Genomic DNA, 55,121 nt, shown 5'->3' with positions numbered 1-55,121 from the left:
AGTAGACCCCGCGAAAGTCGGTCTCGTATTCGCATTAATCGGCCTCATTTCGCTTATCGGGGCTCTCTTCGATAAAAACTCCGATAGCTCACGAGCGCACGAGACTATACGTGACACCAATAGGTCAAAGGAGGATTAAGAAAAGACAAACCGGTGGAGCACTCTCAGAATCGATGAAGCCTCTGTCATGCACCTCGGAGTCATAGATACCCTACTCTAGGTCGCCATGCCGATGCCCTAGCTTCTCGTCGTCCAAGCCCTCAGGAGCTATTCCAATGCTGGGATACGCAACAGTGGAAAATTGCTGACATCGAATTAGAAAAGGACATCCCCGGAGAAAACAACCCAAACAAGCAATACCGACAGACACAGGCAACAGGACGACAGGGCAGAGCAAGCAGGCCATCGATAGCCTGCACCACACAAGCGAGACCCCGACGCCGCGGGGTCTCACGCTCTACCCGGCAAGGGCACCTTAAAAATTGTTTGGCTGGGGTCTTCGGCTTGCGCTGGGTTCGGCTTGGACTCTACCGCTGCGGATGCACTCGCCGCAGGCTCTATGCATGCCGTAGTGCCGTCTTCGCGCGCCGGGTCTAAGGAAAGCTAAGTTATGAGGTTTTAGCCGCTCTTTCAATAATTTGATAACCCATTTTCTGGCGATAATTTTTGATGGCGGCGAATCCTCTACGCATGCTGCAAAATATTCACAAGGTTCCCCAGAGGATCGCGAACGAAAAACCTCCGCACTCCCCAGGGTTCTTCAGCAACGCCATATTCAAGCGCAATACCTGCCGCATGAATGCGAGCGAGGATTTCATCAAGATTATCTACTTCAATCGATAAATCAGGAACCGGTGTACCTGAACCCCCTTCACTGGCTATGCTGACTTGCACAGTCATAGTTTCCGCATTGCCGTAAGTCTGTATCCATCCATGGTCCATGAGTAATTCCAGACCTAGAATATCTTGATAAAAAGTAGCGGCAGACTCGGGTTTATCAGCGGCAAGGTTAGTAACGATACGCCTAACAGTCATAAGCAGCCCTTCCATGAGTGTTTTACCCTGGCAAAATCTTCCTGAAGCCTATCAAAGATGCACGCTGATGGGGTGAAGGCAGGTTTTCTGGGACTCACAGACCCTATGGATAAGCCTTCTTATTTTTATAGCTTGAGAAGCTCTTCCTCGTTTGTGACCACCATGGCATATGTAAATTGATGCTTCGACAGGATAGCCTTCATGTCGGGGAGTTCTTTTTCTTTAATCAGCTTATTCTCGTGAAGGCTGTATATGCGCAGAGTATCCTTATTGTCCGTTGAGTTTATGTTGTAGAGATATTTATCGGACCAATAAAAGAGACCCTGATCTTTCGACCTCTTATAGTCTTTAAGGGTGAAATGGCGGGTATTTTTCCCGGTTTCTACATCTGTAGAAATAATAGTCCCATCGCCCGACTGCCACCATATTTCGCGACCGATTGCACGGTAACGCCCCTGCTTCGACTCCCACATATCACGGTTTACGCGCACTGCATGGTCGCCGCTTATAGGAACTTCATGTGCCTGACCGGTATCTGTATCAAATACCTCAAGAGCCGATCCCGTAACATCTTCTGAACTGCTCCTCTGCGGGTCGCTGCCGGGAGGGTAGGTATCCCTTATGATAACGACTTTATTCCCAACACACGTGATGCCATCGATTCCTTCATTGGGAAGAGAAAACGCATGCTCGGTTACAGGATCATCGGAAAAGTTAGGGTATAGGCGAATCAGTTTAGTCGGTTCGTTTTTATCTTTTGAATCACCTTGATTCTCTTGCTGCCCAAGAGAATTGTGTGATTCATTATTGACAGTCCATACACTGCCATTAGCGCACCGTGCAGGGTTCTTAATACTACGGTTCGAGGTGTGAACTTCGGTATTCTGCCCATCATGGGTGACTATTTTATAAATATAGGAGGTTTTATCTTCGGTATAGCCAATATTTTTGACCGCTACAAACCCACCATTATCCAGTCCCCATACCTCCTCGTTATAAACAGACTCGTAGCTCCTGTCATAACCTTGCAGTGAGTCTCCTAAAATATAATCCTTCTTTTTATCCCCGAAATATAGCTTGTTGTTATAGTAGTCAATTTCTGAGGTCTGAGATCCTTCGTTTGATAGCTTAGTCCACGAGTTGGTGTGCGGATCGTAGAAGCCCACACCCCCTCCAGGGTTCTTGCTTTCCCGGTAGTCACCAGCAACAGAGACCGCTAGGGCGCTATTCTTCAACGACTCTTCCGGACTCTTAGACTCTTGTGCCTTCGGTGTGCCACACGTCGTAAGACATAACGCGAGCAACACCCCAAGGGCGGCAAATTTTGTACCCGGATAAGGTGCCTTCATAAAAACCACCTGCGCTTATTCATAAACATACAAGAATCTAATAAAAGGTTTTACATCTATTTGACCCACAATAACATCACGAATATGCTGCGTAAACCCTACTATATATCTTTATAAACAGTCGGTAAATGAACATATTTTATGCACAACAATGAATATAAATGATGCATAAATTGCTTGTTCTCTATAAATTTGAACAGTATAATGTTTTAGTGAGCGTATTCTCTCAACATGTCATAACCCCTAGTCGGCAACCTATGAGAGGAGCGAACATGGCGCAGAATGATCACCAAGATAAACATCCAAAACGTAAAGAAATTCCGTCTTCGCTCTGGGTCTTTGCCCTAGCAACTTTCGTTTTAGCGCTACCCCGTATTGGTGACGGTCGTATATTACCGCTCGATCTCACGACTTCTTTTATACTCGGCGCGGTTCTTATCGTCTGCGGGTTCTGGATGATGTACCGCGAACACAAGAAATCTTCCGCGCAGAAAAAGTAAGCCCCACGACCACTAATTTTTCTACGAAAAGACACAAACCTATGACTACTCTCTACGCCAAGTCAAAGATGGTTAACCCCGAATACCGGTACAACATCCTCAACACTGATTTCAAACCAGTCTATGAAACCGATGGCAGGCTTCGACTCGGTGGGAAAAGCGTCGTCTTCACCAAGGCAGATACCGAAGAAAAAGTCATCACGGTCAGCCGTGTCCCAGACACCAAACACCACTACACCGCAGACTTTGCCGACGGAAGCAGCGCCTCCCTAGAAAGGCTAGAGTGGAAACCATTCCACCCGAGCATCAGCATTAAAACAGCCGATGCAGAATTCCTCCTGGAAGGAAGCATCGGTTCCGGCAAATTCACGATAACCCAGGAAGATAAGATCATCGCCAAAATTACTCGCCCGGGTTTTGTTCTGAAATACAACTACGCCCTCGAAATTCTCGATGATAATCTCCAAGAGCTTATTCTGGCCGCTTTCATGGTGCTCTCCCACTACATCGGCGGCAGGCGTGGCTTTGTAGTAGCCACAGGATAGTCCTTCCCCTTATTCGCCTCATATATGAACCTCCAGATTTTATGCACGCTCCCAGAAGTCTTATGGATACCACCAAGATCACACATTACATTCGTCAGCACGCAGAAGATAAGCCGACGCTTGCCAACATCGCTAAAGCCTGCGGTTACAGCCCGTACCATCTCTCACGCCGTTTTAGACAAGTGAGGGGCTACACCATTAAGCAATATGTTGAGGCGTTGAAGATTCAGTGCAGTATTGAGAGGCTTCTGGATCGTTCCTCGCCCGTTAGTACCGTAACAGCTAGCGCTATTACTGCCGGGTACAGTAGCTTAACGTCCTTCTCCCGCACCTTCAAACAGCATACGGGTAGCTCACCTCGCGAATATCTACGGGAGTCTCTCAATGCTCAAAACTTACTCTCAGGGCTACGTGGTTATAATGCCCAGTTTGTGCACCGTCAAAGCACCGTTACAACACCGCATCGGCTGACGGTGTGCGCAGTGTATCCGCCAGGCTACCGCAGTGATATTACGTTTATGGGGCTGTTTCCTACCGCGATTCCTAAAGGAGAGCCGGTTATTGGGGTGGCGGCGGTTGGTTCTGTGGAACATACCTTCACAAATATTCCGTCTGGAACCTACTACCTGCTGGCGTGCGAGGTGCGTTTCGGGGCGCACCCGCTGAAGGCGCTTAGTCAGAATTACCGAGCTAAAGCAGACTTTCCTATAACATTTGATGCGGCGACAACACCTGACCCAGTTCATCTGACAATGCGCATGCCTCTGCCCGAAGACCCGCCTATCACCATGAATTTTCCGGCGTTGCTGGCACGTTACCTGCCGTCACCCCGCAAGAGTCAATAAGTGCGCAATTGAAGATAAGCAAAGATAGTGTGGCTTTGCTACCGTGAAATTATTGTCCCCATCATCCGAAATCAGGAGAATTTCACATGGCACAGATGAATGTTTATCTTTCAAACCACCACGGAACCACCCGTGAAGCTTTCGACTTCTATGAGAAGCTTTTCGGGGCGCAGCGAGATGGCCTTATCCGCTACCGGGACATGGCAGACGCGCTCAAGAGCGCTGGGATGTATAAGGAAGAATGGGGTGAGAAGATCGCTTACACCGCCTTAAAGTTTAATAACATGACTCTCATGGGCTCGGATGTTATGCATGAGGAAGCACCCGAAGGCGCACCAGCAAGTTTTCTGGTCTATCCGGCTGATTCTGTGCCCGATGCGGATCGCGTTTTTGCAGCGCTGTCAGAGGGCGGAACCGTACTTTACCCGCTTGAGAAGCGGGTGTGGGGAGCATACGACGGGCGCTGCATCGACCGGTTCGGCACCGCCTGGGAAGTCATGTACTAGGAAATGGCGTAGAAGCGAGAAGTGAAAGCGATGGTTTTCAGTTGCTGAGGGACGTTATGCCGAGTGCGCGAGGATACAATAACGTTCCGAAGCTGGCGAGGTTAACGACCCAGAGGAACCCTGTTCCCGCTGGAAACCATCGCTCCCGAAGTTGTTATGCCGGTTGCCAAACATTGCAGAACGCCCGCGTGCACCGCGCATCCATCAGGGTCGTGAGCTACGAGGTGAACATTCCCAAACCGAAGCCGTGGCGAGAAACCTTCGTGGGGGGCCACTGCGCCCAAATGTACCCCGCCTGGCTGCTTTGCTCCTCCTGAGAATAAAGCTCCCGGTAACGGCCCTCAACCATCATCAGGTCATCGTGGCGTCCGCTCTGAATAATGCGCCCATCCTCCATGACCACGATATTCTCGGCGTTGCGCACCGTTGAAAGCCTATGCGCCACCACGACCTTCGTGCACTGATACTGGGCAATCAGCTCCGTCACCTGCCGCTCGGTCGCGGTATCAAGCGCGCTGGTAGCCTCATCCAACACCAAAATGCGCGGGTACCGCAGCAGAGCCGTAACAATCGCGATGCGCTGGCGCTGACCGCCCGAGAAGTTCTCGCCGCCGCTCGCCATGATCGTGTCGAAGCCCATCGGCAAATCCTTCACAAAATCCAGGATGCCCATCGCAAGAATACTCTCCTCGATTTCTTCACGGCTGCGCCCGTCATCCAGACCCGCTGTGAGGTTATCGTAGAGACTTCCCGACCTGGTTTGCAGCTGCTGCGGCACATACCCAATATGGGAACGCAGCTCGTCCAAAGAATAATCTTTAACATCGATTCCGCCCACACGAATCGTGCCAGAAACCGGGCTGTACAACGAACACAACAGCTTAGCCAAGGTACTCTTACCCGAACCTGACGAACCCACGAGAGCAACATCGTGGCCCTCCGGCACGCGCAGCGAGATATCCGTCAGCACAGGTTTATTACCGCCCGGATACGTAAAATTCACGTTCTCAAGGTCAAGGTCACCGTCAGCAATATCGGTGACTGATCCCGTGCTCTTCTCCGGTTCATAGCGCTGAATATCCACGATACGCGCAACCGCGCGGTCCACCGCGATAATGCTCATAATGCCGAACATCGTCGAAGCGACCGACGAAAACAGCAGCGCAGATATACCCTCGGTCGCAATAGCCTGACCGAGCGTGAGCGTTCCATCATTCACCAACGGTATCGACGCCAACAGCAGAATCAGAGGACCGCCCAACTGCACCACGGATGCGGCAGACCCGAGCACACCCTGCTGCAGCACCATGCGGCGGCGCATCGACGCCAGCGACTGCATATAGGCTTCGCGCCAGGTGTTATAGGTGGGCGTTGAGGAACCCGTCATCTTCATGGCTGCAATGGTGTTAATAGCGTCAAGCTCAACCACCTGCGCTTCGGAGGCGTGCGCATACTCGGCGTCGAGCGCCTGGGAGGTGGGGCGCGCCGTAACGAACCAGATCAGCATCAGCACGGCAAGAACCACGAAGGTGATTATCAAAACCTGGCTTGATTGCTGGGCGATAAAGATGAGAATCACGATCATCGTGCCGATGTTGATCACGAACTCGGTCAGGCTTGTCGACAGGAAGTTGCGCAGCGTGTTCACGCTTGAGAGACGGTAGAGAATATCGCCCGGAGAACGCAGCGCGAAATAGGTCAGCGGCAGCCTCAGCAGCCTGTCGAACATATTGCCCAAGAGCTTATATCCGATGGACGAGACGATACTCGCCAACGTTGCGGCACGCGCAATGGAAACCAGGTAGTAGCCAATAACACCGACTACCACACCGACCGTTGTTTCCACGACGGTGTTTTGTTCGTTATTAAGCTGCGCATCCACAACCCTTTGAATGACCATAGGCACAGCAAAGGTAACGCTGTAGGTGATGATGAGAAGCAGCAGGAACAGCGCGTACTGGCCGAACATTTTCTTCGTGAAGAAGGTGCCCAGCTGCCAATCTTGAAAGACACTGCGGGATTTCTTCTTGAAATCGCTCCGCGGGGACGGCACCAGAATGCTGCCGGAAAAAGACTCTTCAGCCTCCTGAAGATCCATAACCCGCATTCCCGTGGAGGGATCCATAATATGCACGCGATCCTTGCGGATGCGCACCAAAACCACGTAGTGGGAATTGTTCCAGTGCAGAATGACCGGTTTGCCAATATCCCGAAGGTGTTCGAGAGAGGGCGCCCTGAAGGCCTTGACCTCCATACCCTCCTCAACGAGAAGGTCGCGCACTTGGCGCATCGAGAGACCTTCACGACCGGGTTCGGCAATCAGGCGAAGGTCTGAAATAGTCTGATAGCGCCCGTAGTGCTGCAGGACGGACGCCCCCACGCCCAGCCCGCATTCGGTCTTCGCCGCCTGAAGAACAGCAGGAAAACCCATACTATCGAACCTCGAACGGCTCGGGGATAAGAGGGCTGTACGGGCGAGTATTGTCTGCCCGGCGAACCAGCCAGGACAGCACGCCGGAGGTGCCGACCATGAACGAGGGAGTCAGCGAGTAGCGCACGGATTTATCGTCGAGGACTGCCCGAATATCCGATGCGCTGTAACCGTTCTTGATGGCATCCCGGATAGCCTCTGCACACGGCACGTCGGGGATTCGGTCGGCTATCCAGGCGAGCACATCCAGGGTGCCGAAGTCGCCGTGGCATAGGGTGAGGTTGCTTCGGGTGCCGGTGCGGAACGCATGCTGTACCGCGCGGTCGAGGTCGGCGCGGCTGGCGAGTTCGGGCATCCACAGATGCAGTGCCGCGAACGCGAGGGCGATGCCCGCGCTGCCGGAACACCAAGTGCCGCTGGCATGCTCTTCGCCGCTGTCATGTTCGGTGAGCTGGGCTCGCCATTCGTCCCCGGTGTTGAAGTCGTTGAGGCGGCGCAGAAGAATTTCGACGGCTTCGCGGGCTCGCTCGGGTGAGGGCATATGGCGGTTCCACCGGGCGAGCGCGAAGATTGATCCGCTGATTCCGTAGGCGAATCCGCTGCGGTGCCACCAGTTTTCTTCTGCCATACCGGCGATAATGTCTTGGGCGTGCCTGTCTAATACCGCCAATAGAGCCGCGCGGTCGGTGGCGAGGTTATAACCCAAGAGCAGGGCGGCAGCCCCTACCTGGTGATCCAGGTACCCGGGCATAGGATGCTCAACCTGCGCTAGGCGCGCGGCGGTGCGGTCGCCAACCTTGACGGCTGCCTCAGCAAAACGGGTATCCTGAAGGTTTTCTGCGGCAGCGGCGAGCACGAAGGCGATGCCTGTTTCGCCGCAGGATATGCCGTCGCAGGTTTCGGGGGGAATGCTGAAAAGCCTGTCAGCGAAGACGTCTTGCGCGATGGGGTCTAGTACCCGACGGGCCGTCTGCGTGTATTCCGGTTTTTCGAGCATCCGCGCGGCCTGGGTGAGGGCGAGTGCTACCCCGGTTGAGCCGGTGTAGAGGTCTATGCCGAGGACTTCGGTGTTCCACAGGCTAAGGTGCTGCTGCCACAGGCCGGGGGTGGGTGCCAGCCAGGTCCAGGCGTCTTCCTCTCTGCCGCCCGGGTGGTTCGTCGCCGTTAGGTGGTCGGCAATAGCCTCGCAGAGTTCTCGTTCATGCTGCACGCTCTGCCTGTTTGACAGTAGCTCTGCCGATGCGTCCGCGAGTATGCGATCCGGCGGGTAGGGTGATACGAAGGCTGACCAGATCTGCTGCATCTGCTCTTCAAGGTCGTCTTCACCGAGAGCGGCAATATGCTCCAGGGTTTCATCGAGGGCGCTGCTGTCGATGGTCAGTCCTACGGCGTGCCCGTCGAAAGATATGATCTCGGAGCCATCTGTGCGATGCATGAAAAAGGGAATGTCGAACCGCCAGAGGGCTTCTACTTCGGCCCCGATCATCTCAAGGGGGCGGTTATTGCTCAGTGTTGCGGCACGCAGCGCGATCGTGGCGAAGACTTTTTCGGAGGCCAGCGCTTCGGGGCTGCTGAGCATTTTGAGGATTCGGGTGTAGTACCTGGTGGATTGCAGCAGGGCACGCAGCTTCAGCCCGGAGCAATTCGTGCGGACCACCTCGGTCATGATTTCGCGGTGCTCGCAAACCCACCGGTACATCTGCGTGAATCCGCGTTCAAAGGCGCGGGCGCGGGCTGCCTCAGAAATACGCCGCTCCTCCGGGGTGCTGGCGTTAGCTTCTTCGGCGCGATCTGTGTCTTCCGTGGTTGGGTTCTCTGAGGCGGGTTCACGGTTGATGCGTGCCACAGCATCGTCACGGAAGGGATTTGCGACGGTTACCTCGTGGAAAGGGTTCGTCCCCTGTTCGCCGTGCAGGAATCCTACGTCGCGGAACCCTAGTGAAATATCGCGGCGTGTGCGGCGGGTAGGCAAGAACGCGCTGCATGCGATTCCGCGCAGCCAGCGCAGGTAAACGCTGCCTTCGGGAGGACTCTGAATATCCTCCGTCAGAATATGCACGGGGTGGAGAATCGTTTCAAGGTCAATCGGAACGGGTTCTGTGCGCAGGGGTATCAAATTCTTGGCGTGCAGGTCTTTAGCCTGCAGGGTGTAGAGCAAAGCCGCCAGCCGCCCGCAGGCTCCAAGGAAATCTTCAGCATAAAAGTCTGCGTCTTCACGTTTAATAAACTCCATGAAACCATAGCCGTCACCCCGAATCACGCGGGCAGCACGCATCGAAGGCGCCCCCTGCGCGGCAAGGTCTTGAACGATTTTCCAGAAGACCCATTCGCCTTCAACATTGCGGGATTTGTAGACCACCACGCCCTGGGTAAATTCGAGAAGGCAACCGGCGCGTCCGCCGCCGTAACGAGTTCTGGGCAGGTCAAAGGATTCGAGTTTGAGGGGTTCGTCATCATTGACGTTAAGAAGCTCGCGAATATCATCTTCACGAGCGCTCACCCGCTCAAAAATCTCGGCAATCATCGCATGAAACTGCTCAATAGTCCTGCCGTGAACACCGGGCAGAAGCGGGTAGCTTGCATAAAAGTCGTCACTAAATTCTTCGCCCCAACGTCGGCAGTAGTCTTCATATCGTTCTTCGGGGGTGTCGCCGTGCAGAAGACCCTGCGAAGAGATCTTTTTAATGTGCGCAACCAGCGGTCTGAGGTAGAAATTAGTCAAACGCGCGGTCAGGTTCTCCACAAACTGGCCAGCTAGGAGGGGAAGCCGCGACGGTGCGGCGTAGCCCGATGCGGCAACAGCACGTTCAACATTGTCACGCTCACCCTCGGCAAGCTGGGCGATGAGCGCGTGAAACATGGAGGGCTCGGCCGTCGGCCCCAGTGCTTTGAGCACCGGAGCCGACAACCGTACGATAGACTCGGAGTCGGGAGTATTGGATGCGGTACCCAAACGTTCTAACAACGAAGTGCTAGATACATACGTTTCTAGGCGTCGGAATTGCTCATCATCCAGTTCAGGAAGAAGTTCCCTGATTAACACCTGGTATCTCCTTATCTATCGTATTTACTTATTCCCCGGACTTAGGAAGAGCTGCCGCCCCAGAAGCCAAAGCCGAAGTTGTAGTTGCCGCAGCCGTTACCGCAGTAGTTGCCGCCGCCGCCGTTGCCACCGCCGGTGGAGCCGCCACCGGAGAAGCCGCCGCCGCCGTGACCGCTGCCGTTAACCTGGTCCAGGTCGAGGTCCGAGATCTCTTCCAGGAGCGTGATATCCTTAGCCATGGTTATCCTCCTTAAATATTCCTGATCCGTTCAGGAATAGTATTATCGGTGTTTAGTTTGATGCTGAAGACATCAAACTATTCTCTGACTGGGTTCCAGGTGTTTGCTTTTCCACAGTATTCGCCTGGAACCCACCACCCTTCCTTACGGCGAGCTAACGCCTCAAGGAAAGGAAGTTTGTAAAATTTGTTACTTATTTCTATAGCACTGTAAACATAGCTATTAGACACAGACTGCCAGAGCTATGTCACCTAAATTATGTGGGGATGCCGCGTGTGCTACAGATGCCAAGCAACAAAAGCCTCACATCTCCATTGACTATGAACTTTCGTCGCAGGCTACGACATATTAGGGGTGGTGAGATATATCTTCTATTCTCATCATGCGGCAATGTCATGGAACAAAGATCCTTATCAGAGTCGGTTTTCTCTCTATTGAAATCGGTGACTCTACAGTAACAACTTGATAAACGTGTTTCAAGATGTACTCTAGGGGTCAAAAATTTATTGTGCACTCTTTAAAATGGTAAATAATATTGATGTCAAGCATTTTAAACGTAATTCAAAACAATAATCATTACGAGTTTGGGCTGTAATTTCAAGGGTTTAGGTTTATTTACTCAGAAAATAAAGCGCCTGGAAAGTATTTTATTATTTAAAGTAACTTTTGTTTTTTTATTAGAAAAATAATTTTGAAAAAGTTTTTGTAACGGTTTGGTATCATTTTTAAGATAACAAAATCATTAAAAATTCCCGAGAAATCTGAGTATTGTTGCTTAGAAATTTAAACTTTATAGGTGAAATATTATGCGGTTTGTGGAGAATTTGCCGCGTTGGTTTTTGAAGAATCACCAAAAAAATTTGGATGCTGTCGCCCAGGCAGCACACCTGCATGACAGCATCCACGTTTTTCGGTTGCTCTACGGCTCAGGTTATTTACTCGTGCGAGCCGCTGCGCATATCCATAACGACTTTCCCAAACCGCGGTTCTGCACCGAAGCTACGCCGCAGGAATTCCTCTGCTTGATCCGGGGAATACACCGAATCTATCACTGGATGGAACTTTCCCGCCGCTACAGCCTCTAAAGCCGCTTCAAGGTCGTTCATCACGGCTAGGGTTTTCATGCATACTCCTCACGGCTGCTTTTTTCTTCCTGGTAACATAACTCCCGGTATCGGCCATCAGTCGAGATCAAATCCTCGTGACGGCCAACCTGTACCACCCGTCCGTGTTCCATCACCACGATCTGCCGGGCAGGGCATATTGCTATGAAATAGGTGAAATTACCCGTTCAAAAGCTAGATACAACATTAGGGATGACCTTAATGACGCACGACTAGAGAGGGTATAGAGCCTCGAAAAATAGACATCTCCAAATTTCAAAATGCCTAACACAAATTTTAACCGTATACATATTTACTATTTGATTAATAAAATCATTAAGAACCTTACGCATCTTTCATAACCTAATTAAGATACGCTATAAATTTTAGACAAGAATAAATAATCCTAATGAGCTAATATATACATGTATAAGGTTCATTAAAGCAGTCAATCATGTATATAATGTGTGTAGGTTCAAAAGTTATCATCAACGGGAGGAAAGTACTATGACCCTGCAAGAGCTCAGCGAACAAGAACTTGAGCAAGTAAACGGTGCTGGAACCTGCGAGAACCTGAAAGCTCGTCTTGACGGGAAGAAATGGCCTCCAGCTACTCTTGCAGAATCCGTTTATTATTATTTTAACTGCTAATAGCAGCAAGGTTCTTCGTCAAAAAGTTTCTAGATAGTTATTTAAATATCTTTAGCAAAAGGTTAGTCCGAGACCATAAAATATGGTCTCGGACTAACCTTTATATTTTTCTACCCCAACACCACCCTAACCATCGAGTAGCCTGAGATCGGGTAGGTCGCGTTCTCGGTGGCGGGTGCATCCGACTCGTCACCAGGAACAATACTCTTGGTTGCCTTCAGTAGCTCCTCCATGAGCAGGCGCAGCTCCAAGCGGGCCAGCGGGGCACCCGGGCACACGTGAATACCATCGCCATACACCAGGTTGCGGGACTGGTCACGATGCGGGTTATAGGCGAGCGCATCCTCGAACGCGTCCTCGTCACGGTTGGCACTCGACCAGTTAATCGTCACCCGCGAATTAGCCGGAATAGTACGCCCACCCAGCACGGTATCCTCGGTAGTCACGCGGCGGTTCGTCACCAGCGGGTCTTCAAGACGCATAATCTCCTCAACTGCGGCGGCGATTTCCGCATACCCCTCCCCCAGTGACTCACGCAGCCGCGCTTGCTCCTGCGGATTGCGAGCCAAAAAGTTCACAATAATCCCGGCGCACGCTGAAACGGTCGAAAGCTCCCCCACCGTCCAGTTACGAATCAGGCTCACAATCTCTTCATCAGTCATGGTACGCGGCTCCTGACCGGGCAGCTGCACGGTGTCGGTCAGCAGCTCGGCGGTCACATCCTGCGGGTTACCGGCGGCGGCCTGGTCGCGGCGCGCATCCAGAAGCTCACGAATATAGGTGTCAAACTCAAGGGCGACCTTGCCGATCTGCTCACGGTCGCGGCGCAGCGTAGCCTCGCGGTTCTTCTCAATCCACTCGATCAGCGGCTTCTCAAGGCTCGCGGGCCAGCCCATGAACGCGTTCTGGATGCGCATCGCGTAAGCCTGCGCGAACCCATCCATCACATTAACCTCGGTGCCGCGCGGCAGATCAGCCACCAGGTTCTTGACGACCTCACGGATTTTCGGCTCGAACTCCTTCAGGCGCTCGGGGGTGAAGTATTTGTCGTTCACGGCGCGGAACGTTGTGTGTTCGGGCGCATCCATACCGTTTGGCACGGCAATGTGCCTAGTCGAGACGACATTCGAGTAAATTTCGGGATGGTCGAGCACATGCTGCACATCGGCGTTCTTGAACACGGAGTAGCCCATGAACTCGTCGTGCGCTACAGGGCAGCGGCGGCGCATCTCGTCATAAGCGGCCACCTGGTTCTTCTGAACCTTCTCGCTGCGCAAATCCCAATCATTTTTTACGTTGTCTGCCACGACTTTCTGCCTTCTAAAAGTCACAGGTATGCGGGTGCCGTCAAGTATGCGCGACCGTGCGCTATCCGTGGAGTCGGCAACGGGAATATCGCGCGACGGCACCACAACCGAAGGATAGTTATAACATATTTGACACTATCACTTAACCCGCGCCCCCGCAGGATAGGGGTGCCTTTGCTAGGTGGGTCTGTAAAGCCTAGAGCTATCGCCGGTTTACTCCCGTAAGACGGTCATATAACGCACGTTTGCAGAATTTAACATATGCGTACAGTAAAGTTAGAAGTGCCTTTCTGCAGGGTAATCCCACAGCCACTTTGCGAAGAATATCCTGTGGAGATTCCCGGGGCGGAAAGGCGGTGGGATACGATGTCTTTCTACGACTACGTAGAAACGGCCCAAGCGCTCTTGGTAAGTTTTGCCCTTACCGATGGAGCTGCTCAGGCCGTCTCGTACATCATGAGCTTTGCTTCAAGCCTCATTAAGCTTCTGAAGTAGTGCTCTACCTACTAGGAAAGCTCAGTAGTTGCCGCTGCTGAGTCTTCCACTGTACGCAGGTAACTTTGCGAAGATATGTTAAGACTAACACAAGCATTCTCTATCAATAACATCACCTTGAGTAGGACATATGACTGGTCTAGACCCCGTAGAAGAATACGAAGAGCTACTTGATATTGAGGCTCTGCGTAAAGCCCGTGCCGAAGATGATGGTTATCGTATCTCTCTTGAAGACTTTCTACAACAGAATCCGTAAACCGCATCCAGCAGTCTTATTCTTCCGTGAGCAGGTGGTTTTCGGTACGAGCAGGTCGGAAAATCCTACCTGTTCGGCAAAATCCTACCTGCTCGCGAGCTAAGGAATGCCGTCTACCGAGTAGCCGCAAACGGATAGGCGGCGCCCGAGATAACGCCCGCCTCCACGTCTTCCAGGGTTTTGCCGCGGGTCTCGGGCAGGTTACGCCACATGAGCACGGCGATCAGCACGTTCACCACCATGAACCCGAAGAATGAGCCGGTCAGTCCCAGCGCACCCAGAATGACCGGGAATACGAGGGAAAGCAGACCGTTCATCATCCAGCCGCAAAATGCGGAAAGGCCCATTCCGACCGCCCGCACCCGAAGCGGGAACAGCTCGCTCATCAGCACCCACGTCGAAACGTTCAGGCAGGTCTGCATCGACCCCACGAACCCGACCACAAGCACCAGAATAATATAGGGACGCGCGGGGCTGCCCTCCGGCAGGAGCATAGACGCTACCCCGATCAGCAGGTGGAAAAACGCGGTCAGCGAATACCCAGCGATCACCATCGTGCGGCGGTTCACGCGCTCCATCATACGCAGCGAAAAGATTGAGCCGACCACGGCGATAGCGCCCGGCGCGATATTCGCAACGAGCGCCGAACCCTCGTCAAACCCGGCCTCTTTGAGCACCTTAATGCCGTAGTACATGATCGAGTTTATACCTGTGAGTTGCTGCCCGGCACCCACCAAAATACCGACCAGCAGAATCCGCACAAACCATTTTTCACGCAGGATTTTACCCATGCTGCCCCTAGTCCCCGCGCCGATTTGGGTGTGCGTTTCCTCAAGTGAACGCGCAATGTCTGCAATTTCGGCGTCAGCACGTTCGGCGGGGCGGATGTGCCGCATAATGGTGCGCGCATCCTCGGTGCGCCCCTGGGCGATAAGCCAGCGTGGGGATTCGGGCATGCGCAGCATACCGATGAAAAGCGCGAGCGCAGGCAGGGCACAGACGGCGAACATCCACCGCCACACACTGTCGTGTTCGCCCCAGAGGTTGCCGATGATGGCATTCACGATGAATGCGGCGAGCTGCCCGCCGACGACCATGAGTTCGTTACGCCCGGAGAGTGAGCCGCGAATTTCGTAGGGTGCAAGTTCGGCGAGGAATACAGGAACGACCGCGGATGCGCCTCCCACGGCGAGCCCGAGCATCGTGCGGCCCATCAACAGTACAGCAATGCTGGGGGTGAAGACGCATGCGAGCGCGCCCGCGATGAAGAGGATTGAGAGTCCGATGATGGTTTTGCGTCGCCCGATGGCATCTGAGATGCGCCCGGTGACCATGGCTCCGAGGGCGGCGGCGAAGGCGAGGGAGCCTGTGACCCAGCCTTGAATGGTGTTGTCCATGCCGAGTTCGCGGCTCATGGGGTCGAGGGCACCGTTGATAACGCCGGTGTCGTACCCGAAGAGGAGCCCGCCGAAGGTTGCCACCAGCGCGATAACGCCTAGGCGGCGTGTGTGTGTGCCCTGCCCGAGCGGGGGTAGTGCACTGGCGCGATTCGGCGGCTCGGTGGTAATGCTCATGCGGGTATTTTTGTCTTTCATGAGGGTCTTGTACGGCACAGGTTGAGATACCGCACAGTCTTTAAACACTTGCTGGCTTGGGTATATTCCCGATTAGTTATATTCCCATTTGGCTATATTTGCAGTGGCGAAGGAGAAGTGTCAGAAAAGCGCGATGCTTTCGGGCGCTGGGAAAATCTCGTTGAGCCGCGCCAGTTCGTCGTCGTTGAACCGCACACTTGCGGCCTGCGCGTTTGCGCGTACCTGGTCGGGGGTGGTTGCCCCGGCGATCACGCTGGCAACGGGAGCCTGCTGTTTGAGCCAAGAGATGGATGCTTGAACCTCAGAGATCCCCAGATCGGCACAAAATTCGTGGTAGGCATCGAGTTGTTCCCAATCGGCTTGCGCGAGTACCTGCGCTTTGGAGTGCGACAGGCGTGACCCTGCCGGGATGCTGTCGCGGCGGTATTTTCCGGTCAAAAGCCCGTTAGCGAGCGGGAAATACGGGAGAACCCCGAGCCCGAAGTGGCGGGCGGCGGGCAGAATTTCGAGTTCGGCGCGGCGATCCAGCAGGTTGTAGTGGTTTTCGGCGGCGATAAACCGCTCAGTGCCGAGTTCGCGGGCGAGGTGCTCGGCGTGGGCAAGCTGCCACCCCGCAAAGTTGGAGTGCCCCAGGTAACGCACCTTTCCGCTGGTCACGAGCGTGTCGAGCGCAGACAGGGTCTCTTCCAGCGGGGTGTTCGGGTCGGGGCTGTGGTAGAAATACAGGTCAATGTACTCGGTTCCCAGACGGCGCAGTGAACCTTCGACGGCACGCATAATGTATCGGCGTGAGCCGCGCGCATCCCAGTCGTTGCCGTTGAGGGTGCCGGTGGGAAGCCCAAATTTGGTGACGATGATCAGGTCATCGCGGTTGAGATTGAGTTCGCGCATCGCGGTACCGAACATGGTTTCTGACAGCCCGGGTTCGGCGCCGTATAGGTCGGCAATATCGAAGAAGCCGATGCCCGCCTCGACTGCGGCGGCGATCACGGCGTTGGTGCCTTCCTGAGTTTGAGTGGGGGTGCCGGGGCGTCCCAGGTTGTTGCAGCCGATACCGACAGAGGGCACGACCAGCCCGGAGTTACCCAGGCGTGCATATGCGGGAGATTCGATGCGTTCCATACATTTACTCTACCGTGTTTGACAGGACGTGGTCGCAACATGACGTTCGCGGCGCTCTGCGATTCTCCCGCGAGCAGATAGTTTTGTGACGAGCAGATAACATTCCGCTATCTGTTCGTCGACATATTATCTGCTCGCGGCTAAACTTACGACCAAATCAGGTGGAGGGTTCAATTCGCCGATCCGAACCGCCGCGAACCCGTATGACGTATTGTTTCGCCGCATCCCACAATATTAAGCGGTTATGACCGCTCGACGACATGTGCCGACATATTCTTGCTGACACCGCGCATCCTGCCTAAAATGGGAACGTTATCTATCCAGAGCGACCGAGAGATCTGGCTCTTAGACGTCGCAGCAACCTCGCCAGCCTCTACCCATTGGGTGGACGGACAAGGTGCTCCCGCCAGAACCGATAGAAGTGAATTCCCTTCGCGTCTTGCTAAGATTCGGCGTACCTTCGGGCACGCTTCTATCGGGTGAACACGGAGGAATGAAAATGACGACAGTTCACCCGGCTCTTTCTTACGAGCTGTATCCGCCACGGTCGCACGCAAGCTGCGATTCCCTGCTCAAAACCATTGCCGAGCTTGAGCAAACCAACCCAGATTACGTTTCCGTTACCTATTCGGGCGATGCGCAGCGCCGCCAAAAGACGCTGGCTCTGCTCGATCACCTTGTACATGAAACCTCGCTGAATCCGCTGGCGCATCTAATCTGCGTGGGGCATTCCGTGGCCGATTTGGAACGCTCGGTTCGTCTGATTCTGGGGCTTGGAGTACGCGGGTTTCTGGCGCTGCGCGGCGATATTCCACCCGAAAACACGCGCTCGCTTGAGCTGCCTTTTGCCCGCTACCTGGTGGAGCTGATTCGCAGGGTGGAGCGTGAGGATTTCGCGCATCTTGCCGCGGGGAAAGTGTCGATTGGGGTTGCGGCGTACCCGCATAAGCACCCCGAATCGTCCTCGCTTCTTCAAGACATTGAGATTCTGCTTTCAAAGCAGCGTGCCGGGGCGGATTTCGCCATCACCCAGGTTTTCTTTGAGACCGAGCGCTATTCGGGGCTGGTGGATGCTGCGCGCCTTGCCGGGGTGGAGATGCCCATTATTCCCGGTATTATGCCCGTTACCTCGCTGGCTCGGCTGACGAAGCTGTGCGAGCTTGCCGGGCTTGAAGTACCGCGCGAGCTGGCGCATCGCCTGGAAACCGCGAGCGATTCGCGCGAGCTGCACCGCATCGGCGTGGAACATGCACTCGACCAATGTCGCAAGGTGCTTGATGCTGGCGCCCCCGGCCTGCATTTCTTCACATTTAACGAGCATGAGGCTGTGCTGGACGTCCTCGAAGAACTCGACGTTCCGCGCTACTCGAACCGTTTCAAACTCCCCCTAAGCGATCTTCAATACCTCTAAACTCCCCTTTTTATTTGACACCCTCCCACAGTAAGGAACTAGGATGACCCACACCCCATTCCCCGCAGCAACCATCGTCGGTTACCCCCGCGTGGGCCGCTTCCGCGAGCTGAAGAAGGCACAGGAAGCGTTCTGGAAAGGCAAAATCACGCAGGATGAACTGCTCCAGGCGGCCGCAGATGTGCAGCGCACCTACTATGACCGTGTGATCGAGCGCGGTCTTAGCGCCACCGATTCGTCTATCCCGGCGACTTTCTCGTACTACGATCAGGTGCTCGATGCCGTGCGCCTTTTCACCCTCGTGCCCAAGCGTCTTGCCGACGCCAAGGATGCGCGCGGCCTGCTCGATCTGCCCGGGTACTTTGCTCTAGCACGCGGCACCGAGACGCTGCCTCCGCTGGAGATGACGAAATGGTTCGATACGAACTACCACTACCTGGTGCCCGAGATCGGTCCGGATACCGAGATCAAGCTGAATCTTGAGGCTATTGACGAGCAGCTTGAAGTCGCCAAGGAGCACGGGGTGACGGTGCGCCCGCAGCTGGTCGGCCCGCTCACCCTGCTTCTCGGGGCAAAAGCCGAACAGGGTTCGCCCGAAGGGTTCACACCGCTGGATCGCCTGGACGATTTCGTGAAAGCCTACCAGCAGGTGCTCGCCGAACTGGCGGCACGCGGCGTGCAGTGGGTGCAGCTCGACGAGCCCGGCCTGACCGTGGACCGCGACATTCCCAACGCCAAAATCGCCGAATTGACGCGTAAAACTTACACCGCGTTGGCAGCCGAAACGAACCGCCCCGCAATCCTGGTGACAAGCCCCTACGGCAACCTGCGCGAGAACCTGCCCGCACTGTTAGACACCGGTATTGAGGCGCTGCATCTCGATCTGGTTTCCACGCTCTACGATGCCGAGGCGCTGACCGCCTTCAAAGACTCCGGCATAACCCTGGTGGCAGGTGCCATTAACGGGCGCAATATTTGGCGCGCCGACTTGCGAGCGCTCCTGCACGCACTCCAGAACATTAACGGCGGTGCGGTGGCGGTCGCGTCCTCAACCTCGCTGCAGCATGTGCCGCACGATCTTGACCTTGAAGACCCCGCCGATGTGCCCGTAGACGGTCTGGCTTTTGCCGACCAGAAAGTCGCCGAGATCGTGACTCTTGCCCGCGGTCTTGCCGACGGTGAGTCTGCGGTTGAGGCAGAGTTGAAGACCGCCGACGAAGCGCTAGCACGTTTCACAGCGGATCCGCGTAAGCATAATGCGGCAATCCGTGAGCGTGCCGCATCCGTGAAACCGCAGGATTTTGAGCGTCCCGAACTGAAGATCCGCCGGGATGCCCAAGCCGATCTGAATCTGCCGAAGCTGCCGACCACGACCATTGGTTCATTCCCACAGACCGGCGATATTCGCCGCCACCGTGCAGAGGCACGTGCCGGTAAAATCACGCAGCAGCAGCTTGACGAGTTCCTGCGTGAAGAGATCACCTCAGTTATTAAACTCCAGGAAGATTTGGGCCTGGATGTGCTCGTGCACGGCGAGGCCGAACGTAACGACATGGTGCAGTACTTCGCCGAAAACTTCGATGGTTTCGCCACGACGAAGCACGGCTGGGTGCAGTCCTACGGTTCACGCTGCACCCGCCCATCGGTGCTGTTCGGCGATGTGAAACGCTCAGGTGAAGGGCTGCGCGGCGAGGCCGTGACCGTGCCCTGGATTTCCTACGCCCAATCCCTCACCGATCGTCCTGTTAAGGGCATGCTGACCGGCCCGGTGACTATTCTGGCTTGGTCGTTCGTGCGTGATGACCAGCCGCGCGAGGAAACCGCGAATCAGGTTGCATTGGCGCTCGCCGACGAAATCGCCGATTTGGAAGAGGCGGGCATCCGCATTATTCAGGTGGATGAACCGGCACTGCGTGAGCTTCTGCCGCTGCGCCGTGATGAGCAGCCCGCGTACCTGAAGTGGTCGGTGAATGCGTTCCGCCTGGCGACGAGCGCGGTCGAGGATAAAACTCAAGTTCACACCCACCTGTGCTACTCGGAGTTCAACGAGATTATTGATTCGATTAATGCCCTGAATGCGGATGTGACCAGTATTGAGGCGGCGCGCTCGCATATGGAGCTGCTGGCGGATATTCCCGAAAGCTATGTTTCGGGGCTGGGTCCGGGCGTGTGGGATATTCACTCGCCGCGGGTGCCTTCGCAGGCCGAGGTTGAGGAGCTGATCCGTGCCGCGATTGGGTACGGAACCATCTCTGACCTGTGGGTTAACCCGGATTGCGGTTTGAAGACCCGCGACTACGAGGAGACAAAGAGGACGCTCAAGAACGTGGTGGCCGCAGCGAAGAAGGTTCGGGCGAGCCTGTAGTCTCTGGCGCGGAGCCTCTCCCCTACCCCTATAAAGTGCCTTAATTACAGGCTTAAACAATCACAATAATTCCGCGAGCAGGTGGTTTTTGATACGAGCAGGTAGGATTTTCCTACCTTATCGGCAAAATCCTACCTGCTCGCGGTTATATAGAGGGCATGCGCATCCAACATAGACATTTATGTTCCCTAAGACATAGTCCTATCTCACATAAATAAAAAATTTACTGTTTTGACAGCCTAAAATTGTTATTCACAGAATAATCATTCTGAACATATGTTCACTTCTAGTTTAAGTAACCTGTACATATGCTCTTAAAATTACTATTTCTATAGGTATCTATTCCTAAAATGCGAGCATGACTACTACAGATTCTCCAAAGAAGAAGGGTTCTGTACCCCGCTGGCTTGCTATCCCGACAGCAAAACCTCAACTGAACACAGCAGAGGTCGCATCGAAGTACCCACGCCTACGTTTTCAGGTTTTTATGGGTATTTTTATCGGGTACGCAACGTTTTATCTGATTCGCAATAACGTTCCGCTTGTTACACCGATTCTGACTCATGAGCTCGGTTTTAGTAATGCGGCTATTGGTGCGCTTTCTACGGCGTTGCTTTTAGCCTACGGTTTCAGCAAATTCTTTACCGCTATGATTTCTGACCGCTCTAATGCGCGGTTATTCCTCCCCATAGGATTAGTACTTTCTGGTATTGCAAACGTTCTGCTCGCTATCGCCGGGTACATGGGATCCGGTGCGGCAGCTGCAGGATACGGGGCCGCAATCGCATCCACCATGGCCGCCATTATGGTCTTCAACGGTATCTTCCAGGGTATGGGGTGGCCGCCCTCAGGCCGCGTGCTCGTGAACTGGTTCTCAACGAGCGAGCGCGGGTCTAAAGTTTCTCTCTGGAATACCGCACATAACGTTGGTGGCGCGCTTTCGGGTCTTTTGGTTGCCTGGGGTTTCACGCTCTTCGGTAAAACCTGGCAGGTTGCTTTTTGGTTCCCCGCCGTGATTAGCTTTGTGCTTGCTTTTGTGGCGTGGCTGCTGATTCGCGATAATCCAGAGGCTGAGGGTCTGCCCACTATTGACGTGTACCGCAACGATCCCCACAAGGTTGAGTCCACAGACGAAGACCGTTCTGAATCAACATGGACGACTATTCGTAAGCATGTGCTGACTAATTCGACCATGGTGTATCTGGCTCTTGCTAATGTCTTTGTGTACACGCTGCGCTACGGTGTGCTGGTGTGGGCTCCTAAATATCTGCACGATGTGCGCCACGCCTCCCTTGAGGGCGGTATCGCCGGGTTCTCAATCCTGGAACTTGCCGGTATTGGCGGCACTATTCTCTGCGGTTTCGTCTCTGACTATGTCTTTAAGGGGCGTCGCTCACCCGCGGGTATTCTCTTCTTGATTGCTACCGTAGGCGCTATTTTGCTGTATTGGCTGCCTCCAGCCGATGCTCCGCTCATTGTCGCCTATATTGCGTTGGCCCTGATTGGCGGTCTGATTTATGGGCCGGTAATGCTGATTGGTTTGCAGGCTATTGACCTGTCGCCTTCACATGTCGCGGGTACCGCCGCAGGATTTACCGGTCTTTTCGGGTATGCCCTGGGTGCTACGTTGGCTTCTACCGGTATCGGCATCATTGTGGATCACTGGGGCTGGAGCACCGCCTTCATCTTCATGATCGTGTGCTCGGGACTGGCTATTGTGTTCCTCTGGCTTGTTAATGGGGCCGAGAAACGCATGATGGCTGAGAGGGATAAGAAACTCGCTGCAAAAAACGCACAGGCGTAGTTTCAGCTTCCGCGAGCAGGTGGTTTTTGATACGAGCAGGTAGGATTTTCCTACCTTATCGGCAAAATCCTACCTGCTCGCGGTTACCTTTTAAGGACAAAGGATGCCAGCGTTCACCGAATTACGCCCCTGAGGGAATATGCCGAAGAGGTGTTATCTTCAAGGTTCTCGCGCCATAAAGCCCCTAGAATGGGGTCATGGATAATGCAAAGAACTCTGGAATTACGACCGAATGGGTCGATAATGCGGTTAAACCGGGCGATGATTTCTTCCGCCACGTGAACGGCCGCTGGCTCGATACCTATGAAATTCCCGCCGACCGTTCCAAAGACGGCGGGCTGTACACTCTGCGCGATGATGCCGAAAGGCATGTGCGTGAGATTGTTGAGCGTATCGCCAAGGAACAGCCTGAATCCCGCATCGGCGCGCTCTACAACTCTTTCATGGATACCGAAAAGATTGAGTCCGACGGGTTAGAACCGCTTATGCGCGAGGTTGCCCCTATTCTCAACGCCGCCACAAGCGAGCAGCTCGCCGTCACTCTAGCGCTCCTCTCACGGGCTGGGCTGGCGCAGCTTCTCGGGTGGTACACCAGCATCGACCAGAAAGACCCCGAGCACTACGTCTTTTACCTCACCCAGGCCGGGTTGGGCCTGCCCGACGAGGCTTACTATCGCGAAGAGAAGTACGAACAGGTATGCGCCGCTTATATCGAGCATATTGCCACCATGTTCGAGCTGACCGGTCTTACCGAGAGCTTCACCCTAACCCCTATGGAGGCGGCACAGCTCATTTTCTCGCACGAGACCGAGATCGCCGCGCATCACTGGGATGTCGTGAAAAACCGTGATGCAGAGGCGAAATACAACCCCGTCAAAGCCACCGAACTTGACGAGAAGTTCCCCGGTTTCCCGCTCCAGCAGTGGCTTCTTGCGCTGGGGGCAGACCCCAAAGAGCTGGGCACGGTCATTGTTTCTCAGCCGTCTTTCCTGGAGGGCGTGGCGAACATGTGGCAGTCCACCCCGCTGATGACCTGGAAACTCTGGGCTCTGTGGTGCGCTATTCGTTCCCGCGCACCCTACCTGCCGGATGCGTTCGTACAGGAAAACTTCAATTTCTACGGTCGCACCCTCTCGGGCACCGAAGAGCTGCGCGAACGTTGGAAACGCGGCGTTGCGGCTGTGGAGAACGCGCTCGATCAGGAGCTCGGCAAGGAATATGTGGCGGTGCATTTCCCGCCGGAACACAAGGAGAAAATGCTCAAGCTGGTCAATAACCTGCTGGAAGCATACCGCCGCTCCATCACAAACCTGGATTGGATGACCGAAGCCACCCGCGAGAAGGCGCTGGAAAAGCTCTCGAAGTTTGTCACGAAAATCGGCTACCCGGATGAGTGGCGCGACTACTCGAAGCTGACTCTGGTACCCGGTGACTTGTTCGAGAACCTGCGCCGCACCGCCGCCTTTAACAGCGATTTCATGATCGATCGCGCGGGCGATCCGGTGGATAAGAACGAGTGGCTGATGTCTCCGCAGACTGTGAACGCCTACTATATGCCGCCCGCTAACGAGATTGTGTTCCCCGCGGCTATTCTGCGCCCGCCCTTCTTCGACCCTGAGGCCGACGACGCAGCAAACTACGGCGGCATCGGCATGGTGATCGGTCACGAGATCGGCCACGGGTTTGACGATAAGGGTGCGCTTTATGACGGCGACGGCGCGCTGAATAACTGGTGGACTGAGGAGGATTTCGCCGAGTTTACCAAGCGCACGAGCGCGCTGGTGCAGCAGTATAACGCCTACACCCCGGCGAACCTTGACCCGCAGAAGTTCCGGGTGAACGGCGAACTGACTCTGGGCGAGAATATCGGCGACCTTTCGGGTCTGTCGATTGCGTTGAGGGCCTATGAGATTGCGCTTGCCGAGCAGGGCATCACCTCACTGGAGGATGCGCCGGTTATTGATGGTATGACGGCTGCGCAGCGCCTTTTCTGGTCCACTGCACAGGGATGGCGCACTAAGTCGCGCCCGCAGCATGCGGAGATGATGATTTCGGTGGATCCGCACTCCCCCGACGAGTTCCGGGTGAACGGCGTGGTGCGCAATATCGACGAGTTTTATGATGCGTTCGATGTTCCTGAGGGCAGCAAACTGTACCTAGCGCCTGAGGATCGCGTGCGTATCTGGTAACCGCCTGCCAGCTCCCAATAGCGCGAGCAGATAGCGATTTGCTATCTGCTCGTGGGAGTTAAGAAGCGCCGCATCGCCCAAAGCACCGTAGCTGTGAAGGCTAAGGATGCGGCACATACGAACGCATATGTTCCGGCATCTACCCGCGCACTTAGATGTGAGAAGAGTAAATTTCCCAGCGATGTAAAAAGCGCTGCCGCTAAACTAAAGACAGACATTACTTTTCCAATATGCCCAGCATCGCTCTTCTTCTGCAAATCTGAGAAAAGACCAATAGTATAGATAACAATAATTCCACTCACTATACTTTGTGCAGTAATAACGCTGACAATTCCGGGTATAAGTGCCAATATATACGCGCCACCGATAACCAGCAGTAATATGTGCGGATGCGCCCACCGCCTCAGCGCAGGCATGCGGTTGAGAATAAAAGATGCAGCCACGGCTCCCATAGTTCCCATAAACATACCAAGACCGTAAACTTCTTGCCCTAACCCCAAGTAAGCAATTCGCCCTAGAAGCAGGAAAAGGGTTGAGGCACCCCACATATTGAGGAGAGCGGCGAAGACAAGTTCACGTCTAAAATATGCACTAGAGGCTATATATACTAGTCCAAACCTTAAATCGTGAAGTATATGCGTTTTTTGGAATACTTCGGAGCCCTCCGAGTGTCGGGTAACGACAGACCAAGCGGGCACCATAAAAGTGAGCACCAAAGACAGAATAAATGACACCAGATTGACAATGATTGAAAGCTCTAGGGCATTCGCAAAATTCTGCATGAGAATCATGGTTCCCACGAGGGGGCTCACAGCACGGGATAGTTCTCCCACCATCGAATAGGTGCTATTGTATTTTTCAAATTCTCGATGTCCAAGAATCTCAGGAATAATAGCGCGGCTTGTGGGGCTGTACGCAGTCGCGGCTAAAGACATGAGAGCCGAAAGAATAATCAGTATATAAACGATAAATTCTCCGCGTGCTGAAGATAAAAGAATAAGAGCGCACAGGCAGCAGAGGCTATTAAAAATATCGTAGAAAATCAGCAGGGATTTTTTCTTAAACCTGTCAATAACAACAAATCCAAGAATGCTGGCGAGGAATATGCCCGCACCGCTACACGCATTCATCACCCCAACCATCTGCTGACCGGCGTGCTGGCTGATATACCAGGTCACCACAATGGTGTAGGCGACGGTGCCTATGCGTGAAAGCGCCGTCGCCGGGATGAGATAGTACGCTTTACTGCACCTCATCACGTTCCATAACCTCAGAACAGAAGACTAGATGCTCGATCCACTACTGCTGCTAGAGCCTGAACCTACCTGGCTGCGGAAGGCTGCGGCAAACCCGCCAATAACCCAGTGCCCGTTTTCATACTTCCCTGTTATATCCACGTCGATCGTGGTGCTGCGGGAGCTTGAGGGGACATCAGCATCCCTTCCTGAGGTGGCGATAAAGCTGCCCAACCCTATGGTGAATCGGGAAGGCCAGGTGTATTCCCCGCCGGATTCCTTGGGCTTCGGCGTGGTGAGGTTGACCGTCACCGTAGGGTCCTCAAACCAGATCGTTGAAAACTGGTACGAGGACGACTTGACGGAGCTTTTATCTGTATCATTCAGCGCGGTCTGCTCGATCAGGCTGTCGTCACCGCTCTCCATCATGTACTGGGTCGCCGCAGTATAGAACGCGATGCTGGAATAAAGCCCTGCCACCGAGTTTTCGTCGGCGTTCTTAGGCTTGATAGGTTTCGGCACGTTCTTCGCGCGTTCGGTGCGGGTCGCCTTACGATACTCCCCTGCCGAGGTATCGTATTCGTCGATCTTCGCTTCGCCGCTAAAATCGCTGCGGTAGCTTGCCGTAGCATCCGTCGGGAGCGGCTTCACGCTGCCGACGTTGGATGCGCATCCAACAAAAGCGAGCGCAGCACCTGCGCCCAGCACGCCGAGGGCGGTTCTGCGGGATACAAACGACTGTGTCATGAGAAAGACCTTTCATCGATGGCGACTATTGTTGTAACACTATTATCCCGGATACTCCCGGCCAGTACTATCCCTGGAATTAGGCACTCAGATTGCCCGCTGAGCCAAAGCTAGAAGACAAGTCGGTATTGGTGGGAATATCGATCAGCAACCAGCGTCCGTTGTTATATCGTGCCTTAAACTCTCCGTCGTGAACGTCTTTCTTTGCCTCGCTGGGAATGTCTATCGCAGTGCCCTCATACACTACAAAATTACCTGTTGAGAATGTGGTCGTTGCCGCCCATGTGTAGACATCACCGTTCTGGGTGGGAGTCGGATCTTTGAGCGTAAACGTCATTTTAGGGTCTTCAAACCACATATTTTCAAGCTCTTTCACGCTGCTTTCCTCAAAGGCTTCGGCTCCGTTTATTCCTCCCACAAAAGTAATTTCTTTGAAGGGGGAGAAATCGTTGGTCATAATTCCGTAGGTGAAGGCTGCCCCAAGAAATCCAAATAGGGAGTAGAGCCCGGCAGAACTTTTCTCGGTCATCATGGCGGTTTTCACCGGTTTCGGCACGTTCTTCGCGCGTTGGGTACGGGTTGCGCGCACGTATTCTCCTGCGGAGGTGTCGTAGCTGTTGAACGTGACCTCACCCGAATAGTCGGCACGGTAGCTCGCGGATGCGTCCGCCGAGAGCGGCTGCACGCGGGAGGCGCATCCGGCGAAGGCAAGCGCGGAACCGGCGCCTAGCACGCCGAGGGCGGATCTGCGGGATATGGACGAGGAAGTCATGGGCGGGTACCTTTCTCATGGAAACGGAAAATACGGCGTCGTTACCGGTATTTTCGTTCGGGGAGAGATGTTACCGTGACGGGCGCATCCTCTATTATCCCGGAGTAGAGCCGCAGTACAGGTAATTATGACACTCCCACCACAAACAAGCCCCGCAGATATAGACCAAGCCCGCAGAAACGCACGTGTTTCTGCGAGCTTGTCCCATATTTACGTCCGATGCGGTTCAGCCTGAAAGAGGTTTAGAACCCGAATCCTCCGCCGCTGCCGGAACCGGTGGATGCGCCACCGCTGGCACCAGAAGACGCGGAAGTCTTGGGCTTCAGGTCAATTTCCCAGGTACCATCTTTATAGGTACCCGTAAAGGTATATGGCATTTCCTGATGCCGCGATTTCTCAGGGATATCTATCGCCTGACCATCTCGAACCATAAAGCTGCCCAGATTTATCGATAACTTTCCTTCCCAGGTATAGTTGTCGCCCTCAATCTTGGGCTGCGGAGTATCGAGAGAAGCTTTGACAGTGAAGTCCTCAGACCAAGACTTATCTGGTGCCCCAGAAGATTTCATCTGTTCTTCAAGCGTTGAGACTTGTTCTTTGTTTTTAATATTGCTCTCCTTAAGAGCGCTGCCATCTGCAGTCATAGAGATATACTGCATACCAGCAACAAGAAAGGCAATATTCTGGTAGAAGCCCTCCACCGATTTATCATTCAGGTTATCGGGTTTAATAGGTTTCGGAACGTTTTTTGCGGGATGCTCACGGGTTGCGGGCTCATAGTTCCCGGCGGAAGTATCAAACTTCTCAAGCTTGACCTCGCCGCTGTAGTCGTCACGTTTCGACGAATCAGAACCGCCGCCATTAGAATTACTGGTTGAGCATGCGGCAAGAGCAGCCGCCGCAGAACCGGCGCCGATCACACCAAGAGCGGAACGGCGGGTCAGATAATGTGCTGGGATATTCATAGTATTCCTTTCGGCGCCTTACTTATGCCCGGATAACAATAAGATATCCGTGTATTAGGGCAGAGAGCTTAAGCGCTCCTTGTGGTTGGGTTACCTCTAACTATCCTGCCATGTGTCATGATTTATGCTTGGGATTGCCGCAGGTATTTCTGCATATTCCCAGGTTGAGGCCGTTCAGTTGAATATTTGCTGTGTACGCGCATTCGTAATTGTGAACACCCTCAGCGCCTTTATTTCTTTGCCTCCGGTGTAGGTACAGGCGTGGGGGTTAGGTCTTCTACACGCATCCTAAAATGTGAGAAAAGGTCGGTTCTTTCGGGTGCTCCCACAATCTTTTCGGGAACGCTCACCTTACACCACCAGCGGCCGTCACGATGCACCGCGGTGAAGGTGGTCTGGGCAACTTCGTACCGTTTCGCGAGAGAAAGGTTTACGGTCTCTTTCTCGCCCACCTGAAAGGTTCCGTAATCGAGGGTGGTCTTTCCTTCCCAGGTGTAGGTATCACCCTTGATAGTCGGTTCGGAGGTTTTGAGGGTTACCGTGGCTGTGGGGTTATCGAACCAGACGCGCCCTTCACGCATTAAAGAGAACGCTTTTTCGTCTTTTTCGCCGCGCATGACACTATGTCCCGGCTCTGCGGCGGCGCTTTCGTCATAAAGTCGGGTGTTGCCGGTGGTGTTCATATATTGGAGGGCGGCGGAAATATAGGCGATCGTATTGTAAAGCCCCTGCACAGATTTATCGTTCATATGCTCGGGTCTGATGGGCACAGGCACGTTCTGAGCCGGGTGATCACGAGTTGCAGGTTTAAAGGCTCCTGCAGATTCATCATATGTATCGAATTTAACCTCACCCGCAAAATCGGTGCGGGTTTCGTCAGAGTTTGTGGTAGATCCTTGGTTTCTTGATAGGCAGGAGGCAATAAATCCCGCTGAGCCTATGCCCAACAGCGCGAGTGCGGAGCGGCGGGGAAAACGACGGGAGGTGTGGGAGGGCATCGAAATGGTGTCCTTTCAGCGCCTTTTACCCGTGCATCAAGGCGCAAACTGTGGTTGGGTGTATTCCCATTGTGTACATGATGTAGAAATTCATGCGAGGTTTAAGTGTTCCCTGAGCAAAGATTCAGCTAAGAGCGCGGAAAACCCGCAAGAACACCGTGTTTCCTGCGGGTTTTCTTTAAGTAGGAACCTACACTCGGTTCTCCTAGACGATTGCGCGGTATTGCTACTGTGCCCCGCCGCTGCCGGATGCGCCTTCCTGCGGAGCCTGCTGCTGCGGGGTTTGCTCCTGGTTCTGTCCCTGCTGCTGATTCTGGGAGCCACCCTGAGCGTCTGAAGAACCTCCGCTGCTTTGCTGAGGATAGGACAACCACCAGGTACCGTCTTTATAGATTCCTTTGAAGACCGCAGGCGCTTCTTCTGTCATCTTCTCTTTAGGGACATCTATAGCCTGACCCCCTATCACAACAAAGGAGCCGTTGGTAGCCTTCATCTTTCCGTTCCAAGTATAGGTGTCACCGTCAGTCTTGGGTTGAGGGGAGTCTAGAATGGCAGTCAGTTTATGGTCCTCAGCCCAGGTTTTTTGCTTTTTCCGTTCTTCAACAGCTTGTTGAACCTGATCGGCAGGGAGCTTATTCCCCTGAGGATCAAGAGCAACTTCCATAAATGGGGCAGGATCATTGGCGTTATTAAAGTACTGCCATGACGCAACCATGTACCCGATAGCCGCATAGAAACCAGCGACGGATTTCTCACCCATCTGCTCTGGTTTGAGGGGCTTGGGGAAGTTCTTCGGGGGCTGTTCCTTGGTGCCGGGCTCGTACTTACCCGCAGAGGTGTCGTAGTTGTCGAATTTCACCTCGCCGCTGTAGTCCTTTTGGTCTTGGCCGCCGGATGCGGAGGAGCCTGACCCGCCAGCATTATTTGCCCCGGAACAGGCAGCAAGAGCCACCGCCGCAGAACCGGCGCCAAGGAGCCCAAGCGCGGAACGGCGAGAGATATTCAATGAAGACATGCTAGTCCTTTCGGAACCCAAGCCCTGACACTCGGGTGGTATCGATCATCGGAGGTACAGCATATGCATATACCCGCTATCCATCACGATAACGAGAAAAGAATACTCTCGCCGTAAAATTTCGCTAGATGCCAAACAGCGAACCGGAGCTGCTGGAGCTTGACGGGCTAGGACTACCGGAGGCGGCCGAATCCTGATTTGGGTTCGTAATCATCCATTTGCCGTCCTTATAGGTTCCCTTGAACGTAACGTCTTGACTCTGTTCCTTGTTCAGTTCCCGGCCCATGCCCCCACGACCACCCATACCGCCGATTTTTATGGTAACGCTTCCATCCCAGGTATAGGTGTCGCCGTCCATCTTCGGCTGCGGGGTCTTGAGGCTACTGGTAATTTTCATGTCATAAAACCACACGACTCCCCCGGTGCCCATCTGCTTAAGCTGCTCAAATTGCGGCGCAGGCACCTTCTGTCCGGTGTTGTCTACCATAACCTCCATCAGGGGTTCGAGGTCAAAAGACTCGAAGAAGTACTGGAAGGATGCAAAAAGGTAGCCGATAGACGAGTAAAAACCTGCCGCTGACTTTTCGTTAGCGTTATCCGGCTTCTTCGGCTTCGGCACATTTTCGGCGGGGTGATCCTTGGTTGCGGGCTTGTATTCTCCCGCAGAAGTGTCAAAGTTATCGAACTTGATCTCGCCGCTAAAGTCGGTGCGCTCGCTTTGAGAGCTGACACCGTTAACGCCTCCAGAGCACGCAGCAAGCGCCACGGTCGCAGAGGCAGCACCCGCCAAACCAAACGCGGTGCGACGTGAGAGACGATACGCATGTGTGTTCATGATATGTGTTTCCTTTCAGCGCTCAGGCTCATGCTGAAACCTGGGCGCATATGCAGATGCAACTAGCAGGTCTTAAATAAATTTAGAAACCGAAAAGTGACCCGGAGCTCGATGAGCTTCCGGATGTTGAAGTGGCCTCTGGGTCTGTCATACGCCACTGACCGTCCTTATAGGTTCCCTTGATAGTTATATCGCTTGTTTGATCTTTACCCGCCTGCTGTGCAGCATCAACACTGCTCCCGATCCCATCATATTTAATGGTGCCTTTTGCATCCCATGTGTACGTATCACCATCGACTTTAGGCTGAGGAGTCTTCAAGGAGATCACGACTTTAGGATTAACGACCCATGCGAGGTTGGAGGATTTCATCTGTTTAAACTGGTCATAATTTCCTTGTGAATCCCCCAGAACTTCAATTAGTGGTTCGGGCTCTAGGTCCTCCAACAGGTACTGCATTGCAGCCGCGAGATAGCCGATCGCCGCATAGAACCCTGCCGCAGATTTTTCATTCATCTGAGAAGGTTTAACGGGTTTAGGCACATTTTGGGCAGGTTTGTCTTTGGTTGCTGGTTCATAATTCCCAGAGCGTTCGAAGCTGTCAAACTTCACTTCTCCGCTGTAATCTTTTCCATCTCCATTAGAGCACGCAGCAAGCGCCACGGTCGCAGAGGCTGCACCCGCCAAACCAAACGCGGTGCGACGTGAGACATGTAGAGCGGACATTCTTTTTCCTTTCATGGTGCGGACTTCTTAGCCCGAATATCTGTGTGGTGTTTCTAGAGTGAAAATTCTTGAGACGATCCAGATCCTGACGAACCCGAGGAGCTGCCGTAGATAGCCCACCAGCGCCCTTCCGTATAGGTTCCGCGGTAGAGGGTATCTGATGTCTCTGTCTCAGACTCTCGGCTTACTCCACTCGGCCCGTAAAAGGTACCCAGCGAAAACGATATTGTTCCCTCCCAGGTGGCACTCGTACCGTTCATCGTCGGTTCCGGACTCTTGAGAATCGCCTTAAATTTGGGGCCGCCAAACCATGATTTACTGCTCGTGGTTTGTTGTTTCAGCTGGTTAAATTTAGATTCCAGGACATCTTTGTATTCTGGTGGAAACGCATCCGCCACAAGGCTAAAGTCCAGTGTTTCCATGGCGTACTGCATGGCTGCCGTCGTATAGCCAATCGCCGCATAAAATCCTGCCGCCGACTTATCGTTTATATCTGAGGGTTTCGTCGGTTTAGGCACATTCTTTGACGGGTGATCTTTCGTGGCAGGCTCATAGGCGCCCGCGGAGGTATCGAAACTCGTGAAGCGAACCTCGCCTGCATAATTGCTGGAGCTAGATGAAGAACTGGAACTAGATGGAGAGCTGGAACTAGATGGAGAGCTGGAACTAGAGCTGGATGCGGTTGCCCCCGCACTCTGCTGCTCGGATGCGATTCCTCTCACCTTCGGAGCGCAGGCGCTCAGCACCATCGCCGAGCCCACCGCACCGGCTGCCGCAAGAGCGGTTCGGCGCGAAAAATCATAGGATCTTTCTGACATATTTCATTCCTTTCGGCGTCTTAATCGTCAACGATTAAGACCCCTGTGATGTGGCTGGGTACCTTACTATTGTGCCGTTAACCCGCACAAACATGCGTTATATGACGTCATCATAAGCTGTTATATTTTTCTCATCATCCCTGCACACGCCCAAGAGCCAGCGCCGAGCGCATCCCTTCCAAGCACGGTACAACGCTATGGTGTAGCTGTAGAGCTCTGTGAGGCTACGGTCTTTGACCGTGTTTCAATGCTCCAGCGCCCGTTGGTATACGTTCCTTTGAAAACCATGTCTTCGGTATTGCTTTTTTGCCGTTCCGTTAGGTCGTTTACCTGCCCACGATCAACACGGTAGTTCCCAAACTCCATAGAAAACTTCCCTTCCCACGTATATGTATCACCTTCCATCGCGGGCTGCGCGGTATTCAGGGAGATAGTGACACGCGGGTTCTCATACCAGTTTTGCCCTTCCCTCATACGCGCCAGTATTTGCTCATTTGAGGAATTATGAACATAGTGTTTCTCATCCTCGGTGAGCGCACTGTCATCGTAAGGACCGGTGTCACCGGTGGCGAACATATACTGCATAGCGGCGGCGATATAGGCTAGGCTCGCGTAAAACCCGGCAACGGACTTTTCATCTGCATTCTCAGGTTTGATAGGTTTGGGGACGTTCTTGGGAGGGGTGTCTCGTGTGGCGGCTTCAAAACTACCGGCAGAATTATCATATTTTTCGAGTTTGACTTCTCCGGCATAGTCACTGCGTTCATTCGAGCATGAAGCAACCGTAAAAAGCACCGCACCGGCACCCGCAGCACCCAGCGCGGAACGACGTGTTAGCGCATATTCCACCGTGATTCCCCTTTCGCGCGGCATCAAAATGCGGGAAGTCCCTTCATTATCCACCTTAAGTAGAGGTTTATAGCAGATTTCAGCGGTATGCGCTCTGTGAGATTTCGCTCGATTCTGCCAGAGGATAAAGCGGGAGCGGTGCTTCGCAGACCGATCTTGACCTCCACGTATTTTTATAGATAACCCATAAAACAACGAGGTTTTTACGTTCCGCAACAAAGAAACTGGAGAAGTTATCCACAGGCATACCGGTACTTTTTTATGCAACTTTTATTGCTTTCTAACGAAAGGACGTTCTTCTGCACACTGCGCTGAGTACCATAGAAGAGTATGTTCCGACATGACGAGAGGATATCTCATGGCTGAAATCCCTACTTCCGAACCCCAAGTTGGTGCCCCGCCGGTCGTAACTCAAGCACCGCCTAAACTTAACCAAGCGGGAGCTATCGACCTTGTAAAACGGGAAACGCGTGCCCCTGAGGTTGCAACTATCAGTCATGAAGCAGACGAACTGGCTATCACTCTCAACAACACCGATCTGAAGTCGCCTTCACTTCTCGATACCCTCGAAAATACGATTTCAAGCTACGGTTCCGATACCTTCAACGGCATCGACATGGTTACCCAGCGCCTGCTCAATATGCAAGAGCTTGAGCTTGCGCCGGACTCCCCACAAACCAAAGCATCTCAAAATCTGGCGGAACTGCGTGCACAAATCAACTCGTTGGATTACAGCGCGATTGACGGTACCCCTGGTAAACGCGGCATCGCAAAACGCCTGATAGGGCGCGGCAAAAGCAAAATCGAGAAATTCTTCTACCAGTACGCCAGCGTCAACAGAAATATTGAAGGCATCAGCAAAAAACTGAAAAAATCCACCGATGCGCTCGTCATGCAGCAGGCGGAACTCGTGAAACTGCGCGAGAAACTTCAGGAAGGCATGACGGATTTGAACGAGAAGATCGCAGTTCTTCAACAGTTCTCCGATATGGTGCGTGCCGCCGCTGAAGAAACTCGTCTTGAAGGAGATGAAGAAACCGCGCGCATCTACACCGAGAAGGTTCTATATGTGACCGAACAGCGCATCAGCGATCTGCTCACTAAACTTGAAATTGCTGGGCAGGCGTACCTGACAAGCGATGTTGTCTCCAGCAACGGCAAAGAGCTCATTCGCGGTATCCGTCGTGCCGAAGACACCACTTTATGGGCATACAAAATGACCGCCTATATCGCCCGTTCCTTAGGCATGCAGGAAGCGGTTCTGCAGCAGCTTGGCGCCCTGAAGCAAACCACCGAGAACGCTATTATGCGCAATGCCGATATGTTGTCTTCGCAGGCTACGCGGATCCAGCAGATGGCGTCCCAACCCGCAATCGACCCGCAGGTTTTGGCGCAGGCACATGGAAAAGTACTTCAAGCGCTCGACGAAGTTTCCGCATTCCGTCAGGGGGCGGTAGAAGCATTCGCCCAGTCGAACCAGATGCTGCGCGAACTGACAGCGGATTCCCTTGAACGCGTTACACGAAGGAATAATGCCCCCGAATCCCCTGCACACGCCAGCGGAACTCCCACAAACCGCGCGCTCACCCAGAATTAGAGGCACACGTGGGCGTTATCAAACGGTTTTTCGGTGTGCCGGACGATTCCCCGGTCCGCTCCCAACAAGAAAGCGTCACGGATGCCCCGGCGCAGGAGTACGCCTTGGCTCATTCTTCTGCCCCGGAGCCCACGTACCTGCGCCAGTCCCAGCATGTGCTGGATGATGCCTCGAATTATTTGGCGGATTTTGCCGTATCTGTACCCCCGCGCGCACTCGTACCCGCCTTCGAGATGGTCGAAACCTACCGCAAAATAACGGCAGAAACGGGCAGTGATACCCGCACGACCCTGCCCTCAACGACGGAATACACGCTCCAGACGGCGTTAACCACCTATGTACCGAATCTGTTGACTGTCTATACCCGCACGCACAACCCCACCCCGGAGCAAACCTCCGAGCTGGTGCAGGCTCTTACTGATGCAAATCAGGAATTCGTCACAGCGCTTAACCTTGTGCGGGCAGATAACAGCCTTGAACTTGAAACGCACACCCTGTTCATGCGCAAGAGAATGGCGGTATAAATGGAACTGAGCATTGGTCAGAACGTCAATCTTACCCAGGAAGCACCCGATCTTGACCACGTGCTGGTAGGACTGCGGTGGCGCACCGACGAACCGCTTCTACGTGAATCTCTGGAGGCAGGGGTACTTCTTACCTCGAACGGCAAACTAGTTTCGCGGCAAGACTTTGTATTTGCTCACCAGGTTTTAGACCGTGCGGGCAGTGTTCGCCGCCGCGAGCTCATGGGCGACGATCAGGTGCAGTTCGATCTGCACCTTCCCACTGTGCCCCAAGACGTAGATTCCCTGGAGGTTGTGCTCTTCACAAACGGGGAAAGTACCGTGCGGCTCAACCGTGCCAGCGGGATCCGAGCACGCATGATAAACCCTACCACCGGAAAAACAATGTTCCGTGCCCCACTCGTGCAGGTAGGTCGCAGCGCAGCGGTACGGCTGATGCAGGTGTACCGGCACCGCGGTGAATGGAAAGTGCGAGCTGTGTGCGATGAATGGCATAGTGTTTCCGCCATGCTTCAAGGGTTCGGGTTATGAGTCGCTACAGTTTTATCACTGCCTACATAGCGGACCCTGAGCCGCGGGCGCATCCTCAAGCATCCCCCTCTGCTGCTGCAGTAGCAAACCGGGAGCCGCAGTCTGCAGATATTCCCTCTGACCAGCAAGGGCACCAGAGGGCGCAGCATACTCAGCGGAGTATAAGCCGCCAGGCGAACCGAGCGACGGGCGCATCCGGGACAGCGCAGCCGGTGCAGCACCGGCAGATTAAACCCCCAAATATGAGCAAATCTCGCGGGACGGCAACCTACACCCCGGAATCGGCTGAATCTTGGCAGCATTCTCAACCCGCAGACACGGCAAAAACCATAACTCCCCCATCCGAACACCTGCGTGAACCGCACTGGTGGGGTCACATCCCCAATATCGCCGACGCTCACCCGAGCGAACGTCTCTTTATGCTCGATGCGGTACAAGCCGCCGTAGGAGAACTGCGTATTACTGGAACCGATATGACTGCATTCCTGCTGAACTGGGATGGTGAGAGTGTTATGCTGTCGGGTTCATCCGCTCCCCCAACTGATGCTGTCTCTCGGATGACCCGAATATCGCTCAACGCAGCAGGCACAGTTTTGACAATTCCCCCTAAATCTTTGACGCTACTGCGATCTTTAAAACTGATCGGCAGGAATCTTCAGCTCACTAATCCCGATATACGCATAACCCGGGATTTAGGAGAGGGTACGCTAATATTAAGTGAGGATGGTTACGTTACCTGTGCCATCGCCCTTCTCAGCGAATATCAACACCATAAATAGAAAGGAAAATATAGTGGCTGCTATTAAGCTCACCAAAGGAAACCCCATCAATCTCACCAAAGAGGCACCGGGCCTGAAAAACCTCACCATCGGACTGGGTTGGGACCTATCCCTCGCGGGTGAAGCCTATGACCTTGACGCATCCGTCATGATCACCGACGAAAATGACAGGATCCTTTTTGACGATGCATCCCTCATCTTCTTTAACAATCCCACCAGCCTTGACGGCGCGGTCGTCCACACCGGTGACAACCGCACTGGCGATGCTGAAGGTGACGATGAGACCATTATCGTGAACCTCGATAAAGTAGACCCAAAGGTACAGCGCCTTCACATCCTCGCCTCTATCTACGAAGGCGAAAAAACCGGTAAGAATTTCGGTGTAGTGCGTAACGCTTATGTACGTCTAATAAACGACGACACGAATGAAGAAATCGCTCGTTACGACCTTTCCGAAGACTGCTCGGCAGCGCCCGCTGTACTCTTCGCAATGGTGTACCGCCACAACGGCGAATGGCGTTTCAAAGCCGTAGAAGATCCATTCACCGGTGGTCTGCCGCATCTGCTGACCTCCTACGGTTTCACCGTTTAACAACCTGCCTTATCTATAACGCGAAGGAGAGCCTTCTGCCCTCATGGCTTTATTAAAATTCTTCAAATACGATCTCTTGATTACCCTTGCGGCACTTATAGGTGCCGCCTTTTATGGTGGTATTGTCGGCATGGTATCCGCCGCGATCCTGATTGTCCTTGAGATCGTTTTCTCATTCGACAACGCGGGTGTGAACGCAAAATACCTAGACAAAATGTCGCATGCATGGCGCAATATCTTCTTGACAGTCGGTGTGCTAGTCGCTGTTTTTGGTATGCGTCTTATCTTCCCCTTCCTGATCGTCTGCCTGGCAGGCAACGTAGGTCCGGTTGAAGCTTGGAACCTTGCAATGGAACGCGGCGACCCGCATACGCCCGGAACCTACGGGTACATTTTGGAATCCGCCCACCACACCATCGCTTCCTTCGGCGGCATGTTCCTGCTCATGCTCTTCCTTTCCTTCCTCTTCGAAGCTGGTAAGGATGTCCACTGGCTATCCGTGATCGAGAAACCGCTCGCCAAAGCCGGGCACTTTGATTCCATGCCTGTATTGGTTTCCGGGGTTATCTTAGTGACGGCTTCTCAGCTTTTCGGTGCCGAGCATCATGAGCAGTACACTATTCTGCTCTCGGGGCTTCTGGGTATGCTCACCTTCTTGGCGACCAACGGCCTGGCAACCTTTATGGAAGACCGAAACGAATCTCAAGAAGAATCCCTGGCGAATGTTGCCGTACTTACCGGTAAAGCAGCATTCTCCATGTTTATCTTCCTAGAAGTTCTTGATGCTTCCTTCAGCTTCGACGGCGTTCTCGGCGCATTCGCGGTAACCTCAGACCCCATTATTATTGCTATCGGTTTGGGCGTGGGCGCGCTCTTCGTGCGGTCGATGACCATTTACCTGGTCGAAAAGGGAACCCTTCAAGAGCTGCGCTACCTGGACCACGGCGCGCACTGGGCTATCGGCGTTCTCGCGCTTATGCTTCTGGCAACCCTCAAGTGGGATATTCCCGACTACGTGATCGGCCTTTCCGGCATCGTCTTTATCGCCGGGTCGATTATCTCCTCCCGCAAGGCAAACCAAGCGGAGGCAGCACTAGCGGAAAAGACTGCAGAACCTGACGCTCCGGTGCAGAACACATAACCGCAGGCTCAAGGGCACATAGCCCTTAAGCAACACGGTGGGCGACGATGCGGACGCAGCGTGCGCCGCGCATCCGCCCACCGTATTTTTATGACTACATGACTACATAACTAACGAAGGGTACAGGCACTGTGGCTATTAACCTGTCAAAAGGTCAGAAACTAGATCTCTCGAAAGACAGCTCGCTCACCCAGGTTCGTTTGGGCTTAGGCTGGGACCCCATTAAAACCAAGGGACTCTTTGGGCGTATCAAAGAGAAAGCGGTCGATCTGGATGCTTCCGTGATCGGATATGATGCAGCCGGTAACCTGCTTGAGGTCGTTTTCTACGGGTCGTTACGCTCGGTCAATGGCTCTATTATTCACCACGGAGATAACCTGACGGGTGCAGGCGAAGGCGACGACGAGGTTATTGATATTAACCTCCCAGGCGTGGATGCGCGCGTTGCTTTCTTGGCACTGGTGATTACCTCATATTCCGGGGACCAATTTAGCAACGTTGACAACGCCTTTGTGCGCGTTGAAAACGTTGCTAACCGCCAGGAGATGGCACGTTTTTCGATGACGGAAAAGGGCTCGCATACGGGGCTCATGGTAGCCCTGCTGGCACGCGTAGGTCGCGGCTGGGAGCTTCGGGCTATTGGAGACCCGCTGCCCGGCGCGGCACGCACCCCGCGCGATGTTATCGACCCTGTAAAAAGGTACCTTGTCTAAAAATTTGGCGTGCTGTGCACGTGTTCAATAGCGGCACATCAGGTGTACATAGCGGCAGTTTTATTCCTCTTTATGGCGGTAAGAGCTGTCTTTGGAATGTTTCTGTGCGCATAGTACTGATAGCAAAAGCTGGTCCCGCATGCATCAATAGGGTGCGTGCGGGACCAGCTATATGCTCTGAAAAGCACAATCATTCATTCAATTACTGGCACCTAGAATGTTTTGATCTGCCAGGCACCATCAGAATACTTACCCTGAAAATACACCGAAGTTTCTGTCTTACGTTGTTTTTCATCGGTGTAGTCCTCGCTAGTTCCATCAGGGAAGGCACGAAACTCTCCTAAATCGATGACCATCATACCGCCCCAATTGTAGCCGCCACCGCTTGCTTTTGAGGGACGGGGAGAGCGCATGGCAAACGTTACTTGAGGGTTACCAAACCAAATCTCACCATCTTTGATCCTATCGAAAGAGGATTGATCATTTTTTAAGAAACCATCCTTTTCGCTTTGTGCCAATGCAGACTTATTGATCATTTCGTCGCTTCCCGTCTCAAAAAGGTACTGCAATGCCCCTGCCATAAAGACTAGATTAGCGTAGAAGCCATCTGCTGAGTTCTCTTTAGCTTTATCATCTAAAACAGGTTTAGGGATATTCTTTGCTGGATGTTCACGCGTTGCGGGTTCATACGCGCCAGCCGACGTATCGTACTTATCGTTTTTGATAGTAGTACCGTAGTCTTTTATGCTCTCCGAGGCTGAGGCGGAAGCAGAGGATGAGGACGATGAGCTTGACGCGGACGATGAAGAGCTTGAAGAGCCGCTAGCGGCGGCATCGACGGGTTTTACGGAGGCGGCGCATCCGGCAAGAGCAATGACAGAGCCAGCGCCAACGACGCCTAGTGCGGCACGGCGGGTTACATCATGAGGTGACATGGTGTTGTTCCTTTCGGGGCTTCCGTAACGCTGCAGGGCAGGCGACTGCGGGAAGCACGGGCGGCGAGCGCATGAACTCGCCATGGGTGTTTCTCTCTACTCTAGTGTATCGGGACTGCGGGAGCCCGTATATCTGCCGTTCTAGGGTCTTAAAATACGGTAGTTTTTCGCGCGATGCGCCGCGCTGGGGCATTTCAACGCTGCACACCAGCGCTCCCGATTTTCTTGAGATTACAAAAAGCCCCGCAAGATCGTAGAAATCTTGCGGGGCATAAATACTAAGTTAGTAAGTTAGCTGGTATTATCGTGTCCAATTTAGTGAGTGCTGATCATACTCCACTTATTATCGGAGTACGTTCCTACAAAACTTACAGATTCCGTATTGGTCCTTTCATCAGCCGAAAAATCAACCGCAGTATCTGCGTTTGCCATAAAAGCACCCTTGTCAGTCGACATTTGGGAACCCCACTTATAACGGTCACCGCTAATTTCGGGCGCAGATGTTTTCAGTTCAGTAGTTACTTTAGGATTATCCAGCCAAATTTCTCCGCTCTTTATTTGAGAGAATATTTTTTTAGTCTCAGGATCTTTATAAAAAGCATTAACCTCTTCTTCGGTAAAAGAGCTCTTACGCAGAGGAGCATCATCCCCTGTGGCAAATAGATATTGTATGCTGGCTGCAATATAACCAATATGCGCGTAGAAAGCCTCGACGGACTTTTCGTTAGCGTTCTCCGGCAGCTTCGGAACAGGAACGTTCTTCGCGGGCTCGGTGCGAGTTGCGGGCACGTACTCCCCTGCCGACGTATCGAAGCTGTCGAATTTGACCTCGCCCTTGTAGTCCTTAGCGGGTTCCGATTTGCTGGAGCTTGACGAACTGCCGCTGGAGTTCGAGTTTGAGTTCGACGAAGAACATGCTGCGAGCGCGGCCGCAGTGCCAGCACCCAGCACGCCCAGCGCTGCGTTACGGCGAGTCACGATCAACGATGACATAGTATTCTTTTTCCTTTCATATGTGCCTCATTCAGAGCGAATAAGGCATAAATCTAGTGAGGTTCAGAACCCCGACCTCTCTAAAAACAACAATGTTTTAGATGGAGAATCCGCCGCTTCCAGCAGCACCTCCGCTACTGCGAATAGTCCACGAGCTGCCCGAATAGAGGGCCTCGAAGGTAATATCCGTATCAACGTGTTGTTTACTGGACTCCACATCTTTACTCATGGAGTTCACAACGATGTAGGAACCCATATTCATCTTCATCGTGCCATCCCAGGAGTAGAAGCTGCCGCTGCTGCTCGGGGTTGAGGTGTTCAGCGAGAACACAACGGTCGGGTTGTCCAGCCAGGCATTGCCCTCTTTGATCATTTTGAGCATCTCTGAAGCACTGGTGTTACTGGACAGACTCGACTTTTCAGATGATACCAGAGCGCATTTCTCGAAGGGCTCCATATCGCCGGTCTGGAAGAGGTACTGCATAGAAGCCGCGATATAGGCGATGTTTTCGTAAAGTCCGTCTATGGTTTTCTCGTTGGCTTTATCAGAGAGCAGGGGTTTGGGAACGTTCTTCGGCTTCTCAGTACGGGTTGCAGGTTGGTGTTCACCTGCGGAAGTGTCGTACTTTTCGAGTTTTACATCGCCGGTGTTTTTCGAGTTACCGGGCAGAGTAGATGCGCTCGATGATGAACTTGAGGATGAAGCGCTTGACGACGATGAGCTCGCGGAGGACGAGCTCCCCTGCCCGAGGTTCGCGGGTTTGACGGCGGGGGCGCATCCGACGACGACGGTGGCAGATCCTGCGCCCAGCACACCCAAGGCGGCGCGGCGGGAGACATGGTGGGGTAAACGGGTTGGCATGTTTGCCCTTTCATCGGTGCTCTCAGGGGATGCGGTTACGAGCGAGGTTCCGGGTCTCAGCACATCTTTTTGCCCAAAACTGCGCAGTCAGGGGCGGAAGATAAGCCTCAACTTCCCAGTTTGTTGCTCCATACCAGAGACATTACGTCGATTGTATCTTAGAGCTTTATTGAACCCCGGGCTCCTGGACACGTCTTCATCATTTCGTTATCTATTTGCTCTCTATGTGGACTTCCTAGAGAGGCGCGCGGCACGGCATAAAATCGCTCATGAGTACCATTCCGTATTAGCGGTTGAATATATCACCGGACTGTAGAAAAATCTCTATACGAGCTTTACGATTAAACGAACATTGATAGTGAGCTAGTACACGGGAGGTTCCCATGAAAGCTGTAGTTGTCCCTGACGTTGTTGATGGCTCGATAAATGTCACCGATGTTCCCGTGCCCGAGGTGGGGCACGGTCAGGCGCTCGTGAAGCTAGAGTACTCCGGCGTCTGCCACACCGACCTGCACGTTGCGGCGGGCGATTTCGGTAAGGTTCCGGGGCGCGTCCTGGGGCATGAGGGTATTGGTATTGTCACCGAAGTTGGTGAAGGCGTTGAATCGCTCAAGCCCGGTGACCGTGTCTCTATTGCATGGTTCTTCCAGGGATGCGGGCACTGCGAATACTGCACCTCCGGCAGGGAGACCCTATGCCGTACCGTCAAGAATGCGGGCTACACCGTGGACGGTGCCATGAGTGAGTATGCCCTTGTCACGGCAGACTATGCCGTGAAGGTTCCTGAAGGTTTGGATGCGGCGCAGGCAAGTTCGATTACCTGCGCGGGCGTGACCACCTATAAGGCGATTAAGGAATCGCAGGTACGCCCCGGTCAGTGGCTGGTCGCCTACGGCGCTGGCGGGCTGGGCAACTTGGCGGTGCAGTACGCCAAGAAGGTTTTCGGTGCCAAGGTTATTGCCGTCGATATTAACGATGACAAGCTTCAGCTTGCCGCCGAGACCGGTGCCGATGTCACGATTAACGGTCGTGAGGTTGAGGATGTACCGGCGAAGGTTCGTGAGGTAACCGACGGCGGGGCGCAAGCCGCCGTGGTAACTGCGGTATCGAGGGTTGCTTTTAACCAGGCGGTTGAGAGCGTGCGTGCCGGAGGCAGCGTGGTAGCTGTGGGCCTTCCGCCCGAGAAGATGGAACTGTCTATTACAAAGGTCGTTCTTGACGGTATTCGCGTGCTCGGCTCGTTGGTTGGCACCCGCCAGGATCTTGCCGAAGCGTTCCAGTTCGGCGCAGACGGGTTAGTAGTTCCCGTAGTGCAGCTGCGCCAGGTCGATGAGGCTCCGCAGATCTTCGAGGAGATGAACGCAGGCAAGATTAACGGGCGTATGGTGCTCGATTTCGCAGGTCTGTGGTAAGGCAAGAAGGCTTCTCACACGGGTGCGTTAGGTACTGAATCTTTGCGGTAGCGCGGGTTGCCGCCCGTTTCTACACATAGGGTTCTGAGCCCCTAATGCAAAAAAGCGGTGTCCCCTGGAACGTATGGAAATTCCGGGGGACACCGCTCTATATGCGGAGCTAGTGATTAGCTGTCCTGGGTATCGTGGGATGCGGAGCTGTCGGAACCACCAGTTTCATAGAAACCCCCAACACTCCATTTGTTATTGTCGTATTTAGCCGTGAAGTTAATCTTCTGAGTGCTCTTCTGCTGTTCTTCAGGAAAATCTACAACCTCACCATCATGTACGCCGTATTCCCCCCGAGTTAGATTCACGGTTACCGGCCACGTGTAAGTGCCGTTCTCTTCCTTAGGCTGAGCATCCTCAAAGTTCATCACAATTTTAGGGTCTGCAAGCCAGCTCTTCCCGCCCTGAAGCTCCGCAAAAAGAGCACCCGACAGTGTGCGCTCTTTATCCTCATCGCTCATAGCGCTTTCTTTGATCAGAGATACATCGCCGGTCTGCAGTGCGTACTGCAAAGCCGCACCAAGGAACACGATCGAAGAGTACAGACCCGCGACGGAGTTTTCGTTCATATTCTCAGGCTTGATAGGCTTGGGAACATTCTTTGCGGGAGTCTCACGAGTTGCGGGCTCATAGGTGCCAGCTGAGGTATCGAACTTATCGATTTTAGCTTCGCCGCTGTAGTCGCTGCGGGTGCTCGTCGAGGAAGCCGATGTGCCGGAATCCCCGCCGTTGCCGTTCGAGTTAGAGGAGGAGCACGCCGCCAAGAACGCGGCAGAACCAAGACCCAAGACGCCTAGAGCACCGCGGCGGGATACAGAAGTAGTCAGCATGTTGTTATCTTTCAGTCGGTGATTATTGCCTATTTATTATAGAGTGCATACATCGGAAGAACCCATTTAGGGCAAGCTATGTTCCCACGGGTGCGGAGAGGCTACAGGTTTTGCTGATGCGCCTGGGGATTAAGCGGTATGAGGTGCTGAGGCTTGTAAGTTGCGCACGAATCGGATCTCTCGTAACGCCTCAAACGACTCCCGACCCTCTAAAAACCCAGACTCCGACAACTGCTGCACCGAAGAGGCCCACTCTCCCGTACGCACCTTATACAAAATATGACCAAAAATCACCGTGCCGTCGAACTGCCCCGGATCAAAACTCAGCCGCTTACGCTTGCCCTGATCCCGGAAAATAATACGAATCCACCCGTTGCGGTTGTTATCTAGATACGTGAGCCTATCAATCGAGGTATACGGTGCGGTATAGGTGCGTCCGAGGGAGTTACGCCAAGTGACCGAGTGCTCATCAAACCGGATATAGAGCATGTAATAGTTAATGATTGCAACCAAGCCCAGAGGGCAACCTACTATAAATACAAAAATATGCATCCCGATATCGAAACCGTACATAATATCTAGAAATATGGGGAATGGAATTAGGAAGAAGAGAAAAATTCCCCATCCGAGGTAGAGGACAAAGCGTGGGCGGTGTTGCCTCACCCCGACGGAGACATGTGAACCTTTACGTTGGATGCCGGGCATAGCTCCGACGAGTAGGCCGCCAAGCAGACCACCTAAAATACCGTTTTCCATCTCATAGCTCTCTTTCTAACCCGCCATATCTGCTGATACGTCTTTTCAACTGTACTTTTTCCTTATATGCTCATCATGTACTTTCAGAGAGCTTTGGTGGCCTCATCAGGGCATAAATAGAGCAAGAGGGATGCGCTTCGTGCAGAATACACGAGCACACCCCTAGCCAATATTAGAAGCTGGTTATGATTCCTGATGATGCTCCGCATCAGTGGTTTCTTGGTCTTCAGGTTCCTGCTCTTTTGGGTGGTTCCGGCCCGTATCCCAACCAATATAGAACACCCCAATGCTGATCAAGATACTCACAAACATCAACGCGCCCCAGCCTATCCCTGGACCCATAAAGGTGCAGAATATGGTGCAGAGGAGAAATAATACCGTGAGTACTGCCCCTCCGATCATGAGGCTGTACTTATAGATTCTGGTCTCAAGATCCATCAGAGATACCTTTTAGGGGTGGAAGGTGCGCAATATTTATATGTATCAGTATAGTTTCTGTGTGTAACTATCAGGTTTTCAGAGGAACAGTACTCTCACTTGGGTAAACGTAGGTTTCCATAGATACTGAATGACTCACCTCTGGACGGTATTCCTAGATGTTCAGGAAAACATAGCTTTGGGATGGTTGATGAGCCATGGTGCATAAATGGTGTCGTCCATGGTGTATATAATCTCTCGCAGGTCTTCCCGCGCCTTCATCACGGCCCACCTTCCATGAGTTTGACGGAAGATTATCTGGCTCATCAGATATGAAAAATCTTGACTGCCGATAGACAGTATCACGTTATTGTTTTTGTGATATAAGGTTATTTTCTCTTTGGGTTCTTGAACGTAAGTGTATCCCAGTATTTCATCGTATCGTAAGTGGGTGCTCTTAAACGGTTTATTTCTGTAGGTGAACCCTTGCAGTCTGAAATGCGTATAGGACCAGCCTCCAACTCGCATTCCTACAATACCGCATGCTATAAGGATGGGATACATGATTAATCCTGCTATATCTGTAGAGTCCAGGGTTTTATCTTCAAAATATAAGTAGATTGTAAATATAAATATTGCGAGAGAAAGCAAGGATAAACCTGCTCCCACTATGAATAAAATTAAGGAAGGTCGTCGTTTCTTGGGTATGATGGATTTTGCAAATTTTTCAATATTATCATCAGGTATATTTTCGATATTCTTTGCAATGGCAGAACGTTTACGCTTTTTACTGCTTGGGCTGGATATGATGTCGCCAATAAGGTCGGGTATCGCCGATAGTATATCTGTAAGGTCAATGAGACTCACTAAAACTCCCTGATTAGAATTTGAAATACAACTGTGACCGCACATAATCGCGACCAACCCCAGAGGCAAGGACCCCGCTTTCTTCGAGTTCTTCCCAAACAAAACGGGGTCAGTAGGCGCTAACTCAGTTAGTCTAGTTTGAGTTTTTTCTCATAACACAACCGCTTAATACGCTCAAACATCTTCTCATACGACCCATAACCAACCACCAACTCCTCAACCTGCTCAGGAGTCAGATCCCGCGGCCATTCCTGATGCTCCACCCGAGACAAAACCATCGCAAATAAGATAGAGGCATCAAACTGCCACGGATCAAAACTCAGCCGCACTCGCTTAATATTGCGGCTGCGTACCCGTAAGTACCCGTTCTTCCCATTACTTTGCAGCAGGATTTCGCTGATGCTCTCATATGGCATATACCGAATCTTCCACCGCCAATTACGCCAGTAGATTCCCGAGAGGGTTTGCTGGATATAAAACGCATGACAATGATTCACAAACGGAATTACCAAAGGACCACAAATAACAAACGCAAGAATAAAAGAAGCTATGGGGTCACCATACTTGATGGTTACATATATAGGTGCTGCAACTAATCCTCCCACTAGAAGTACATAACCAGCTATAAAAGCAAGCTTTGGGCGGTGCTGTTTGACCCCGAGCACGGGCTGACCCATCGTACGTTTCAGCGAGGGAACATTCCGAACGAAAAGACCCGCCAACAACCCAATCAACGCAGGAGGCACAACAACCTACCTTCCCTCAAATCCCTGCTCCCTTTTTTATGAAGGACGCTCTGCCTTCTCAAACTTCGTCACAGACGTAGACCCAGAGTTAAAAACCTGAAAATCCAGCAGTGTCACCTTATAGTACCCGCCGACCTCCAAAGATCCCGCATACTCGTCCATAGACTTCTTTGGATCAGGAGAATCCGACATATGTAAATTCCCGCACTCTTTTGTCTTAAAATCTGCTACACGCTTATAATCCGTATTCCCCGAGACCAGACCACCCCGATCGTGCACATCAACATGCTCGAGGGTGCAGTACTTGTAAGTCCCTGCACTATCATTACGTGAAAGAAAATATAAAAACGCATAAAAGCTTACAGCAACGACAACAATGATGCATGTTACCAATGTTTCTTTAACATTCTTACTTCTCATAAATCTCTAAGATCCGTTGCCATAGATCCTCACAATACTATTTTCAGTACCAGGAAAGAGGACAATCCTGGGAAGCCCAAATTTGTAGCTCTTCCCTTCTTTTAGTAGATTATGATAATAGTTTGCGTCTTTCTCACCAATATCGGACCATACCATCTGAGGGCAGTTCGATGAGTCTATATACAGGCTATACGTGGTTTCTGGAGAGTTGGCTGATACCGAATCATGTCTTTTGACCTCGGTTTTGGTGACAGTGCATTCCTTAATGATTGGATTATTCTTATTGTGAGCCGAAACCCCAAAATATATACCAAAAAATAATAAAAATCCCAACGGCACAAGCACAATAATATATTTCTGTCGGAACCATGAAAGATTTGACTTTAATAGTTTTATCATTGTGTAATCACCTTCTTAATTTTTTTATTCTATTATAAATAGTACCATATGTATTTATATATGCCGCGGGTATAATCTATCTCCTTTCCCGCTGCCTTTTTGCACCTAGATTTTTTAGAATTTGAAATATAACTGTGACCGCACATAATCACAAGCAACCCCAGGCGCAAGAAATCCGCCTTCTTCGAGTTCTTCCCATGACATAGGCCATCGTCCACACTTTGACCTGTACATAATATGTCCGTACAGAACATCACTATCAAACTGAGCATGGGAAAACTTAAAAACTAGATACCGAAACAGCACACGATGCTCGTAGCTTTTGAAGCGTACCCATCCTCCTTTATTAGTATCTGCAAAACTAAAATATTTGATACTGTCATACCGAATAAAACGCTTCTTGCCCCTCCAATTTCTCCAAATTATACGATCTTTCTGGTAGCATATAAAGAAAATATAATAATTAATAAGAGCAATAGCAGGTATTATGCCCACAAAAAAGCTAATAACATGATTTGCAATATCAAACTTTGTGGTGATATCAAAATACAACGGCAGGATGACAAGGGATAAAGCTATACCCGCCCACCCGAATACACCAAGAAGGGTGGGCCTGCCCTGTATTCTATTTAGAGACAGGGTTCCTGTTTGATTATTCACACCAGGCATCGCCTGGGTAGCTGCCCCAGCTGCTGCACCGATAAGAATCTTATCAAGCATGATATTTTACCTATCTTTCTATCCTGATATAACCCATATCATGTAAAACCCTACTTAAAAATTATCTACTAAACGGGAGCTATCACAGAGATATATTTCTGACGGAACCTATCAGGGCTGATTTTACCTTCCTACGAAAACCCACACCGAATCTCACCGTACATGACATATGCGGGCGCTCCGAGACAAGACCGGAGTGCCCGCACAATTAATATCTGCCACCTCGCCCCAAACAAAACGGGGTCATAGGCGCTAACTCAGTTAGTCTAGTTTGAGTTTTCTCTCATACGCCAACCGCTCAATACACCCAAACATCTTCTCATACGATCCAAACCCAGCCACCAACTCCTCAACCTGTTGCGCGTTCAGGTTTTGCGGCCATTCCTTGTGCTCCACCCGAGACAAAACCATCGCAAACAGGATAGAAGCGTCAGAACTCAAAGAACCCTACCCATTCTCACGGGGGAATTCGAGGGGTTTAACCCAAGCATGATCCTGTAAAAACCGTACCCCCGGCCTACCAGAGAGGATTTGCTGGAATCGTTCATCCTCCCACACCTGCACCCAATGCCCCATCTCCACACGATACTGCAACTGAGCATAAAGAATGGTCGCATCAAACTGATTCGTATCAAACCCCAATTTGATGTGCTTGGGCAGTTGGGTACTTCTGATCTTCACCCACCCGTTCTTACTCGTCTGCTCATAGGAGACTTTGTAGATGCTGTGGTAGTCAAAATACCGGACTTTCCGTCGCCAGTTACGCCAGCGTATCCCAGATTCCGTAAAACAATGGTAATAGTTATGACAATGAGCCACAAAAATAAAACCAGCAGGACTGACCATCACCACAGAAATGATGTAAGCCTCTACAGTAAGCCCATATCTGATCCAAAAGTAGATAGGGAGTCCAATGAACGCGATGAAGAGTATCCCGTAGCTGATGATATAAGCAATCGGCGGGCGATGCTGTTCCACATTCAGGGTTTCTAGTCCTTGTTTACGTTTGGCTCCGGGCATGATGTTCACCAGGAACCCGCCGAGCAGACCATAAAACGCAGGACCCATACCCAACACCCTTCTTCACCGTAGCTTTTAAATCTTCTAGCAAAATAAGTTACCAAAAACATACGCCCTGGGGTGTGCTCGTGTAGAATACACGAACACACCCCTCCTCTCTAAAAGATAAAAACCTCGTTTCTTTTAGGGACGCTCCGCTTTTTCTAACCGAGTTACCGATGTCAGCCCCGGAGAACCAAGCTGCACATTCTTCAAGTACACCTTGTAATACCCTCCCGATTCAATGGAAGCCATATAATCATCCATTGATTGATCCTTATTCGGGGAATCTTGTTTATGGGTGCTCACTACTGGTTGTTGGTTCCGGGCGTGGGTACGGTGAAGGCACCACAGGGCTACCAGCGGGATTTCCCGCACGAGGATCAGGCACCGGTTCCTGCACTGCAGGCTGCTGCACAAACACAGGCTCGTTACCGTACAGCAGTATAGGAACGTTGGGAAAGACTGTTACTTATCATGACGGACTTTGATGATTTGCATAGCGATACGCGCCCGTATCGAAGCAGCCCATCCAGATGCCGCCAAGAACCATGCTTCTGCTGTCCAGTACCCGACTAAACCTGGAATTATCACCATACACCCTGGAAAGCCCACCCATATTACTACAGCCACTACCGCTACGCCGAGCAGCACAAACATGATGGCTGGATGTATTTTCAAGACTCGTTTAGCTATGACGGATACGAGCATCATCCCTGCGGTTACCAGTGCTGCTGGGTGCATGAGTGTTCCCACATCAAATGATTTTCCATAGATGTAGATGGGGAACACGGAGGAAAACATAATTACAAACCCTAGCCCGATGGTAATTATAAAGACGAGGGCTATGTTATCTCGGGCAGGCTCTTTGGCTTTTTCTACCTCCTGCTCCGCTTTTTGTTGTTGTACATACGCAGCGTACTCCACCGAACTCATTCGGGAAAGCTTAAGCACTTCAAGATAAACAACAAGCACATTTCCCGAATAATACCCAGCACCAATACTAAAAGTACTGAGCAAGAACACCTCTTGGGAAATACCCCAGGGTATCCCAAGAACAACTCCTAGCAGAAAAGACAGCAGGAAGAACGAAGCGAAATAGATTCCCCAGGCCGGGTACAGTCTGAGCTTAGAGAATAAAAGAACGGTCCAGGCGATTCCTGCTGGGGGCAGAAGTAAAGCAGCTATATAGAATGCTAATGGTTTAGGGTGTTCTACGGCATCGATGAGCATCCAGAGTACGGGGATAGCGACCATTAGTTGAGAGAAGCCTATGGAAAGCAAAGTAGGCCATAACACCGGCTGAACACGATCATCAGACGAAATCGGCATACTCTGTGGAGCTTTATCAGCACCATTGCTCTCGGCGGTACTTGGTCGAGGTTGCTTCTCTGGCTTCCCCACGGAACCCCCAGACGGTTGATTCATATCCTGACAACTCCTCCTGATGCGGCTTTTCTGTGAAGCAGACTGGTCCAGCCAATAGTTGACTGTACATTGTTTCTCGACGCAGCTTATGAACTCTTCATTTCCTTTTATTCTCAACAAAACGCGCTACCAATCCATAACAACTGGCAGTATAGCTCTGACGCTTGTGGAGGACTGTTTTCTCTACGGTAGCACCATACGCTCGAGCCTGATAAGTGGAGTTATCTAGAAAGTTCTCGATGTAGCATAGATTCATATTTCTGTTGTCTATGACAGAAATTTCAAGATATTTTGAAACACACTGTAAATATCCTTGACCCTTATCTTCAAACTCGGGTAGTCTGGGTCCCAGACCTCCACCATGAGGCGTGGAGCACCTCCAACCACGAAGGAACAATTATGAGTGAACGCGTCCTTAGTACCGATACCGCTAAACAGGCTATCAGCCAAATGCAGACCATCATCAACGGCGGCTTTCAAGAGCAAATTCAGCAACTGAACAGGCAGGGAGAAGTTCTTTCCGACCCAAATAACTGGGACGGTCCGCTCGCATCCCAGTTCCGTGGATCATGGCAAGATACCCGTCTTGCTCTCAATAAAGTGAAAGAGGAACTCGATCACCTGCGTGCTCAGGTTCAGCAGATTTCTGATGATATCTTCCGAGCGGGTGGCGGCGCATAGTCAAAAACTCTTTCTGGTGGGTGGAAAGCAGAAAAGTACCTTCTGCTTCCCACCCATTTTAGTATCTATTTCTGACAACTTCACCGATACATAGAATCAGAGCTGATCATATGCATGCGAATACTGACCCCGTAAAGTTTGACTTTGGTATGGCAGATACCCTGGTGTCTTCTTTTAGATACTGCCGGACGTCAATTGAGAATCAGATGGGTGAGCGTGAAAACGCTATTAAACATGCCCTAGAAGAATTTAAGGGTAATTATGCTGATCTTTTTACGAAAAATACTCGTAAATCAATGCAGCATGCACATGAACTTATAGAAGCTCTTCGTAACGCCGAAGAAAACCTCAAGAAATATATTGAAGCTGCACACGAAGAAGAACGCATCCGACGAGAGATTAAAGAGTGGGAAGAACAAGAAGAATCTAAGAGGAGCCATGGAGGAGTTACTGGCGCATCGGGTACTTTCAACCTTAATAAAGATAAAAAACAAATGTCCGAACCTCCAAGGAACACTGAACCCCCAAACTACAGTAACTATGTATCAGACTCAGCTCGGAGCCGTGGAGGGTTTGCATCGGGCTTGGCCAAGGATCTGACTGAGCAGGTTCAAAGTAACCCAAAATTGCTGAGTCAAGGTACGGTTTCAGGGATTCCTGCTAATCTTTTTGAGTATTACGAAAAAATAACTACTCTCAATCCTGAAGTTGAGAAGAATCAAGGTGCGCTGGAAATAATCTACGAAGTATTTATCGAGGGTACTGAATGGGGTGTTTTTGATGCTGTTGCCCTCATTACTGCTGTTAAAGGCTGGATCGCAGACACATACACAGAAGCTGGTACGGCTCTAAAAGCTTCTGAGGAGCTTTGGAAAGCTGGGAGCAATGGAGATTTAAGTGCTTCAAACCCTAATCTTTCAAACCCCTATGAAGTTCATACTGTAGATACTCACACAATTATTAAATCTATCGGTGACCTTTCTTTTCAACGTTATCTTGCTTATGTTCCCTCTGCACAGATTACTGGTGGTGTTCCCAGTTCGGGTTATAAGAATGATCCGGTAAATATTGCTACAGGTAACTTTATTGAGCCTGAAGTTGACCTCGCTTTCGATCACACCTCTGCGCGTTCTCTCAAGCTAAAACGCATGTATAACAGCGTTGCTGTGGTACATAAACATGGGCTCCCTTCGGGGGTTTTTGGTCCAGGGTGGTCATCTACTCTTGATGCCAAATTAGTATTTTCCAATCAAGAAGCTCAGTGGTACACCGATGATGGTCGTATTTTGTGCTTTCCCCGTCAGGACAACAAATTTGAACGTGCACCAGGAGAACCTTGGTGGATAGAAAAAATTGATTCTGAGAATGTGCTATATGAACGTATTCAGAGAGCACATACTCAGGCATGGGAGCAAACGCGCCCAGAGGAATCTTTGATTCCAGATCAGTATTACTGGGTCATCAGTAATGAGGAGCATGTTTCACATGCTTTTACACCCTCCGGTTTTTGGCTTTCCACAACAATAGGGCATCCCTCAAACACAGTGGTAGCTCTGCGTCGAAACAACCTTATTACTGAGATAATTCATCCTGCTGCTGGTCGGGGCATCCATATTGATTATTCATCATATAAATCTGGTACAACGACTCGTCCACTACAGGCATATACCTATAACACCATCGGCTCCCACGCTAACATCCCATTATTTGTTGCAGAATATGGGTACAATACACATGGTCATTTAGTCTCTGTCGCAACTGCTGCCGGAACCCGCTCATATTCGCACACTCCTGAGCACCTAATTCATGAGGTAACAGATGTAAACGGACATGTTGAAGTCACCAATACTTACGATCAAGATGGACGTGTAGTACACCAGCTTAGTGAATACGATTATGAAATTTCATATCAGTATTTGGCTGATGGTAAAACTGTTATTGCCGGAAAAAATGCGGGAATAGCTCCCAATATTTTTTATAGTGACGCTAAGGGGCGGCTTGTAAGTACTGTTGCATCCGATGGTACTCGTTACACTATGCGCTATAACTCGTTTAATAAGCGCGTCAGCGAGACCTACCGTGATGGAACAACTGTTGCTCGTTCATACGATACCCGCGGACGTTTAGTGAAAGAACGGACTCCCGAGGGTACCGACTATACCTACGGGTGGGATGAACATGACCGTATCACTGATGTGTCTGTACGGGACGCACGTGATACCGTCAATCTAGGTCCATCCATGACGGTGACATACGAGTATGCAGATGATACAAACCCCAATCCTGTAGCCCTCACCGATGCAACTGGAGCTGTAACACGCTACGAGTGGAACGATCAAGGTTATCCCACACGAATCACTGATCCTACCGGTGTCATTAATACATTTGAGTACGATGAACACGGTGATCTGATCGCCGTTTCTGACGGTCTTGGAAATACAGTCTCATACACGCGTGATGCCCAAGGGCGGATTATTCGCACCACCAACCCATTGGGATATGCATCTACGATCCGTTACAACGAGTCCGGTGTTCCTGTAAGTTTTGAGGAACCCTCAGGTGCGCGATGGACGTTGATATACCCTCAGGTTCATACGGGTTCACATATTCCTACTTTAATCCGTAATCCACACCGTACAGAACAATCTGTGACGATGGATGGTCTGACTCAGGGCCTTCTACCTTCTGCTCTGACAGATCCATACGGCAATACGACTATGTTCACTTATAACCGTGCTAACGATATTACTTCAGTGACCGATCCACTGGGGCATACTCTGCAGAATATCTATGATGTTCGTGGGAACCTCACACAGATTGTAGATTCTAACGGCGGCACATGGAATTACGTTTATGATGGTTTGTCTCAGCTGGTTGAGGCTACCGATCCGAGCGGCGCTGTCACCCGGTATTCCTATGATT

Annotated in this window: 53 protein-coding genes and 1 riboswitch; of the genes, 22 read left to right on the top strand and 31 right to left on the bottom strand. The window is 52.0% G+C overall.

Annotated features, from left to right (window positions below; genetic code table 11):
• Window positions 1–684 precede the first annotated feature (684 nt).
• Together HMPREF2981_RS04665 and HMPREF2981_RS04660 are read right to left on the bottom strand one after the other, a co-directional pair.
• A complete protein-coding gene (locus HMPREF2981_RS04665; RefSeq protein ID WP_070661173.1) occupies window positions 685–1,035 on the bottom strand; it encodes a VOC family protein in 351 nt (116 codons plus the stop codon).
• 125 nt (window positions 1,036–1,160) lie between these two features.
• Window positions 1,161–2,384, bottom strand: a complete 1,224-nt coding sequence (locus tag HMPREF2981_RS04660; protein WP_070661163.1) for a hypothetical protein — start codon at window positions 2,382–2,384, stop codon at window positions 1,161–1,163.
• Between the two features lie 272 nt (window positions 2,385–2,656).
• Here HMPREF2981_RS04660 and HMPREF2981_RS04655 point away from each other — a divergent pair, with 272 nt between their 5' ends.
• From HMPREF2981_RS04655 to HMPREF2981_RS04640, 4 genes are all read left to right on the top strand, one after another.
• Complete coding sequence (locus HMPREF2981_RS04655; protein WP_070628113.1) at window positions 2,657–2,884, top strand: hypothetical protein; 228 nt, start codon at window positions 2,657–2,659, stop codon at window positions 2,882–2,884.
• A gap of 41 nt (window positions 2,885–2,925) precedes the next feature.
• Window positions 2,926–3,429: an LURP-one-related/scramblase family protein gene (locus HMPREF2981_RS04650; RefSeq protein WP_070661159.1), complete on the top strand. Its 504-nt coding sequence runs from the start codon at window positions 2,926–2,928 to the stop codon at window positions 3,427–3,429.
• A gap of 62 nt (window positions 3,430–3,491) precedes the next feature.
• Complete coding sequence (locus HMPREF2981_RS04645) at window positions 3,492–4,274, top strand: AraC family transcriptional regulator (RefSeq protein ID WP_168165924.1); 783 nt, start codon at window positions 3,492–3,494, stop codon at window positions 4,272–4,274.
• Between the two features lie 86 nt (window positions 4,275–4,360).
• Complete coding sequence (locus tag HMPREF2981_RS04640; protein ID WP_070619488.1) at window positions 4,361–4,780, top strand: VOC family protein; 420 nt, start codon at window positions 4,361–4,363, stop codon at window positions 4,778–4,780.
• Between the two features lie 217 nt (window positions 4,781–4,997).
• Here HMPREF2981_RS04640 and HMPREF2981_RS04635 read toward each other — a convergent pair whose 3' ends face one another.
• The 4 genes from HMPREF2981_RS04635 to HMPREF2981_RS04620 form a co-directional block, all read right to left on the bottom strand.
• Window positions 4,998–7,211, bottom strand: coding sequence for a peptidase domain-containing ABC transporter (locus tag HMPREF2981_RS04635; RefSeq protein WP_070661154.1), 2,214 nt, complete (start codon window positions 7,209–7,211; stop codon window positions 4,998–5,000).
• A gap of 1 nt (window position 7,212) precedes the next feature.
• Window positions 7,213–10,254, bottom strand: a complete 3,042-nt coding sequence (lanM, locus tag HMPREF2981_RS04630; RefSeq protein ID WP_070661152.1) for a type 2 lanthipeptide synthetase LanM — start codon at window positions 10,252–10,254, stop codon at window positions 7,213–7,215.
• A gap of 41 nt (window positions 10,255–10,295) precedes the next feature.
• Complete coding sequence (locus tag HMPREF2981_RS04625) at window positions 10,296–10,493, bottom strand: hypothetical protein (RefSeq protein ID WP_048754637.1); 198 nt, start codon at window positions 10,491–10,493, stop codon at window positions 10,296–10,298.
• A gap of 935 nt (window positions 10,494–11,428) precedes the next feature.
• Window positions 11,429–11,617, bottom strand: a complete 189-nt coding sequence (locus HMPREF2981_RS04620) for a hypothetical protein (protein WP_070661149.1) — start codon at window positions 11,615–11,617, stop codon at window positions 11,429–11,431.
• A 486-nt stretch (window positions 11,618–12,103) separates the two neighbouring features.
• Here HMPREF2981_RS04620 and HMPREF2981_RS10870 point away from each other — a divergent pair, with 486 nt between their 5' ends.
• Window positions 12,104–12,247: a hypothetical protein gene (locus HMPREF2981_RS10870; protein ID WP_161800475.1), complete on the top strand. Its 144-nt coding sequence runs from the start codon at window positions 12,104–12,106 to the stop codon at window positions 12,245–12,247.
• Between the two features lie 110 nt (window positions 12,248–12,357).
• Here the strand turns inward: HMPREF2981_RS10870 and HMPREF2981_RS04615 are convergent, their stop codons facing one another.
• Complete coding sequence (locus HMPREF2981_RS04615) at window positions 12,358–13,554, bottom strand: cytochrome P450 (protein WP_070661146.1); 1,197 nt, start codon at window positions 13,552–13,554, stop codon at window positions 12,358–12,360.
• Between the two features lie 330 nt (window positions 13,555–13,884).
• Here HMPREF2981_RS04615 and HMPREF2981_RS04610 point away from each other — a divergent pair, with 330 nt between their 5' ends.
• Entirely contained in the window at window positions 13,885–14,049 is a 165-nt protein-coding gene (locus tag HMPREF2981_RS04610; RefSeq protein WP_048754640.1) for a hypothetical protein, read from the top strand.
• Between the two features lie 130 nt (window positions 14,050–14,179).
• Window positions 14,180–14,305: a hypothetical protein gene (locus tag HMPREF2981_RS04605; protein WP_037233815.1), complete on the top strand. Its 126-nt coding sequence runs from the start codon at window positions 14,180–14,182 to the stop codon at window positions 14,303–14,305.
• A gap of 113 nt (window positions 14,306–14,418) precedes the next feature.
• Here HMPREF2981_RS04605 and HMPREF2981_RS04600 read toward each other — a convergent pair whose 3' ends face one another.
• On the bottom strand, window positions 14,419–15,900 hold the full coding sequence (locus HMPREF2981_RS04600) for a sugar porter family MFS transporter (RefSeq protein WP_070661168.1): 1,482 nt from the start codon (window positions 15,898–15,900) through the stop codon (window positions 14,419–14,421).
• A 120-nt stretch (window positions 15,901–16,020) separates the two neighbouring features.
• Complete coding sequence (locus HMPREF2981_RS04595; RefSeq protein WP_070661143.1) at window positions 16,021–17,022, bottom strand: aldo/keto reductase; 1,002 nt, start codon at window positions 17,020–17,022, stop codon at window positions 16,021–16,023.
• A 313-nt stretch (window positions 17,023–17,335) separates the two neighbouring features.
• Window positions 17,336–17,444, top strand: a riboswitch (SAM riboswitch).
• 77 nt (window positions 17,445–17,521) lie between these two features.
• Between HMPREF2981_RS04595 and HMPREF2981_RS04590 the strand changes: the two genes are divergently transcribed.
• From HMPREF2981_RS04590 to HMPREF2981_RS04575, 4 genes are all read left to right on the top strand, one after another.
• Window positions 17,522–18,433 (top strand): methylenetetrahydrofolate reductase, encoded by a 912-nt coding sequence (locus HMPREF2981_RS04590; protein ID WP_070661140.1) that lies wholly within the window; start codon window positions 17,522–17,524, stop codon window positions 18,431–18,433.
• A 43-nt stretch (window positions 18,434–18,476) separates the two neighbouring features.
• Window positions 18,477–20,798: a 5-methyltetrahydropteroyltriglutamate--homocysteine S-methyltransferase gene (gene metE, locus HMPREF2981_RS04585; RefSeq protein WP_070661137.1), complete on the top strand. Its 2,322-nt coding sequence runs from the start codon at window positions 18,477–18,479 to the stop codon at window positions 20,796–20,798.
• A 358-nt stretch (window positions 20,799–21,156) separates the two neighbouring features.
• Complete coding sequence (locus tag HMPREF2981_RS04580) at window positions 21,157–22,602, top strand: MFS transporter (protein ID WP_070661131.1); 1,446 nt, start codon at window positions 21,157–21,159, stop codon at window positions 22,600–22,602.
• Between the two features lie 197 nt (window positions 22,603–22,799).
• Window positions 22,800–24,791, top strand: coding sequence for a M13 family metallopeptidase (locus HMPREF2981_RS04575; protein WP_070661128.1), 1,992 nt, complete (start codon window positions 22,800–22,802; stop codon window positions 24,789–24,791).
• A gap of 41 nt (window positions 24,792–24,832) precedes the next feature.
• On the opposite strand, the gene HMPREF2981_RS04570 is transcribed toward HMPREF2981_RS04575, so the two are convergent.
• From HMPREF2981_RS04570 to HMPREF2981_RS04525, 10 genes are all read right to left on the bottom strand, one after another.
• Window positions 24,833–26,047 (bottom strand): MFS transporter, encoded by a 1,215-nt coding sequence (locus HMPREF2981_RS04570; protein WP_246825305.1) that lies wholly within the window; start codon window positions 26,045–26,047, stop codon window positions 24,833–24,835.
• A 27-nt stretch (window positions 26,048–26,074) separates the two neighbouring features.
• The gene (locus HMPREF2981_RS04565; RefSeq protein WP_070661121.1) at window positions 26,075–26,773 is read right to left on the bottom strand and encodes a DUF6318 family protein; all 699 of its coding nucleotides are present in this window, start codon (window positions 26,771–26,773) and stop codon (window positions 26,075–26,077) included.
• A 79-nt stretch (window positions 26,774–26,852) separates the two neighbouring features.
• Window positions 26,853–27,545: a DUF6318 family protein gene (locus HMPREF2981_RS04560; protein WP_070661118.1), complete on the bottom strand. Its 693-nt coding sequence runs from the start codon at window positions 27,543–27,545 to the stop codon at window positions 26,853–26,855.
• A gap of 242 nt (window positions 27,546–27,787) precedes the next feature.
• Window positions 27,788–28,510 carry a DUF6318 family protein gene (locus HMPREF2981_RS04555; protein ID WP_070661115.1) on the bottom strand — a complete coding sequence of 241 codons (723 nt, stop codon included), beginning with the start codon at window positions 28,508–28,510 and terminating at the stop codon, window positions 27,788–27,790.
• 230 nt (window positions 28,511–28,740) lie between these two features.
• The gene (locus HMPREF2981_RS04550) at window positions 28,741–29,508 is read right to left on the bottom strand and encodes a DUF6318 family protein (protein ID WP_070661113.1); all 768 of its coding nucleotides are present in this window, start codon (window positions 29,506–29,508) and stop codon (window positions 28,741–28,743) included.
• A gap of 226 nt (window positions 29,509–29,734) precedes the next feature.
• Window positions 29,735–30,523 carry a DUF6318 family protein gene (locus HMPREF2981_RS04545; RefSeq protein ID WP_070661110.1) on the bottom strand — a complete coding sequence of 263 codons (789 nt, stop codon included), beginning with the start codon at window positions 30,521–30,523 and terminating at the stop codon, window positions 29,735–29,737.
• Between the two features lie 124 nt (window positions 30,524–30,647).
• Window positions 30,648–31,358, bottom strand: coding sequence for a DUF6318 family protein (locus HMPREF2981_RS04540; protein WP_070661109.1), 711 nt, complete (start codon window positions 31,356–31,358; stop codon window positions 30,648–30,650).
• Between the two features lie 82 nt (window positions 31,359–31,440).
• Window positions 31,441–32,082 carry a DUF6318 family protein gene (locus HMPREF2981_RS04535; protein WP_246825292.1) on the bottom strand — a complete coding sequence of 214 codons (642 nt, stop codon included), beginning with the start codon at window positions 32,080–32,082 and terminating at the stop codon, window positions 31,441–31,443.
• Window positions 32,083–32,135: 53 nt separating this feature from the next.
• Window positions 32,136–32,900: a DUF6318 family protein gene (locus tag HMPREF2981_RS04530; protein ID WP_004006398.1), complete on the bottom strand. Its 765-nt coding sequence runs from the start codon at window positions 32,898–32,900 to the stop codon at window positions 32,136–32,138.
• Window positions 32,901–33,095: 195 nt separating this feature from the next.
• Complete coding sequence (locus HMPREF2981_RS04525) at window positions 33,096–33,749, bottom strand: DUF6318 family protein (RefSeq protein ID WP_246825290.1); 654 nt, start codon at window positions 33,747–33,749, stop codon at window positions 33,096–33,098.
• A 358-nt stretch (window positions 33,750–34,107) separates the two neighbouring features.
• Here HMPREF2981_RS04525 and HMPREF2981_RS04520 point away from each other — a divergent pair, with 358 nt between their 5' ends.
• The 7 genes from HMPREF2981_RS04520 to HMPREF2981_RS04490 all read left to right on the top strand — a co-directional run bounded on the left by HMPREF2981_RS04520 (window position 34,108) and on the right by HMPREF2981_RS04490 (window position 39,626).
• A complete protein-coding gene (locus tag HMPREF2981_RS04520; RefSeq protein WP_070661103.1) occupies window positions 34,108–35,346 on the top strand; it encodes a toxic anion resistance protein in 1,239 nt (412 codons plus the stop codon).
• An 8-nt stretch (window positions 35,347–35,354) separates the two neighbouring features.
• Window positions 35,355–35,870 carry a hypothetical protein gene (locus HMPREF2981_RS04515; protein WP_070661100.1) on the top strand — a complete coding sequence of 172 codons (516 nt, stop codon included), beginning with the start codon at window positions 35,355–35,357 and terminating at the stop codon, window positions 35,868–35,870.
• Window positions 35,871–36,401, top strand: coding sequence for a TerD family protein (locus tag HMPREF2981_RS04510; RefSeq protein WP_004006394.1), 531 nt, complete (start codon window positions 35,871–35,873; stop codon window positions 36,399–36,401).
• A complete protein-coding gene (locus tag HMPREF2981_RS04505; RefSeq protein WP_246825288.1) occupies window positions 36,398–37,180 on the top strand; it encodes a hypothetical protein in 783 nt (260 codons plus the stop codon). Before HMPREF2981_RS04510 ends, HMPREF2981_RS04505 begins: the two co-directional genes overlap by 4 nt.
• 13 nt (window positions 37,181–37,193) lie before the next feature.
• Window positions 37,194–37,772 carry a TerD family protein gene (locus tag HMPREF2981_RS04500; protein WP_070535753.1) on the top strand — a complete coding sequence of 193 codons (579 nt, stop codon included), beginning with the start codon at window positions 37,194–37,196 and terminating at the stop codon, window positions 37,770–37,772.
• Window positions 37,773–37,815: 43 nt separating this feature from the next.
• Complete coding sequence (locus HMPREF2981_RS04495) at window positions 37,816–38,913, top strand: DUF475 domain-containing protein (protein ID WP_070661097.1); 1,098 nt, start codon at window positions 37,816–37,818, stop codon at window positions 38,911–38,913.
• A gap of 131 nt (window positions 38,914–39,044) precedes the next feature.
• Window positions 39,045–39,626 carry a TerD family protein gene (locus HMPREF2981_RS04490; protein WP_070661094.1) on the top strand — a complete coding sequence of 194 codons (582 nt, stop codon included), beginning with the start codon at window positions 39,045–39,047 and terminating at the stop codon, window positions 39,624–39,626.
• Window positions 39,627–39,838: 212 nt separating this feature from the next.
• Here the strand turns inward: HMPREF2981_RS04490 and HMPREF2981_RS04485 are convergent, their stop codons facing one another.
• The 3 genes from HMPREF2981_RS04485 to HMPREF2981_RS04475 all read right to left on the bottom strand — a co-directional run bounded on the left by HMPREF2981_RS04485 (window position 39,839) and on the right by HMPREF2981_RS04475 (window position 42,416).
• Window positions 39,839–40,645: a DUF6318 family protein gene (locus tag HMPREF2981_RS04485; protein WP_246825287.1), complete on the bottom strand. Its 807-nt coding sequence runs from the start codon at window positions 40,643–40,645 to the stop codon at window positions 39,839–39,841.
• A gap of 231 nt (window positions 40,646–40,876) precedes the next feature.
• Complete coding sequence (locus tag HMPREF2981_RS04480; RefSeq protein ID WP_070520378.1) at window positions 40,877–41,554, bottom strand: DUF6318 family protein; 678 nt, start codon at window positions 41,552–41,554, stop codon at window positions 40,877–40,879.
• Window positions 41,555–41,651: 97 nt separating this feature from the next.
• On the bottom strand, window positions 41,652–42,416 hold the full coding sequence (locus tag HMPREF2981_RS04475; RefSeq protein ID WP_246825284.1) for a DUF6318 family protein: 765 nt from the start codon (window positions 42,414–42,416) through the stop codon (window positions 41,652–41,654).
• A gap of 383 nt (window positions 42,417–42,799) precedes the next feature.
• On the opposite strand from HMPREF2981_RS04475, the gene adhP reads away from it, so the two are divergent.
• Window positions 42,800–43,828, top strand: coding sequence for an alcohol dehydrogenase AdhP (adhP, locus tag HMPREF2981_RS04470; protein WP_070661084.1), 1,029 nt, complete (start codon window positions 42,800–42,802; stop codon window positions 43,826–43,828).
• 167 nt (window positions 43,829–43,995) lie between these two features.
• Here adhP and HMPREF2981_RS04465 read toward each other — a convergent pair whose 3' ends face one another.
• From HMPREF2981_RS04465 to HMPREF2981_RS04420, 8 genes are all read right to left on the bottom strand, one after another.
• Window positions 43,996–44,706 (bottom strand): DUF6318 family protein, encoded by a 711-nt coding sequence (locus HMPREF2981_RS04465; protein ID WP_070661081.1) that lies wholly within the window; start codon window positions 44,704–44,706, stop codon window positions 43,996–43,998.
• 129 nt (window positions 44,707–44,835) lie between these two features.
• Window positions 44,836–45,462 carry a hypothetical protein gene (locus HMPREF2981_RS04460; RefSeq protein WP_048779534.1) on the bottom strand — a complete coding sequence of 209 codons (627 nt, stop codon included), beginning with the start codon at window positions 45,460–45,462 and terminating at the stop codon, window positions 44,836–44,838.
• Between the two features lie 183 nt (window positions 45,463–45,645).
• Window positions 45,646–45,900, bottom strand: coding sequence for a hypothetical protein (locus HMPREF2981_RS04455; RefSeq protein ID WP_048779536.1), 255 nt, complete (start codon window positions 45,898–45,900; stop codon window positions 45,646–45,648).
• 162 nt (window positions 45,901–46,062) lie between these two features.
• Window positions 46,063–46,746 carry a hypothetical protein gene (locus tag HMPREF2981_RS04450; RefSeq protein WP_070661078.1) on the bottom strand — a complete coding sequence of 228 codons (684 nt, stop codon included), beginning with the start codon at window positions 46,744–46,746 and terminating at the stop codon, window positions 46,063–46,065.
• Window positions 46,747–46,874: 128 nt separating this feature from the next.
• Window positions 46,875–47,492: a hypothetical protein gene (locus HMPREF2981_RS04445; RefSeq protein WP_070661076.1), complete on the bottom strand. Its 618-nt coding sequence runs from the start codon at window positions 47,490–47,492 to the stop codon at window positions 46,875–46,877.
• Between the two features lie 36 nt (window positions 47,493–47,528).
• Complete coding sequence (locus HMPREF2981_RS11050) at window positions 47,529–47,684, bottom strand: hypothetical protein (RefSeq protein ID WP_239664722.1); 156 nt, start codon at window positions 47,682–47,684, stop codon at window positions 47,529–47,531.
• A 741-nt stretch (window positions 47,685–48,425) separates the two neighbouring features.
• Window positions 48,426–49,031 carry a hypothetical protein gene (locus HMPREF2981_RS04430; protein WP_070661073.1) on the bottom strand — a complete coding sequence of 202 codons (606 nt, stop codon included), beginning with the start codon at window positions 49,029–49,031 and terminating at the stop codon, window positions 48,426–48,428.
• Window positions 49,032–49,478: 447 nt separating this feature from the next.
• The gene (locus HMPREF2981_RS04420; RefSeq protein WP_070661066.1) at window positions 49,479–50,099 is read right to left on the bottom strand and encodes a hypothetical protein; all 621 of its coding nucleotides are present in this window, start codon (window positions 50,097–50,099) and stop codon (window positions 49,479–49,481) included.
• A 288-nt stretch (window positions 50,100–50,387) separates the two neighbouring features.
• Between HMPREF2981_RS04420 and HMPREF2981_RS10865 the strand changes: the two genes are divergently transcribed.
• Window positions 50,388–50,540, top strand: a complete 153-nt coding sequence (locus tag HMPREF2981_RS10865; protein WP_168165923.1) for a hypothetical protein — start codon at window positions 50,388–50,390, stop codon at window positions 50,538–50,540.
• A gap of 18 nt (window positions 50,541–50,558) precedes the next feature.
• On the opposite strand, the gene HMPREF2981_RS04415 is transcribed toward HMPREF2981_RS10865, so the two are convergent.
• Window positions 50,559–51,518, bottom strand: coding sequence for a hypothetical protein (locus HMPREF2981_RS04415; protein ID WP_070661062.1), 960 nt, complete (start codon window positions 51,516–51,518; stop codon window positions 50,559–50,561).
• Between the two features lie 399 nt (window positions 51,519–51,917).
• On the opposite strand from HMPREF2981_RS04415, the gene HMPREF2981_RS04410 reads away from it, so the two are divergent.
• Window positions 51,918–52,199, top strand: a complete 282-nt coding sequence (locus HMPREF2981_RS04410) for a pyrophosphorylase (protein WP_070535802.1) — start codon at window positions 51,918–51,920, stop codon at window positions 52,197–52,199.
• Window positions 52,200–52,348: 149 nt separating this feature from the next.
• On the top strand, window positions 52,349–55,121 hold a 2,773-nt coding region (locus HMPREF2981_RS04405; RefSeq protein WP_168165922.1), incomplete at its 3' end, for a DUF6531 domain-containing protein.

This window comes from Rothia sp. HMSC069C01, from assembly GCF_001814655.1.
Lineage (GTDB): Bacteria > Actinomycetota > Actinomycetes > Actinomycetales > Micrococcaceae > Rothia > Rothia dentocariosa.
This window is presented reverse-complemented; position numbering and strand designations above follow the sequence as displayed.

Coding starts and splice junctions, on each gene's coding strand:
- HMPREF2981_RS04665 (WP_070661173.1), bottom strand. CDS start 1,035: ATGACTGTTAGGCGTATCGTTACTAACCTTGCCGCTGATAAACCCGAG.
- HMPREF2981_RS04660 (WP_070661163.1), bottom strand. CDS start 2,384: ATGAAGGCACCTTATCCGGGTACAAAATTTGCCGCCCTTGGGGTGTTG.
- HMPREF2981_RS04655 (WP_070628113.1), top strand. CDS start 2,657: ATGGCGCAGAATGATCACCAAGATAAACATCCAAAACGTAAAGAAATT.
- HMPREF2981_RS04650 (WP_070661159.1), top strand. CDS start 2,926: ATGACTACTCTCTACGCCAAGTCAAAGATGGTTAACCCCGAATACCGG.
- HMPREF2981_RS04645 (WP_168165924.1), top strand. CDS start 3,492: ATGGATACCACCAAGATCACACATTACATTCGTCAGCACGCAGAAGAT.
- HMPREF2981_RS04640 (WP_070619488.1), top strand. CDS start 4,361: ATGGCACAGATGAATGTTTATCTTTCAAACCACCACGGAACCACCCGT.
- HMPREF2981_RS04635 (WP_070661154.1), bottom strand. CDS start 7,211: ATGGGTTTTCCTGCTGTTCTTCAGGCGGCGAAGACCGAATGCGGGCTG.
- HMPREF2981_RS04625 (WP_048754637.1), bottom strand. CDS start 10,493: ATGGCTAAGGATATCACGCTCCTGGAAGAGATCTCGGACCTCGACCTG.
- HMPREF2981_RS04620 (WP_070661149.1), bottom strand. CDS start 11,617: ATGAAAACCCTAGCCGTGATGAACGACCTTGAAGCGGCTTTAGAGGCT.
- HMPREF2981_RS10870 (WP_161800475.1), top strand. CDS start 12,104: ATGACCCTGCAAGAGCTCAGCGAACAAGAACTTGAGCAAGTAAACGGT.
- HMPREF2981_RS04605 (WP_037233815.1), top strand. CDS start 14,180: ATGACTGGTCTAGACCCCGTAGAAGAATACGAAGAGCTACTTGATATT.
- HMPREF2981_RS04600 (WP_070661168.1), bottom strand. CDS start 15,900: ATGAAAGACAAAAATACCCGCATGAGCATTACCACCGAGCCGCCGAAT.
- HMPREF2981_RS04595 (WP_070661143.1), bottom strand. CDS start 17,022: ATGGAACGCATCGAATCTCCCGCATATGCACGCCTGGGTAACTCCGGG.
- HMPREF2981_RS04590 (WP_070661140.1), top strand. CDS start 17,522: ATGACGACAGTTCACCCGGCTCTTTCTTACGAGCTGTATCCGCCACGG.
- metE (WP_070661137.1), top strand. CDS start 18,477: ATGACCCACACCCCATTCCCCGCAGCAACCATCGTCGGTTACCCCCGC.
- HMPREF2981_RS04580 (WP_070661131.1), top strand. CDS start 21,157: ATGACTACTACAGATTCTCCAAAGAAGAAGGGTTCTGTACCCCGCTGG.
- HMPREF2981_RS04575 (WP_070661128.1), top strand. CDS start 22,800: ATGGATAATGCAAAGAACTCTGGAATTACGACCGAATGGGTCGATAAT.
- HMPREF2981_RS04570 (WP_246825305.1), bottom strand. CDS start 26,047: ATGAGGTGCAGTAAAGCGTACTATCTCATCCCGGCGACGGCGCTTTCA.
- HMPREF2981_RS04565 (WP_070661121.1), bottom strand. CDS start 26,773: ATGACACAGTCGTTTGTATCCCGCAGAACCGCCCTCGGCGTGCTGGGC.
- HMPREF2981_RS04560 (WP_070661118.1), bottom strand. CDS start 27,545: ATGACTTCCTCGTCCATATCCCGCAGATCCGCCCTCGGCGTGCTAGGC.
- HMPREF2981_RS04555 (WP_070661115.1), bottom strand. CDS start 28,510: ATGAATATCCCAGCACATTATCTGACCCGCCGTTCCGCTCTTGGTGTG.
- HMPREF2981_RS04550 (WP_070661113.1), bottom strand. CDS start 29,508: ATGCCCTCCCACACCTCCCGTCGTTTTCCCCGCCGCTCCGCACTCGCG.
- HMPREF2981_RS04545 (WP_070661110.1), bottom strand. CDS start 30,523: ATGTCTTCATTGAATATCTCTCGCCGTTCCGCGCTTGGGCTCCTTGGC.
- HMPREF2981_RS04540 (WP_070661109.1), bottom strand. CDS start 31,358: ATGAACACACATGCGTATCGTCTCTCACGTCGCACCGCGTTTGGTTTG.
- HMPREF2981_RS04535 (WP_246825292.1), bottom strand. CDS start 32,082: ATGTCCGCTCTACATGTCTCACGTCGCACCGCGTTTGGTTTGGCGGGT.
- HMPREF2981_RS04530 (WP_004006398.1), bottom strand. CDS start 32,900: ATGTCAGAAAGATCCTATGATTTTTCGCGCCGAACCGCTCTTGCGGCA.
- HMPREF2981_RS04520 (WP_070661103.1), top strand. CDS start 34,108: ATGGCTGAAATCCCTACTTCCGAACCCCAAGTTGGTGCCCCGCCGGTC.
- HMPREF2981_RS04510 (WP_004006394.1), top strand. CDS start 35,871: ATGGAACTGAGCATTGGTCAGAACGTCAATCTTACCCAGGAAGCACCC.
- HMPREF2981_RS04505 (WP_246825288.1), top strand. CDS start 36,398: ATGAGTCGCTACAGTTTTATCACTGCCTACATAGCGGACCCTGAGCCG.
- HMPREF2981_RS04495 (WP_070661097.1), top strand. CDS start 37,816: ATGGCTTTATTAAAATTCTTCAAATACGATCTCTTGATTACCCTTGCG.
- HMPREF2981_RS04485 (WP_246825287.1), bottom strand. CDS start 40,645: ATGGCGAGTTCATGCGCTCGCCGCCCGTGCTTCCCGCAGTCGCCTGCC.
- HMPREF2981_RS04480 (WP_070520378.1), bottom strand. CDS start 41,554: ATGTCATCGTTGATCGTGACTCGCCGTAACGCAGCGCTGGGCGTGCTG.
- HMPREF2981_RS04475 (WP_246825284.1), bottom strand. CDS start 42,416: ATGCCAACCCGTTTACCCCACCATGTCTCCCGCCGCGCCGCCTTGGGT.
- adhP (WP_070661084.1), top strand. CDS start 42,800: ATGAAAGCTGTAGTTGTCCCTGACGTTGTTGATGGCTCGATAAATGTC.
- HMPREF2981_RS04465 (WP_070661081.1), bottom strand. CDS start 44,706: ATGCTGACTACTTCTGTATCCCGCCGCGGTGCTCTAGGCGTCTTGGGT.
- HMPREF2981_RS04460 (WP_048779534.1), bottom strand. CDS start 45,462: ATGGAAAACGGTATTTTAGGTGGTCTGCTTGGCGGCCTACTCGTCGGA.
- HMPREF2981_RS04455 (WP_048779536.1), bottom strand. CDS start 45,900: ATGGATCTTGAGACCAGAATCTATAAGTACAGCCTCATGATCGGAGGG.
- HMPREF2981_RS11050 (WP_239664722.1), bottom strand. CDS start 47,684: ATGTCGGATTCTCCTGATCCAAAGAAGTCTATGGACGAGTATGCGGGA.
- HMPREF2981_RS04430 (WP_070661073.1), bottom strand. CDS start 49,031: ATGCTTGATAAGATTCTTATCGGTGCAGCAGCTGGGGCAGCTACCCAG.
- HMPREF2981_RS04420 (WP_070661066.1), bottom strand. CDS start 50,099: ATGGGTCCTGCGTTTTATGGTCTGCTCGGCGGGTTCCTGGTGAACATC.
- HMPREF2981_RS10865 (WP_168165923.1), top strand. CDS start 50,388: ATGGGTGCTCACTACTGGTTGTTGGTTCCGGGCGTGGGTACGGTGAAG.
- HMPREF2981_RS04415 (WP_070661062.1), bottom strand. CDS start 51,518: ATGAATCAACCGTCTGGGGGTTCCGTGGGGAAGCCAGAGAAGCAACCT.
- HMPREF2981_RS04410 (WP_070535802.1), top strand. CDS start 51,918: ATGAGTGAACGCGTCCTTAGTACCGATACCGCTAAACAGGCTATCAGC.